The organism is Pseudomonas sp. App30, assembly GCF_047947025.1.
Taxonomy (GTDB): domain Bacteria; phylum Pseudomonadota; class Gammaproteobacteria; order Pseudomonadales; family Pseudomonadaceae; genus Aquipseudomonas.
The window spans coordinates 2,709,777-2,765,062 of the sequence record NZ_CP133165.1 but is presented as its reverse complement, the minus strand read 5'-3'; the positions used below and the strand labels follow the sequence as shown (position 1 = coordinate 2,765,062).

Genomic DNA, 55,286 nt, shown 5'->3' with positions numbered 1-55,286 from the left:
CCAGCGCCTGGGCCAGGGCGAGGTGCCGGAGCTGGCGCCGCCGCCAGACCTGACCCAGGCGCTGCTGAACCTGCTGAACAACGCCGCCGATGCCTGCGCCGAAGGCCTGGAAGTGCACCTGGACTGGAACGCTGAAGATATCTTCATCGTGATTCGCGACCACGGCCCGGGCGTGCCGCTGGCTATCGCCGAGCAAATCGGCAAACCTTTCTTTACTACCAAGGGCAAGGGCTTCGGCCTTGGCCTGTTTTTGAGCAAGGCCAGCGTGACACGCGCAGGCGGCTCGGTAAAACTCTATAGTCATGAGCAGGGCGGTACACTCACAGAGTTGCGCCTGCCCCGTGACGCCCGAGGAGACAGACATGAGTGATGAAAACCAGGTCGAAAGCGAAGAGCTGCCGCATCTGTTGCTGGTCGACGACGATTCGACCTTTACCCGCGTGATGGCCCGCGCCATGGCGCGCCGCGGCTTCCGCGTGACCACCGCCGCCAGCGCCGACGAAGGCCTGAAGCTGGCCCAGGAAGACCTGCCGGACTACGCGGCCCTGGACCTGAAGATGGAAGGCGACTCGGGCCTGGTGCTGCTGCCCAAGCTGCTGGAGCTGGACCCGGAGATGCGCGTGGTGATCCTCACCGGTTACTCCAGCATCGCCACCGCGGTCGAGGCCATCAAGCGCGGCGCCTGCAACTACCTGTGCAAGCCGGCCGACGCCGACGACGTGCTGGCAGCCCTGCTGTCCGAACACGCTGACCTGGACACCCTGGTGCCGGAAAACCCGATGTCGGTGGACCGCCTGCAGTGGGAGCACATCCAGCGCGTGCTCACCGAGCACGAAGGCAACATCTCCGCCACTGCCCGCGCCCTGGGCATGCACCGGCGCACCCTGCAGCGCAAACTTCAGAAGCGCCCGGTTCGTCGCTGAGTCGCCGAACCCATGAGTCTTTTTTCCGCGCGGGTGGATCGGGATCGATCTGCCCTGCGTGGCCTCCTACCGTCGAGCCTGTCCAATGAATCAGAACGCTGAATATTCCGCGGTCAACGATGCCGTGCGTGGTCATTTCTTTCGAAGGGTATGGCAGCTGATCTGGCCCTACTGGCGCAGTGAAGAGAAGGGCAAGGCCTGGCTGCTGCTGGCCTCCGTCATCGGCCTGTCGCTGTTCAGCGTGTGGATCTCGGTGTGGATGAACAGCTGGTACCGCGACTTCTACAACGCCCTGCAGAAGAAAGACTTCGCCGCTTTCACCCACCTGATCCTGTATTTCTGCGGCATTGCCGCGGTGGCCATCCTGGGCGCGGTGTACCGCCTGTACCTGACGCAGATGCTCACCATTCGCTGGCGCCGCTGGCTCACCCAGCGCCACTTCAACCGCTGGCTCGAGAACAAGAGCTACTACCAGATGGAGCAGGGCGGCCACACCGACAACCCTGACCAACGGATCAGCGAAGACCTCAACAACTTCACCTCCGACACCCTGAGCCTGGTGCTGGGCCTGATCCGCACGGTGGTCAGCCTGGTGTCGTTCTCGGTGATCCTGTGGGGCGTGTCGGGTAGCATCGAAGTGTTTGGCGTGACCATCCCCGGCTACATGTTCTGGTGCGCGCTGGTGTATGCCATTGTCGGCAGCTTCCTGACCCGCTGGATCGGTAGCAGCCTGATCCCGCTGAACAACCAGCAACAGCGGTTCGAAGCCGACATGCGTTTCTCCCTGATCCGGGTCCGTGAAAACGCCGAGAGCATCGCCCTGTACAGCGGCGAACCCAACGAGAAAGAGCGCCTGACCACCCGCTTCGGCAAGGTGTGGAGCAACTACTGGGCGCTGATGAAAGTGACCAAGCGCCTGACCTTCTTCACGGCCGGCTACAGCCAGGCGGCGGTGATTTTCCCGTTCGTGGTGGCAGCGCCGCGCTATTTCGCCGGCAAGATCGAACTGGGCGAGCTGATGCAGATCAACTCGGCGTTCGGCAACGTGCAGGGCGACATGAGCTGGTTCATCGACAGTTTCTCCACCATCGCCGGCTGGAAAGCCACCTGTGACCGTCTTATCAGCTTCCGCCAGGCCATGAGCGATAATGAAAGCCGCGCGCCGGCCATCGCCGTGGAAGAGCAGGGCGAGGCAGTGAGCGTCGACAACCTCAACCTCGACCTGGCCGATGGCCGCCACCTGCTGGCGGGCGCCAGCCTGGCCGTGGCCTCGGGCGAACGCCTGCTGGTCAGCGGCCGCTCGGGCAGCGGCAAGAGCACCTTGCTGCGTGCCATGGGCCGCCTGTGGCCCAACGGCCACGGGCATATCCGCATGCCCCAGGGCCGCTCGCTGTTCCTGCCGCAGAAACCGTACCTGCCGATCGGCCCGCTGCGCGAGGCGTTGAGTTATCCACAGCCAGGCGACACCTACAGCCAGGAACGCTACGTGCAGGTGTTGCAAGCCTGCCGCCTGCCGCACCTGGTGGAGCGCCTGGACGAAGGCAACCACTGGCAGCGCCTGCTCTCGCCGGGCGAACAGCAGCGCGTGGCCTTTGCCCGCGCCATGCTCTACGCGCCCAAGTGGCTGTACATGGACGAGGCGACGTCGGCCATGGACGAGGAAGACGAAGCGGCGCTGTACCAGGGCCTGATCGAGCAGCTGCCAGGCTTGAGCATCATCAGCGTTGGCCACCGCAGCACGCTCAAGCGCTTCCATTCGCGCCACGTGCGCATCGAGGGCGGACATCTGGTGAATCAAATCACCGGGGCACCGACCGCGGTGTAATGTGGTCGTACGACTGGAATGCGCTATGATGCGCCTATAAACGTGATCTCGAGATAAGAAGTTCGCCATGGAAACGCCAATCGCCCCGCCTCGCGGCCGTCGCAAACCTCGCAGCCTTGCCCAGGAACTGGTCACCGTGCTGACCGAGCGCATCCTCAAGGGTGAGCTCAAGCGTGGCGACAAGCTGCCCACCGAGTCGGCGATCATGCAAGAGCAGGGCGTCAGCCGCACCGTGGTGCGCGAGGCCATCTCGCGCTTGCAGGCGGCGGGGCAGGTGGAAACCCGCCATGGCATCGGCACCTTCGTGCTCGACACGCCCAGCCCCAGCGGCTTCCGTATCGACCCGGCGACCATCGTCACCCTGCGTGACGTGCTCGCCGTGCTCGAATTGCGCATCAGCCTGGAAGTGGAATCGGCCGGCCTGGCCGCCCAGCGTCGCTCGCCCGAGCAGCTGGCCGCCATGCGCGCGGCCCTGGATGCGCTGGCCGAAAGCGCCGCGCACGCCTCGGACGCCGTGGCCTCGGACTTCCAGTTCCACCTGCAGATTGCCCTGTCCACCGGCAACCGCTACTTCACCGACATCATGACCCACCTGGGCACCAGCATCATCCCGCGCACGCGGTTGAACTCGGCGCGCCTGGCCCATGATGACCAGCAGCACTACATGAACCGCTTGAGCCGCGAGCACGAGGAAATCTACGAGGCCATCGCCCGCCAGGATTCCGATGCCGCCCGCGCGGCCATGCGCCTGCACCTCACCAACAGCCGCGAACGGCTGCGCCAGGCCCACGAAGAGGCCCAGGCAACCGCCTGATTCGCAGTGTGGGAGCTGGCTTGCCAGCGAGTTTTGGGGCCTTCAAAGCTCGCTGGCAAGCCAGCTTCCACAGACGTCTTCGACCCCTTCGCACTTCCCATGACATTTCGTCGCCCAGCCTATTGAGCATTCATAATTTCAGTTGTACGATGACGTACGACATCAGCGAAGGCTGAGCGCACATTCCACGCAAACCAGGGTGTTCGAATAATGAATCCACAAGAACTGAAGTCCATCCTCTCCGCCGGCCTGCTGTCTTTCCCGGTGACCGATTTCAATGCCCAGGGCGACTTTGATCGCGCTGGCTACATCAAGCGCCTGGAGTGGCTGGCCCCGTACGGCGCCAGCGCGCTGTTCGCCGCCGGCGGTACCGGTGAATTCTTCTCCCTGGCTGCCAGCGAGTACTCGCAAGTCATCAAGACTGCCGTCGACACCTGCGCCCGTAGCGTGCCAATCCTCGCCGGCGTCGGTGGTGCCACCCGCCAGGCCATCGAGTACGCACAGGAAGCCGAGCGCCTGGGCGCCAAGGGCCTGCTGTTGCTGCCGCACTACCTGACCGAAGCCAGCCAGGACGGCGTTGCCGCCCACGTGGAAGCGGTGTGCAAGTCGGTGAACATCGGCGTCATCGTCTACAACCGCAACGTCTGCCGCCTGAACGCCGTGCAGCTGGAACGCCTGGCCGAGCGCTGCCCGAACCTGATCGGCTACAAGGACGGCCTGGGTGACATCGAACTGATGGTGTCGATCCGCCGTCGCCTGGGCGACCGCTTCAGCTACCTGGGCGGCCTGCCGACCGCCGAAGTCTACGCCGCGGCCTACAAGGCCCTGGGCGTGCCGGTGTACTCGTCGGCGGTGTTCAACTTCATCCCGAAAACCGCGATGGACTTCTACCACGCCATCGCCAAGGAAGATCACGCCACCGTCGGCAAGATCATCGATGACTTCTTCCTGCCGTACCTGGACATCCGCAACCGCAAGGCCGGCTACGCCGTGAGCATCGTCAAGGCAGGCGCCAAGATCGCCGGCTACGACGCAGGCCCGGTGCGTACCCCGCTGACCGACCTGACCGGCGAAGAGTATGAAATGCTGGCAGCCCTGATGGACAAGATGGGCCCGCAGTAAGCTTTACTGCTCCTACCTGGCCAGTGGGAGCTGGCTTGCCAGCGAGCTTTTGAGGCCCTAAGAGCTCGCTGGCAAGCCAGCTCCCACACTGTTACACCGTGAATGAAAAACCCGCGTTAAAAAAAATAATCAGTGGGAGTACACCTTCATGCAAGCCGCCAAGCAGACGCACGTCCGCTATTTGATCCTGCTCATGCTCTTTGTGGTGACCACGATCAACTACGCCGACCGTGCGACCATCGCTATTGCCGGTTCCAGCCTGCAAAAAAGCCTCGGCATCGACGCCGTCACCCTGGGTTTCATCTTCTCCGCGTTCGGTTGGGCCTACGTGGCCGGGCAAATTCCCGGTGGCTGGCTGCTGGACCGCTTCGGCTCGAAGAAGGTCTACGCCCTGAGCATTTTCACCTGGTCGGCGTTCACCGTGCTGCAAGGCTTCGTCGGTGATTTTGGCGTGTCCACGGCCGTGGTCGCGCTGTTCATGCTGCGTTTCCTGGTGGGCCTGGCCGAAGCGCCGTCGTTCCCCGGCAACGCGCGCATCGTTGCCGCCTGGTTCCCCACGGCCGAACGCGGCACCGCGTCGGCGATCTTCAACTCCGCGCAATATTTCGCCACCGTGCTGTTCGCGCCGCTGATGGGCTGGATTGTCTTCACCTTTGGCTGGCAGCACGTGTTCATGATCATGGGCGGCATCGGCATCGCCTTCTCGCTGGTGTGGCTTAAAGTTATCCACAGCCCGCGCCAGCACCCGATGATCAACAAGGCCGAACTCGAACACATCGCCGGCAACGGCGGCATGGTCGACATGGACGACAAGCCCCACGGCAAGCGCGAAGGCCCCAAGTGGGATTACGTTCGCCAACTGCTCACCAACCGCATGATGCTGGGCGTGTACCTGGGCCAGTACTGCATCAACGGCATCACCTATTTCTTCCTGACCTGGTTCCCGGTGTACCTGGTGCAGGAGCGCGGCATGACCATCCTCAAGGCCGGTTTCATCGCTTCGCTGCCGGCCATCTGCGGCTTTATCGGCGGCGTGCTGGGCGGCATCATCTCTGACTGGCTGCTGCGCCGCGGCCATTCCCTGACCTTTGCCCGCAAGGCGCCGATCATTGGTGGCCTGCTGCTGTCGACCACCATCGTGGCGTGCAACTATGTGGACATCGAGTGGATGGTGGTGGGTTTCATGGCCCTGGCGTTCTTCGGCAAGGGCGTGGGCGCGCTGGGCTGGGCCGTGGTGTCCGACACCTCGCCCAAGCAGATCGCCGGCCTGAGCGGTGGCCTGTTCAACATGTTCGGCAACATTGCTTCGATCACCACGCCGATCGTCATCGGCTACATCATCAGCACCACCGGCTCGTTCAAGTGGGCCCTGGTGTTCGTCGGCGCCAACGCGCTGGTGGCGGTGATCAGCTACCTGGTGATTGTCGGCCAGATCAAACGGGTCGAGCTGACCGAGCCGCCGAGCAAAGGCTCGCGCAAGCCGGTAGAGCAGCTGTCCCCAGCCAAAATTTGAGGAGCGCGTTTCATGCAGTTAATTGAGCACGCTGACTCGCCGCGGGTGATTCGCCTGCACGAGCGCGACAACGTTGTGGTGATCGTCAACGACCAGGGCGTGCCGGAAGGCACCGAACTGCCGGGCGGTCTGATCACTCTGGAACACGTACCGCAAAGCCATAAGGTCAACCTGGTGGACATCGCCGAGGGCGGCGAAGTGATTCGCTACGGCCAGGTGATCGGCTACGCCCTGAAGCCCATCCCGCGCGGCACCTGGGTGCGCGAGGACCTGCTGCGCATGCCAACGGCGCCGGCGCTGGACAGCCTGCCCATGTCCGACAAGGTGCCGCAGGCGCTGCCGCCGCTGGAAGGCTTCACCTTCGAAGGCTACCGCAACGCCGATGGCACCGTGGGCACGCGCAACATCCTCGGCATCACCACCACCGTGCAGTGCGTGACCGGCGTGCTGGACCATGCGGTGAAGCGCATTCGCGACGAACTGCTGCCCAAATACCCCCATGTGGATGACGTGGTCGCCATTACCCACAGCTACGGCTGCGGCGTGGCCATTACTGCCACCGACGCCTACATCCCGATTCGCACCGTGCGCAACCTGGCGCGCAACCCCAACCTGGGTGGCGAAGCCCTGGTGATCAGCCTGGGCTGCGAGAAGCTGCAGGCCGGCCAGGTGATGCACGAAGGCGATGCTTCGGTGGACCTCAGCGAGCCCTGGCTGTACCGGCTGCAAGACGCCAGCCACGGCTTCGGCGAGATGATCGAGCAGATCATGGAGCTGGCCGAGACGCGCCTGAAGAAACTCAACGAGCGCCGCCGCGAGACCGTGCCGGCCAGCGAGCTGATCCTGGGCATGCAGTGCGGCGGCAGCGACGCCTTCTCCGGCATCACCGCCAACCCGGCGCTGGGTTACGCCAGCGACCTGCTGCTGCGCGCCGGCGCCACGGTGATGTTCTCGGAAGTGACCGAGGTGCGCGACGCCATCTACCTGCTGACCTCGCGCGCGGAAACCCCGGCGGTGGCCGATGCGCTGGTGCGCGAGATGGACTGGTACGACCGCTACCTGGCCAAGGGCGAGGCCGACCGCAGCGCCAACACCACGCCGGGCAACAAGAAGGGCGGGTTGTCGAACATTGTCGAGAAGTCGTTGGGTTCGATCGTGAAATCCGGCAACAGCGCGATCAACGCGGTGGTCGGGCCGGGCGAGCGGGTGCAGCGCAAGGGCCTGATCTTCTGCGCCACGCCGGCCAGCGACTTTGTCTGCGGCACCCTGCAACTGGCGGCGGGCATGAACCTGCACGTGTTCACCACTGGCCGCGGTACGCCTTACGGCTTGGCCATGGCGCCAGTGGTCAAGGTGTCGACCCGTACCGAACTGGCCCAGCGCTGGCCGGACCTGATCGACGTCGACGCCGGGCGCATTGCCACTGGCCGGGCCAGCATCGAGGACCTGGGCTGGGAGCTGTTCCACTACTACCTGGACGTGGCCAGCGGCAAGGAACAGACCTGGGCCGAGAAGCACAAGCTGCACAATGACATCGTGCTGTTCAACCCGGCGCCGATTACCTGAAGTCGGGACGCGGCCTGCGGCCGCTGCTACGGGTTCTGTAGCAGCGGCCGCAGGCCGCGTCACGGACGATTGATTTTCACATCAACAGCCCCGCAGGCCTTATCATTGGCCCCCTAACAACGGGCAATCAGGTTCCCTTGGCATGCTGGCCATCTTCATACAGACGCTGAACATCACCGCACCGGTGTTCGCGATGCTGTTTCTCGGTGTGTTCCTCAAGCGCATCGACTGGATCAACGACAACTTCATTCATATCGCCTCGGCCCTGGTGTTCAACGTCTGCATGCCGGCGCTGCTGTTCCTGGGCATCTATCACGCCGACCTGCACGCGGCCATGAAGCCGGGCCTGCTGCTGTATTTCGTACTGGTGACCTTCGCCAGCTTCGCCGCTGCCTGGGGCATGGCCATCTGGCGCAGCCCGGTGCAAGACCGCGGCATCTATACCCAAGGTGCGTTTCGCGGCAACAACGGCGTGGTGGGCCTGGCGCTGGCGGCCAGCATGTACGGCGACTACGGCATCTCCCTGGGGGCTATCCTCGCGGGCCTGGTGATTCTGCTCTACAACAGCCTGTCCACCGTGGTGCTGGCCATCTACAGCCCCAACATCAAGTCCGACCCCTGGAGCATCTTCAAGAGCGTGCTGGCCAACCCGCTGATCATCAGCGTGCTGGCGGCCGCGCCCATGGCCTACCTGCAGATCGGCCTGCCCAACTGGCTGCTGGCCAGCGGCGACTACCTGGCGCAGATGACCCTGCCGCTGGCGCTGATCTGCATCGGCGGCACCCTGTCGCTGGCGGCGCTGCGCGAAAGCGGCAAGCTGGCCCTGAGCGCCAGCCTGGTGAAGATGGTCTGGCTGCCGCTGTTCGGCACCCTGGGCGCCTGGCTGTGCGGCTTCCGGGGCGCGGAACTGGGCATCCTGTTCCTGTACATCGGCAGCCCTACCGCGGCGGCCAGCTATGTCATGGCCCGGGCGGCCAACGGCAACCATCAATTGGCTGCGGCCATCATCGTTATTACGACCGTTGGTGCTGCAATTACCACCAATATCGGCATTTTCCTATTGCAGTGGGGCGGCTGGATCTAGATCCTGTGCGCCTTTGCGCATGCCGTCATGCAGTCATCCGAGCTCAAGGAAGCTTCAATGGACCAACAATCGACGCCCACGGGCTTGCACCGGGGCCTCAAGAACCGCCATATCCAGCTGATCGCGCTGGGTGGTGCCATCGGCACCGGGCTGTTCCTGGGCATTGCCCAGACCATCAACATGGCCGGGCCGTCGGTGATCCTCGGCTACGCCATCGCCGGCCTGATGGCCTTCTTCATCATGCGCCAGCTGGGTGAGATGGTGGTGGACGAACCGGTGGCCGGCAGCTTCAGCCACTTCGCCAGCCGCTACTGGGGCGGCATGGCCGGCTTTGTGTCGGGCTGGAACTACTGGGTGGTGTACGTGCTGGTGGGCATGGCCGAGCTGACGGCCGTGGGCATCTACGTGCAGTACTGGTGGCCGGGTGTGCCGACCTGGGTGTCGGCGGCGATCTTCTTCGTGCTGATCAACCTGATCAACCTTACCCAGGTGAAGGTGTTTGGCGAGATGGAGTTCTGGTTCTCGCTGGTCAAGGTGGCGGCGATCATCGCCATGATCGGCTTCGGTGCCTGGCTGCTGGCCAGCGGCAATGGCGGCCCTGATGCGGCCGTGGCCAACCTGTGGCAGCACGGCGGCTTCTTCCCCAACGGCATCGCCGGCCTGGCCATGGCCATGGCGGTGATCATGTTCTCGTTCGGCGGCCTGGAGTTGGTGGGCATCACCGCGGCCGAGGCCGATGACCCCAAGCGCAGCATCCCGCGCGCCACCAACCAGGTGATCTACCGCATCCTGCTGTTCTACGTGGGCGCGCTGGCGATCCTGCTGTCGCTGTACCCGTGGCAGAAAGTGGTGACTGGCGGCAGCCCGTTCGTGCTTATCTTCCACGCGCTGGACAGCAACATCGTCGCCACGCTGCTCAACGCCGTGGTGCTGACCGCCGCACTGTCTGTCTATAACAGCTGCGTGTACAGCAACAGCCGCATGCTGTTCGGCCTGGCCACCCAGGGCGATGCCCCCAAGGCGCTGCTCAAGGTCAACAAGCGTGGCGTGCCGCTGACGGCGCTGGGCGTGTCGGCCACCGCCACCGGCCTGTGCGTGCTGATCAACTACCTGATGCCCGGCCAGGCGTTCGGCCTGCTGATGGCCCTGGCCGTGGCGGCATTGGTCATCAACTGGGTGATCATCAGCATCACCCACTTGATGTTCCGCAAGGCCAAGCGCCAGGCCGGTGAAGACACCTCGTTCAAAAGCTGGGGCTACCCGTTCACCAACTACCTGTGCCTGCTGTTCGTGGCCGGCATCGTGCTGGTGATGTGGCTGACGCCGGGCATTCGCATCTCGGTGATGCTGATGCCAGCCTGGGTCATCGTGCTGGTGCTGGCCTACCTCTTCAAGCGCCGCGCCAAGGCCTAGGCCGGCTGGTAGCTGTCGATGACTTCCTGCGCCGCACGGAAGGCATCGATGGCTGCCGGCACACCGGCGTACACCGCGCAGTGCAGCAGCGCTTCGCGAATCTCCTCTACCGTACAGCCGTTGTTCAAGGCGCCACGCACGTGGCCCTTGAGCTCTTGCGGGCACTTGAGCGCGGTCAGCGCCGCCAGGGTGATCAGGCTGCGGGTTTTCAGCTCCAGGCCCGGGCGGTTCCACACGCTGCCCCAGGCGTGTTCATTGACGAAGTCCTGCAGCGGCTGGGTGAACTCGGTGGCGTTGCCCAGGGCGCGGTCGACGAAGGCGTCGCCCATGACCTGGCGGCGCATCTCGACGCCCGGTTTGTTGTGGTTGTTGGCGGTCATCAGCTTCTCCTTTCTCAATGTTGCCGGCGCCAGGCAACCAGCGTGCTGACCAGCACGAACAGGCCCAGCACCGGCAGTACGTAGAACAGCATCAGGTGTTCCAGCCGGCCCGCCAGGGGCATGCCGGTGGTGAAAGTGATCACGTGCAGCCCGTAGGCGGCGAACAGCCCCAGCAGCACCAGGCCTTCGGCGCGGGTGATGCGGTAGCCCGAATAGAACAGTGGCAGGCACAGCACGGCCACGCCGAGCATCACCGGCAGGTCGAAGTCCAGGGCGTTGGGCGACACCGACAGCGGCGTGGGCGCGATGACGGCGGTCAGGCCCAGCACCCCCAGCAGGTTGAACAGGTTGCTGCCGATGACGTTGCCCACGGCAATCTCGCGTTCGCCACGAATGGCGGCGATCAGCGAGGTGGCCAGTTCCGGCAGCGAGGTGGACACGGCGACGATGGTCAGGCCGATGATGCGGTCGGAGAAGCCATAGTCGGTGGCCAGTTCAACCGCCGCGCCGAGGATCAGGTGGCCGCCCCACACCAGCAGGCCCAGGCCCGCCAGGGTCATGGCAGCGCTGCTCAGCCACGGTGGTGGGCCCTGGCGTTCCACGGCGTGAGTGTGCACCCGGGGCCGATGGTGGCGCCGGGACTGGCGCAGCAGCAGGGCGAAATAGCCGCCCAGGCCCACCAGCAGCACGGCGCCTTCCAGGCGGCCGAGGGTCTGGTTCAGGGCCATGGCGAACACCAGGGCGCTGGCGCTGATCATCAGCGGGATGTCCAGGCGCACCAGCTGGCGCGACACCCGCAGGGGGATGATCAGCGCACACAGGCCCAGGGTGACCAGGATGTTGAAGATATTGCTGCCGAACACGCTGCCCACGGCAATGTCCGGCGCGTGGCTGAACGCCGCCTGCAGGCTGACGGCCATCTGCGGCGCGCTGCTGCCCAGGGCTACCACGCTGAGGCCGATGATCAGCGGGCGCACCTTGAAGCTGGCGGCCAGGCGCACGGCGGCGCGCACCATCAGTTCGGCGCCGAGGATCAGCAGCACGAGGCCGCCAGCCAGTTGCAGCAGGCTAAAGACGGTAAAGGAGTCCAGGTCGAAAATGGTAAAGCTCCGGTTTGAGGCCTAGTCGCTCAGACTTTGTACCCGCACTTTGGCCGAACCGCTACCGATCATGCCCAATTGTTCTGCGGCGGCATGTGACAGGTCGATCAGGCGCCCGCGGGTGTGGGGGCCGCGGTCGTTGATGCGCACTTCGACCTTGCGGTTGTTGGCAAGGTTGGTCACCAGCACGCGCGTGCCGAAGGGCAGGCGGCGGTGGGCGGCGGTCATGGCGTGTTGGTCGAAACGCTCGCCGCTGGCGGTGCGCTTGCCCTGGTGCCTGGCGCCGTAGAAGCTGGCGGTGCCCGTTTCATCGTAGCCGCGGGGGTCGATGTCGTGGCTGGCGCAGCCGGCGAGGAGGGTGAGTAGCAGGAGGGGGGCAACCAGGCGCAGCATGCAGCAATCTCCAGGAATAGGTTGAGCCCCGTAGCAGCTGCCGCAGGCTGCGTCCGGCGTTTCACCGAGGTGATGCCGGACGCAGCCTGCGGCAGCTGCTACGGGGGCGCCATTCAGGAGCTGTGGTGCCCCCTTGGCGCATCAGCCTTCGAGTTTGCTTTTCAGCAATTCGTTCACCTGTTGCGGGTTGGCCTTGCCCTTGGAGGCTTTCATGGCCTGGCCCACGAAGAAGCCGAACATCTTGCCGCGCTTGGCTTCGTCGGCGGCGCGGTACTGTTCGACCTGCTCGGCGTTGGCGGCCAGCACTTCGTCCAGCACCTTCTCGATGGCGCCGCTGTCGGTGACCTGCTTCAGGCCGCGCGCCTCGATGATCTCATCGGCGCTGCCTTCGCCATTGGCCATGGCTTCGAAGACCATCTTGGCGATCTTGCCGCTGATGGTGTTGTCCTTGATGCGCACCAGCATGCCGCCCAGTTGCTCGGCGCTGACCGGCGACTGCTCGATTTCCACGCCCAGCTTGTTCAGCAGGCTGCCCAGCTCGACCATGGTCCAGTTGGCGGCCAGCTTGGCGTCACCGCTCAGGCCTACCACTTGCTCGAAGTAGTCCGCCTGTTCGCGGCTGGAAGCCAGCACGCTGGCATCGTACGCCGACAGGCCGTACTGGCTCTGGAAGCGCTCGCGCTTGGCCGGTGGCAGCTCGGGCAGGGTGGCGCGCACGGTGTCCAGGAACGCGTCCTCGATCACCACCGGTAGCAGGTCCGGGTCGGGGAAGTAACGGTAGTCGTTGGCTTCTTCCTTGCTGCGCATCGGACGGGTCTCGTCCTTGTTCGGGTCGTACAGGCGGGTCTGCTGGATGACCGTGCCGCCGTCCTCGATCAGCTCGATCTGGCGGGTGATCTCGCTGTTGATGGCCTTCTCGATGAAGCGGAACGAGTTGACGTTCTTGATCTCGCAGCGGGTGCCGAACTCGACCTGGCCCTTGGGGCGTACCGACACGTTGCAGTCGCAACGCAGGCTGCCTTCGGCCATGTTGCCGTCGCAGATGCCCAGGTAGCGCACCAGCGCGTGCATGGCCTTGACGTAGGCCACGGCTTCCTTGGCGCTGCGCATGTCCGGCTCGGAAACGATTTCCAGCAGCGGCGTGCCGGCACGGTTCAGGTCAACGCCGGTCAGGCCGTTGAAGTCTTCGTGCAGGCTCTTGCCGGCGTCTTCTTCCAGGTGCGCACGGGTCACGCCGATGCGCTTGACGGTGCCGTCTTCCAGGGTGATGTCCAGGTGGCCCTTGCCGACGATCGGCAGTTCCATCTGGCTGATCTGGTAACCCTTGGGCAGGTCAGGGTAGAAGTAGTTCTTGCGGGCGAACACGTTGTGCTGGCCGATCTCGGCGTCGATGGCCAGGCCGAACTTGACCGCCATGTGCACCGCTTCCTGGTTCAGCACCGGCAGCACGCCGGGCATGCCCAGGTCTACCAGGCTGGCCTGGGTGTTGGGCTCGGAGCCGAACGTGGTGGAACTGCCGGAGAAAATCTTCGACTGGGTGGTGAGCTGGGTGTGAATCTCCAGCCCGATGACGACTTCCCATTGCATGTGAGTTTCTCCTTAGAAGCCTTCGGGCGAGCGGGTGTGCCAGTCAGTTGCCTGCTGGTACTGGTGCGCGACGTTGAGCAGGCGACCTTCCTGGAAGTACGGTGCCACCAGTTGCACGCCCACTGGCAGGCCATCGACGAAGCCGGCGGGCATGGACAGCCCCGGCAGGCCGGCAAGGTTGGCGGTGATGGTGTACACGTCTTCCAGGTACTCGGCGACCGGGTCGGCGTTCTTGTCGCCGATCTTCCAGGCCGGGTTCGGCGTGGTCGGGCCCAGGATCACGTCGACGTCGTGGAACGCGGCCATGAAGTCGTTCTTGATCAGGCGGCGGATCTTCTGCGCCTGCAGGTAGTAGGCGTCGTAGTAGCCGGCCGACAGGGCGTAGGCGCCGACCATGATGCGGCGCTGCACTTCACTGCCGAAGCCTTCGCCACGCGAACGCTTGTACAGGTCGGTGAGGTCGGCCGGGTTCTCGCAGCGGTAGCCGAAGCGCACGCCGTCGAAGCGCGACAGGTTCGACGAGGCTTCGGCCGGGGCGATCACGTAGTACGCCGGAATGGCGTGCTGCATGTTCGGCAGGCTGATTTCCTTGACCGTGGCGCCCAGCTTTTCCAGTTCCTTGATGCTCTGCTGGATCAGGTCGGCGATGCGCGGGTCCAGGCCGGCGCCGAAGTATTCCTTCGGCACGCCGATGCGCAGGCCCTGCAGCGAGCCGTTCAGGCCGGCGCTGTAGTCGGGCACCGGCTCATCGATGCTGGTGGAGTCCTGCGGGTCGAAACCGGCCATGCCTTGCAGCAGCAGTGCGCAGTCTTCGGCGGTGCGGGCGAAGGTGCCGGCCTGGTCCAGGCTGGACGCGTAGGCGATCATGCCCCAGCGCGACACACGACCGTACGTCGGTTTCAGGCCGGTCAGGTTGGTAAAAGCTGCCGGTTGTCGGATGGAGCCACCGGTGTCGGTACCTGTCGCAACTGGCAGCAGGCGAGCTGCCACTGCAGCGGCCGAGCCACCCGACGAACCGCCCGGTACGTGGGCCAGGTTCCACGGGTTCTTCACCGCGCCGTAGAAGCTGTTCTCGTTGCCCGAACCCATGGCGAATTCGTCCATGTTGGTCTTGCCCAGGCTGACCGCGCCGGCCTTGGCCAGGCGCGACACCACGGTGGCGTCGTAGGGGGCGGTGAAGTTGTCGAGCATCTTCGAGGCGCAGCTGGTGCGCACGCCCTGGGTGCAGAACAGGTCCTTGTGGGCCAGCGGCGCGCCCAGCAGGGCACCGGTTTCACCGGCGGCGCGACGGGCGTCGGCGGCCTGGGCCTGGGCGATGGCCAGCTCCGGGGTGACGGTGATGAAGCTGTTGAGCTGCGGGTCCAGCTGGGCGATGCGCGCCAGCAGGGTGCGGGTCAGCTCTTCGGCGGAAAACTTCTTGTCGGCGAGACCGCGGGCGATCTCGGCCAGAGTCATTTGATGCATGGCAGGCTCTTTTCCCTTTTAGTCGATGACTTTCGGAACCAGGTACAGGCCGTTCTCGACCGCAGGCGCGATGGCCTGGTAAGCCTCGCGATGGTTGCTTTCGGTGACCTGGTCGGCGCGCAGGCGCTGACTGGCTTCCAGGGGGTGGGCCAGGGGCTCGATGCCGCTGGTGTCGACCGCCTGCATCTGGTCGACCAGACCCAGGATACTGTTGAGTGCGTCGGTGGTGCGTGGCAGATCGGCTTCATTCAGGCCCAGGCGGGCCAGATGAGCGATTTTTTCCACGTCGGAGCGATCAAGCGCCATGGGTATCTCCAGTGGAAAACAGCACGGAATCGAATGAAGTGTCAGTCCGTGTGTTAGATTGTCGGAACAGAACGCCAATTCTACGGTCATATGGCCGCGATTGAGTGAGGGCCTGCTCGGAAAAACAGCCAATTTAACATATTGGCGCCTTGCCCAAAATCCCCGCCGTTGTTAGAGTTTGCCGCACTTTTTTACCCACGCGTTGCCTAGGGTCACTTTCCCATGTTCAAGAAACTGCGTGGCATGTTTTCCAGCGATCTTTCCATCGACCTGGGCACTGCCAACACCCTTATTTACGTGCGTGAGCGCGGTATCGTCCTGAATGAGCCCTCGGTAGTGGCCATCCGGACCCACGGAAATCAGAAAAGTGTTGTTGCCGTCGGTACCGAGGCAAAGCGCATGCTGGGCCGTACACCGGGCAACATTGCAGCCATTCGTCCGATGAAAGACGGCGTGATCGCCGACTTCAGCGTCTGTGAAAAGATGCTCCAGTACTTCATCAACAAGGTTCACGAGAACAGCTTCCTGCAGCCAAGCCCGCGCGTGCTGATCTGCGTGCCGTGCAAATCCACCCAGGTGGAGCGTCGTGCCATTCGTGAATCGGCGCTGGGCGCCGGTGCCCGCGAAGTGTTCCTGATCGAAGAGCCAATGGCCGCCGCCATCGGTGCCGGCCTGCCGGTCGAGGAAGCCCGCGGTTCGATGGTGGTCGACATCGGTGGTGGTACCACTGAAATCGCCCTGATCTCCCTGAACGGCGTGGTGTATGCCGAGTCCGTGCGTGTGGGCGGCGACCGTTTCGACGAAGCGATCGTGACCTACGTGCGCCGCAACTACGGCAGCCTGATCGGCGAATCCACCGCCGAGCGCATCAAGCAGGAAATCGGTACTGCCTACCCGGGCGGCGAAGTGCGTGAAGTCGACGTGCGCGGCCGTAACCTGGCCGAAGGCGTGCCACGTGCCTTCACCCTGAACTCCAACGAAGTGCTGGAGGCCCTGCAGGAGTCGCTGGCGACCATCGTCCAGGCCGTGAAAAGCGCCCTGGAGCAGTCGCCGCCGGAACTGGCTTCCGACATCGCCGAGCGTGGCCTGGTGCTGACCGGTGGTGGCGCCCTGCTGCGTGACCTGGACAAGCTGCTGGCCCAGGAAACCGGCCTGCCGGTGATCGTTGCCGAAGACCCGCTGACCTGCGTGGCTCGCGGTGGTGGCCGTGCCCTGGAAATGATGGACAAGCACACCATGGACCTGCTCTCCAGCGAATAACTTCGCTGGCGGCAACCACGGGGCCCGGTCTACAGTTTGCGCTGTCGACCTCGGGCCTGCGCCTGTCGTTGGCGCATTTCTGTCAATCTGCATCCGGGCCGGTTTGAAGCCGTATGAATGAGCCAATGAACATCAGCCTGGGAGGAGCGGCTTATTAAACCGCTTTTCTCCAAGGGCCCCTCGCTGGGCGTGCGCCTGTTGGTGCTGGTCGTGCTGTCCATCACCCTGATGGTGGTGGATGCGCGCTTCACCCTGTTGCAGCCGGTGCGCAGCCAGGCGTCGCTGGTGCTGATGCGGGCCTACTGGATCACCGACCTGCCCCAGCGCCTGTACCAGGGCGTGGCCAGCCAGTTTGGCAGCCGCACCGAGCTTGTGGCCGAGAACGAAAAACTCAAGACCGAAGCCTTGCTGCTGCAAGGTCGCCTGCAGAAGCTGGCGGCCCTGACCGAGCAGAACGTGCGCCTGCGCGAGTTGTTGAACTCCTCGGCGCTGGTCAACGAGAAGGTCGAGGTGGCCGAGCTGATCGGCATGGACCCCAACCCCTTCACCCAGCGCATCCTGATCAACAAGGGTGAGCGCGACGGCGTGTTCCTCGGCCAGCCGGTGCTCGACGCCCGCGGCCTGATGGGCCAGGTGGTGGAGTTGATGCCCTACACGGCGCGCGTGCTGCTGCTGACCGACTCCACCCACAGCATTCCGGTGCAGGTGAACCGCAATGGCCTGCGCGCCATCGCCAGTGGCACCGGCAACCCGGAGCGCCTGGAACTGCGCCATGTGGCGGACACCGCCGACATCAAGGAAGGCGACCTGCTGGTCAGCTCCGGCCTGGGCCAGCGCTTCCCCGCGGGCTACCCGGTGGCCACGGTGAAGGAAGTGATCCATGACTCCGGCCAGCCGTTCGCCATCGTCCGCGCGGTGCCCACAGCGGCGCTGAACCGCAGCCGCTACCTGTTGCTGGTGTTCTCCGACAGCCGTTCGCCCGAGCAGCGCGCCACCGAGGCCGCCCAGGCCCAGGAAGCCGCTGACCATCAGGGCCAGACCGCCACGGCAGGCGTGCCCGGCGCGCCGGCCGCAGCCCCGGCTGCCAGCGCTGCGCCAACGCCTGCGCCGGCCGCTGCCGAGCACCCGGCTGCCGCGGCCAAGCCGGCCACCACGCCTGCCGCCGCGCCGGCGAAACCGGCCGCCAGTGCCCATGGCACCTCCCGGGAGAGACACTGATGGTCAATAGCACCCGGCCGCGCAACGGCTGGTTCGTCTGGTTCACGTTCGTCCTCGGCTTGCTGCTGAGCGTGTCGCCGCTGCCGCAGTTCATGGAAATCCTGCGGCCGCTGTGGCTGGCCCTGCTGCTGACTTTCTGGACCCTGGCGCTGCCGCACAAGGTGGGCATGACCACGGCGTTCCTGCTGGGCCTGGCCGAGGACGTGCTGTACGGCACCTACCTTGGGCAGAACGCCTTGATCCTGACGCTGATCAGCTTCCTGATCCTGTCCCTGGCGCAGCGCATGCGCACCTTCCACGTATGGCAGCAGTGCCTGGTGATCCTGGTGATCTTCGGCCTGGGGCAACTGGCCCAGTTGTGGCTCAGCGCCCTGACCGGCAACCGCCAGCCCACCCTGGCCTTGCTGCTGCCGGCGCTGATGAGTGCGCTGCTGTGGCCATGGGTCAGCTTCGCCCTGCGGGGCCTGCGTCGCCGCCTGGGCATCAACTGAGCGCGGCGCGGGCTGACGCCCGGCATTCGATTTTCGACAGGGAGACGTCCTCATGCATCCGCTGTACCTGGCTTCCGGCTCCCCCCGCAGGCGTGAACTGCTGACCCAGATCGGCGTCGCCTTCACGCCCCTGAGCGCTTCCATCGACGAAACCCCGCTGCCCGGCGAAAGCCCGCTGGCCTATGTGGAGCGCCTGGCGCTGGGCAAGGCCCTGGCCGGCCTGGCGTTGCTTGACCCTGCCGACCCCGCCCCCGTGGTGCTGGGCGCCGACACCGCGGTGGTGCTCGATGACCGTATCCTCGGCAAGCCCGTGGACGAAGCCGATGCCCTGGCCATGCTCGCCGCGCTGTCCGGCCGCGAGCACCAGGTGCTGACCGCCATCGCCCTGGTGTCAGGCCAGCGCCGTGAGGTGCGCAGCGTCAGCAGCCGCGTACGTTTCCGCCCCATCAGCGCGCAGCAGGCGCGCGCCTACTGGGCCAGCGGCGAACCCCGGGACAAGGCCGGCAGCTACGCCATCCAGGGCCTGGCCGCGATATTCGTCGAAAGCCTCGCCGGCAGTTATTCTGCGGTAGTGGGCCTGCCATTGTGCGAAACCGCAGACCTGCTGGGCCATTTCGGCATACCCTGTTGGCAAGGCCAACAGACAGGCTGAGCGGCCGCCGCCAGCCTGTGAGAATGGAAACGTCGACAAGCGCGGCGTAATCCATCATTTTCGGTGACTACCTTTGACGAGACCCTGCCATGAGTGAAGAGATTCTGATCAACATCACGCCAATGGAATCGCGCGTGGCGGTGGTAGAGAACGGTGTTCTGCAGGAAGTCCATGTCGAGCGCACCCAGCGCCGCGGCATCGTCGGCAATATCTACAAGGGCAAGGTGGTGCGCGTGCTGCCGGGCATGCAGGCGGCGTTCGTCGACATCGGCCTGGAACGTGCGGCGTTCATCCACGCCTCGGAAATTTCCCTGCGCGAAGGCTCGGCGGTGGAAACCATCAGCGCCCTGGTGCACGAAGGGCAGAGCCTGGTGGTGCAGGTCACCAAGGACCCCATCGGCTCCAAGGGCGCGCGCCTGACCACGCAGCTGTCGATTCCCTCGCGCTACCTGGTGTACATGCCGCGCACCAGCCATGTCGGCATTTCCCTGAAGATCGAGGACGAAGCCGAGCGCGAGCGCCTGAAGAAGGTGGTCAGCGACTGCGTGGCCCAGGAAGGCATCAAGGAAGCTGGCGGCTTCATCCTGCGCACCGCAGCCGAGGGCGCCGGCGCCGACGAGATCCTCATGGACATCCGCTACCTGCGCCGGCTGTGGGACCAGATCGGCCTGCAGATCAAGACCGTGGGCGCGCCGACCGAAATCTACGAAGACCTGGGCCTGGCCCTGCGTACCCTGCGCGACCTGGTCAGCCCCAAGATCGAGAAGATCCGCATCGACTCCCGGGAAACTTTCCAGAAAACCACGCAGTTCGTCGCCGAGCTGATGCCCGAGATCGCCGACCGCCTGGAGCACTACCCCGGCGAGCGGCCGATCTTCGACCTGTATGGCGTCGAGGACGAGATACAGCGCGCGCTGGACCGCAAGGTGCCGCTCAAGTCCGGTGGCTACCTGGTGGTGGACCCGGCCGAGGCCATGACCACCATCGACGTCAACACCGGCGCGTTCGTGGGCCACCGCAACCTGGAAGAGACCATCTTCAAGACCAACCTGGAAGCGGCCACGGCCATTGCCCGCCAGCTGCGCCTGCGCAACATCGGCGGCATCATCATCATCGACTTCATCGACATGGAGGATGAAGAGCACCAGCGCCAGGTGCTGCGTACCCTGGAAAAACAGCTGGAGCGCGACCACGCCAAGACCAACATCATCGGCATCACCGAGCTGGGCCTGGTGCAGATGACCCGCAAGCGCACCCGCGAAAGCCTGGAACAGGTGCTATGCGAGCCGTGCATCAGCTGCCAGGGGCGCGGCAAGCTGAAGACCCCTGAGACGATCTGTTACGAGATTTTCCGGGAAATCCTGCGCGAAGCACGTGCTTACCAGGCCGAAGGCTATAGAGTACTGGCCAACCAGAAAGTGGTGGACCGCCTGCTGGATGAAGAATCGGGCAATGTGGCCGAGCTCGAGGCTTTTATCGGGCGAACCATTCGCTTTCAGGTAGAGTCCATGTATTCCCAGGAACAATACGACGTGGTGCTGCTCTGATTTCGTTCACCCCCGCATGGCCTTGCGCCACTGACCTGACTGCCTGTTCCGGGACCCTCCGCGCATGGCGCGCCTGACCCGCCTGCTGGGCGCGCTGACCCGCTGGGGCCTGGGGCTGTGTGCCCTGGTGCTGGTACTGGTGGCGGTGTACGTAAGCCTGGGCCGGCAGTTGGTGCCCCTGGTCGAGCAGTACCGCTACGACGCCCAGGACAAGGCCAGCGAGGCTCTTGGCCTGCCGGTAAGCATCGGTGCCCTGCAGGGGCGCTGGAGTGGCATGGCGCCCGTGCTGATGGCCCGCGACGTGATGGTGGGCGAGGGCGACAGCGCCCTGCGCCTGGACCAGGTGCGCGTGGTGCCCGACCTGTGGGCCAGCCTGCGCAGCCGTTCGCTGCGCATCGCCCACCTTGAGCTCAGCGGCCTGCAGTTGACCGCCGAGGAAAGCCAGGACGGCCAGTGGTCGCTCAAGGGCCTGCCGGCCCAGAACAACGGGCCCATGGACCCGGGGCAGGTGCTGCAGCGCATGCAGCAGGTCAGCAAGCTGTCGGTGCTCGACAGCCAACTGACCCTGGAGCCCTACGACCATGCGCCCATGACCCTCACCTACGTAGGGGCCAGCCTGACCAGCGGCTTCAGCCGCCAGCGCCTGGACCTGCGCCTGACCCTGCCCGATGGCCAGCCCCTGGCGCTGAGCCTGCGCACCCGCATCGACGCCGCCCACTGGCAGGATGGTGAAGCCCAGGCCTACCTGAGCCTGCCCCAGAGTGATTGGGCGCGCTGGTTGCCGGCGCGGCTCACCCAGCAATGGAAGCTGGCCCAGCTCAAAGCCGGTGGCGAGCTGTGGGCACAGTGGGGCAAGGGGGCCCTGCAAAGCGCGGCAGTACGCCTCAACGCACCGACGTTCAAGGGTGCCTACGCCGACCGCAAGGCCATCAGTATCGACAACCTGGCCCTCAATGCCTGGTTCCAGCGCAGCAGCGGCGGCTATGACGTGACGGTCGATTCCCTGGCCATGAGCCTGGGCAAGACCCGCTGGGAGTCGCACCTGCAACTGCGCCAGGCCGACGCCACCGACAGCACCCTGCAGAACTACCACCTGCAGGCCGACCGCCTCGACCTGACGCCGATCACCCCGGTGCTCGACGCCCTGGTGCCGGTGCCGGACAAAGTGGCCGCAGTCATCGATGCCTTGAAGGTCACCGGCGGCCTGCGCAACGTGCTCCTCGACTACCGCCCCCAGGCCACCGGTGACGAACGCCTGAGCTTCGCCGCCAACCTCGACAACGTCGGCTTCCAGGCCACCCACGGTGCGCCGGCGGCGGGCGGTGTCAGTGGCGCCATCAGCGGCAACCTGGGCCAGGGCGAGCTGCGCCTGGCCACTGACCAGTTCATGCTGCACCTGTACCCGATCTTCGCCAACCCCTGGTACTACCACCAGTCCAACGCGCGCCTGACCTGGACAATCAACCAGGACGGCTTCACCCTGGTCGCCCCTTACCTGAAGGTGAAGGGCGACGAGGGCAACATCGCCGGCGACTTCCTGATTCGCCTGCCGTTCCACGACGACGTCGAGCCCTACATGGACCTGCGCGTGGGCCTGACCCAGGGCGACGGCCGCTTCACCTCCAAGTATTTGCCCCAGGTGCTCAGCCCGGCGGTGGACCACTGGCTGCGCACGGCCATCCTCGAAGGCGCGGTGGACCAGGGCTACTTCCAGTACCAGGGCTCCCTGAGCCACGCGGCGCCGGACCATTCGCGCAGCATTACCCTGTACTTCAAGGTGCATGACGCCCGCCTGGCGTTCCAGCCGGGCTGGCCGGAAGTGTCGAAGGTGGCGGGCGACGTGTTCATCCAGGACGGCGACGTGCGCATCCTCGCCAGCAAGGGCCAACTGCTCGACACCCAGGTCAGCAACGTCGAGGTCACCGTGCCCCACGTGCCGGCCGACCAGCACGCGCACCTGTACGTGAAGGGCGACTTCGACGGCAGCCTGGGCGACGGCGTGAAGATCCTCCAGGACGCGCCCATCGGCACCGGGCCGATCTTCGCCGGCTGGCAGGGCACGGGGCCGTTGCAGGGCAACCTGAACCTCGACATTCCGCTGGTCAAGGGCGAGGAGCCCAAGGTGGTGGTCGACTTCAACACCCAGGGCGCCGACCTGAAGATCAAGGAGCCGGCCCTCGACCTCAGCCAGCTCAAGGGCAACTTCCGCTTCGACTTCGACAAGGGCTTGAGCGGCCAGAACATCGCCGCCCAGGCCTTCGACCGGCCTGTCACGGCGCAGATCTTCGCCGAGGGCAAGCCGGGCAGCCCGCTGACCCGTATCACCGCCAAGGGCAGCATTGCCCTGCGCAAACTCACCGACTGGCTGCAGGTGAACCCCAACCTGCCGGCTTCCGGCGACCTGCCGTACCAATTGCAGGTCAACCTGGGCGGCAACAGCCAGCTAAGCATCAAGAGCGACCTCAAGGGCCTGGCCATCGACCTGCCGGCGCCCTACGGCAAGGCCGCCAGCGACACCCGTGATGCCCAGTTCCAGATGAACCTGCAGGGCGCCGACCGGCGCATCGACGCCAGCTACGCCGACCTGGCCATGCTCAGCTACCTGGCGCCCGGTGGCAAGCTGGCCGACGGCCGTGGCGAACTGCTGCTGGGCAGCGGCACGCCGCAACTGCCGGCCGACAAGGGCTTGCGGGTGCGCGGTACGCTGGACAGCCTGGACGTGACGCCATGGAAAGCCCAGGTCGACCGCTACGCCGGTGACGACCCCGGTGGCAGCGCTCGCCAGGCCCTGAACAGCGTCGACCTGAAGATCGGCAAGGTCACCGGCTTCGGTTTCGACCTGGACCAGGCCCGGGTCATGCTCAACCGCAGCTCCAGCGCCTGGAACCTGTCGGTGGACGCCAAGCAGCTCACCGGCACCGCCAGCCTGCCGGACGCCAAGGGCGTGCCGATCCTGGTGGACATGCAGGCCGTGCACCTGCCGGCCCCTGACCCGAAAGCAGTGACCGACGAGAACGCCCCCGACCCGCTGGCCTCGGTGGACCCGCGCAAGATTCCCGCCGTGGACGTGAAGATCCTCAAGCTGTGGCAGGGCAACGACCTGATGGGCGCCTGGGCGCTGAAAATTCGTCCTAACGGCAAGGGCATCGCCCTCAAGGACCTGGACCTGGGCCTCAAGGGAATCAGCCTGGTGGGGCAGGGCAGTTGGGAAGGCGCGCCGGGCAATTCCGCCAGCTGGCTGAAGGGCAGCCTCAAGGGCAAGAACCTCGCCGATGTGCTCAAGGCCTGGGGCTACGCGCCCAGCACCACCAGCCAGGACTTCGAGCTGAACGTGGACGGCAGCTGGCCGGGGTCGCCGGCCTGGGCCGCGCTCAAGCGCTTTTCGGGCAGCCTGGACGCCACGCTCAACCGTGGCCAGTTCGTCGAGGTTGATGGTGGCGCCCAGGCGCTGCGGGTATTCGGCCTGCTGAACTTCAACTCCATCGGCCGCCGCCTGCGCCTGGACTTCTCCGACCTGGTGGGCAAGGGCCTGGGCTATGACAAGGTCAAGGGCCTGCTGGTGGCCAGCAACGGCGTCTACGTGACCCGCGAGCCGATAACCATGACCGGCCCCTCCACCAACCTTGAGCTCAACGGCACCCTGGACATGAACCAGGACCGAGTCGACGCCAAGCTGCTGGTGACCCTGCCGGTGACCACCAACCTGCCAATCGCCGCGCTGCTGGTGGGCGCGCCGGCGGTGGGTGGCGCGCTGTTCCTGGTCGACAAGCTGCTGGGCGACCGCGTGGCGCGCTTCGCCAGCGTGCAATACAAGGTCGAAGGGCCGTGGAAAGAGCCTAAGATTACCTTCGACAAGCCCTTCCAGAAAGCGAACTGACAGCAGCAGGAGCTCCCCATGTCTTTGGCAGTGATTCAGATGGTCAGCCAGAGCGACGTGCTGGCCAACCTGGCCAGCGCCCGTCGCCTGTTGGAGCAGGCCGCCGCCGGTGGTGCGAAGCTTGCGGTGCTGCCGGAAAACTTCTCCGCCCTGGGCCGCCGCGACAGCGCTGAAATCGGCCGCGACGAAGCCCTTGGTCGGGGGCCGATCCTGCCATGGTTGAAACAGGCGGCCCGTGACCTCAACTTATGGATAGTGGCCGGCACGCTGCCGTTGCCCCCGCAAGGGCAGCCCGACGCGAAGGTGCGCGCCTGCTCGCTGCTGATCGACGCCCAGGGCCAGGAAGTGGCGCGCTACGACAAGCTGCACCTGTTCGACGTCGACGTGGCGGACAGCCGCGGCCGCTACCGTGAGTCGGACGACTATGCTCATGGGCAGGAGGTAGTGGTAGCCGACACGCCGGTGGGGCGCCTGGGCTTGAGCGTGTGCTACGACCTGCGCTTCCCCGAGCTGTACAGCGAACTGCGCAAGGCCGGCGCCGAACTGATTACCGCACCGTCGGCGTTTACCGCGGTGACCGGCGCTGCGCACTGGGACGTGTTGATCCGGGCGCGCGCCATCGAGACCCAATGCTACGTCCTGGCGGCGGCCCAGGGCGGTACTCATCCAGGGCCGCGCGAGACCTACGGGCACGCGGCCATCGTCGATCCCTGGGGGCGCATCGTCGCCCAGCGTGATCAAGGCGAAGCCGTGCTGCTGGCCGAACGGGACAGCAGCGAACAGGCGTCCATACGGGCGCGGATGCCGGTGGCCAGTCACCGGCGCTTTTTCTCGCAGGGCGCCACGCGGCCTGCGTCTATCGCGGAGTGATTATGAGCGAGATGTTATCCACCGTCAGCGAACACCTGCTGGCCCCCGGCGGCTTGACCCTGGACAGCCTGCAGTCGGTGCTGGGCGAACTCGCGGGGCCGGGCATCGACGCTGCCGACCTGTATTTCCAGGGGCAGATTTCCGAGTCGTGGTCGTTGGAAGACGGCATCGTCAAGGAAGGCAGCTTCAACCTCGACCAGGGCGTGGGCGTGCGTGCCCAGTCCGGCGAGAAGACCGGCTTTGCCTACAGCAACACCATCAACCAGGACGCCCTGCTGCAGGCCGCCCGCGCCGCCCGCTCGATCTCCCGCGCCGGCCAGAACGGCCGCGTGCAGGCGTTCACCAGCCAGGACGTGGCGCAGCTGTACGCCCCGGATAACCCCCTGGACGTGCTGAGCCGCGCCGAGAAGGTCGAGCTGCTCAAGCGCATCGACGTCGCTACCCGTGCCCTAGACCCGCGCATCCAGCAGGTCAGCGTGAGCATGGCCGGCGTGTGGGAGCGCATCCTGGTGGCCGCCGCCGATGGCAGCCTGGCCGCCGACGTGCGGCCGCTGGTGCGCTTCAACGTCAGCGTCATCGTCGAGCAGAACGGCCGCCGCGAGCGGGGCGGCCACGGTGGTGGCGGGCGTACCGACTACCGCTACTTCCTGCAGGACGACCGCGCCATGGGCTACGCCCGCGAGGCCCTGCGCCAGGCGCTGGTGAACCTGGAAGCCATTCCGGCGCCGGCGGGTACCTTGCCCGTGGTGCTGGGTTCGGGCTGGTCCGGCGTGCTGCTGCACGAAGCCGTGGGCCACGGCCTGGAAGGCGACTTCAACCGCAAGGGCAGCTCCAACTACAGCGGCCGCCTGGGCGAGATGGTCGCCTCCAAGTTGTGCACCATCGTCGACGACGGCACCCTGGCCGGCCGCCGCGGCTCGCTGAGCGTGGACGACGAAGGCACGCCTACCCAGTGCACCACGCTGATCGAGAACGGCGTGCTCACCGGCTACATGCAGGACAAGCTCAACGCCCGCCTGATGGGCATGGCCGCCACCGGCAACGGTCGTCGCGAATCCTACGCGCACCTGCCCATGCCGCGCATGACCAACACCTACATGCTGGGCGGCCAAAGCGACCCGGCAGAAATCATCGCTTCGGTGAAACGCGGTATCTACTGCGCCAACCTGGGCGGCGGCCAGGTGGACATCACCAGCGGCAAGTTCGTGTTCTCCACCAGCGAGGCGTACCTGATCGAGGACGGCAAGATCACCGCCCCGGTGAAGGGCGCGACACTGATCGGCAACGGCCCTGAGGCCATGAGCAAGGTATCGATGGTCGGCAACGACCTGTCGCTGGACAGCGGCGTGGGTACGTGCGGGAAGGACGGGCAGTCGGTGCCGGTGGGCGTTGGCCAGCCGACGCTGAAGATTGACGCGATTACCGTGGGTGGCACAGGCGCTTAAGTGAAACATGTTGTGGGAGCTGGCTTGCCAGCGAGCTTTTCGGGTGCTCAGAAGCTCGCTGGCAAGCCAGCTCCCACAACAGCTGGCGGTCGAATGATCAGCGCAAGCCGCGCTGCACTTCGTCCAGCTCGCGGATGTACTTGAAGATTTTACGCGTGGCCGCTGGCGGTTTGTTCTGCGCGGTCTCGTGCTGGGCCTGGCGGATCAGCTGGCGCAGGTGCTGGCGGTCGGCGTCGGGGTATTCGCCAACGAATTTCTCCAGCACCTCGTCGGTGCCCGAGACCAGACGGTCGCGCCAGCGCTCCAGGTTGTGGAAACGCTCGTTGTACTGGCGCGTGGAGGCATCGAGTTGATCGAGCAGTTGCAGGATCGCATCAGTGTCCTGGTCGCGCATCAGCCGGCCAATGAACAGGATGTGCCGCTTGCGCGCGATGTTCGCGGTGTGCTTTGGCGCGTCGGCCAGGGCACGGCGCAAACCGTCGGTCAGGGGCAGCTTGGCCAGTACATCGGCCTTGAGTGTGGTCAGGCGCTCACCGAGGTCAACCAGCGCGTGCAGCTCGCGTTTGACCTGAGATTTGCTTTTTCCCTCGTCGAGGGAGTCGTCGTAAGAATCAACCATGGGGGCAGTCCGCTAATAAACGCCGCCATGATAACCAGTCAGGGGCCGCTTGTCCGGCCCGGTCGTAGCTTGACCCCCTGATGACAGCAGAATTTGAGTGGAGAACACCATGAACGCAATTCAAAGCGTCGGTCCCGCGGCACTGCCGGCCCTGCAGGAACAGGTCGAGCAGATCGTCGCCGAAGCCAAGCGCCAGGGCGCCAGCGCCTGTGAAGTGGCGGTGTCGCTGGAGCAGGGGCTGTCGACCTCGGTGCGCCAGCGCGAAGTGGAAACCGTGGAGTTCAACCGCGACCAGGGCTTTGGCATCACCCTGTACGTGGGCCAGCGCAAGGGCTCGGCCAGCACTTCGGCCAGCGGCCCGGACGCCATTCGCGAAACCGTGGCGGCGGCCCTGGCCATTGCCAAGCACACCTCCGAAGACGAAGCCTCGGGCCTGGCCGACGCCGCCCTGATGGCGCGCGAGCAGCCGGACTTCGACCTGTACCACGCCTGGGACATCAGCCCGGAGCAGGCCATCGAGCGCGCCTTGGCGTGCGAAGCCGCGGCGTTCGACGCTGATCCACGCATTCTCAACGCAGATGGCACCACCCTCAGCAGCCACCAGGGCTGCCGCGTGTACGGCAACAGCCACGGTTTCATCGGTGGCTACGCCTCGACCCGCCACAGCCTCAGCTGCGTGATGATTGCCGAGGCAGATGGCCAGATGCAGCGCGACTACTGGTATGACGTCAACCGCCAGGGCGAGCTGCTGCAGGACCCGGCGCTGATCGGCCAGCGCGCCGCGCAACGTGCCGCCGGTCGCCTGGGTGCACGCCCGGTGCCTACCTGCGAAGTGCCGGTGCTGTTCAGCGCCGAGCTGGCGGGCGGGCTGTTCGGCAGCTTCCTGTCGGCCGTGAGCGGCGGCAACCTGTACCGCAAGTCGTCGTTCCTGGAAGGCGCCATGGGCCAGACCCTGTTCCCCGAGTGGCTGACCCTGGACGAGCGTCCGCACCTGCAGCGTGCCCTGGGCAGCGCCGCGTTCGACGGCGACGGCCTAGCCACCTATGCCAAGCCGTTCGTCGAAAACGGCCGGTTGGTGTCTTACGTGCTCAGCACCTACTCGGGCCGCAAGCTGGGCATGCCGAGCACCGCCAACGCCGGCGGCGTGCACAACCTGTTCGTCACCCATGGCGACCAGGACCAGGCTGCGCTGATCAAGCAGATGGGCCGCGGCCTGCTGGTGACCGAGCTGATGGGCCATGGCCTGAACATGGTGACCGGTGACTATTCCCGTGGCGCGGCGGGTTTCTGGGTCGAGAATGGCGAGATCCAGTTCCCCGTGCAGGAAGTGACCATTGCCGGCAACATGAAGGACATGTTCCGCCAGATCGTCGCCGTTGGCAGCGACCTGGAGCTGCGCAGCAATGTGCGCACCGGTTCCGTGCTGATCGAACGCATGACCGTGGCCGGCAGCTGATCCTTACCCCCGTAGCAGCGGCCGCAGGCCGCGTCTACAGGCGATGCGGTGTTGCCCCCTGACGCAGCCTTCGGCAGCTGCTACGGGGATTCGAGCAAAGGCGTGACGCTTTAGGGCGTCACGCCTTTTTTGTTTGTGCTTGTTTTGATTCTCAATATCAATTAATAATAAATATCATTATCGCCATGAGGCCGCGTCGATGAAGTCCGCCGTTCAAGAGCAGTCCTACCTGGAAAACTGGCGCTGGTTAAGCCGGCAGATCCGCTGCGCATTGACGCCGAACGACCCGCGCATCATCGAGGACTACATGGCCGAAGGCCGTTTCCTCATCAGTTGTGGCGCCGCCTCGGCCTGGACCGTGGCCCGCACCTGCTTCCGCCTGCTGCTGGACACCGCCGCCGACCCGGCCCTGCCGTGGCACTGGCGCTGCCTGTGCCTGGACCAGGCCTACCGCCCGCTACGCGACATGCGCCTGGCCGCGCGCACCCCCGAACACCTGCAACTGTGGCACCAGCATGGCCGGCAACTGGCCGTGTGCACGCTGCTGCCATCGATTTCCTTTTCCGATCTGCTGCAAGGACATCCCGATGAGTAATACCCGAATCGAGCGTGACAGCATGGGCGAACTGCAGGTGCCGGAGGCGGCCCTGTACGGTGCCCAGACCCAGCGCGCGGTGAACAACTTCCCGATCAGCGGGCAACCCATGCCCACCCAGTTCATTCGCGCGCTCGTGCTGGCCAAGGCCGCCGCAGCCAAGGCCAACGTCGAGCTCGAGCAAATCAGCGCCGCCCAGGGCGACGCCATCGTCCAGGCCTGCCAGCAGCTGCTAGCCGAAGACTTCATGCAGCACTTCCCGGTGGACATTTTCCAGACCGGCTCGGGCACCAGCTCGAACATGAACGCCAACGAAGTGATCGCCACCCTGGCCACCCGTCGCCTGGGCGCCACGGTCAACGCCAATGACCACGTCAACTGTGGCCAGAGCAGCAACGACATCATCCCCACCACCATTCACGTCAGCGCCGCCCTGGCGCTGCACGAGCAACTGCTGCCGGCGCTGGAGCACCTGGTGCAGGTGATCGAGCAGAAAGCCGGGCAGGTGCACGCCTACGTCAAGACCGGCCGCACCCACCTGATGGACGCCATGCCGGTGCGCATGAGCCAGGTGCTCAATGGCTGGGCGGCGCAGATCCGCGCCAACATCGGCCACCTGCGCGGCCTGTTGCCCAGCCTGCAATCGCTGGCCCAGGGCGGCACGGCGGTAGGCACCGGGATCAACGCGCACCCACAGTTCGCCAAGCGTTTCAGCCACCAGCTGAGCCTGTTGACCGGCGTGGAGTTCACCCAGGGTCAGAACCTGTTCGCCCTGATCGGCTCCCAGGACACCGCCGTGGCCGTGTCCGGCCAGCTGAAAGGCGCCGCCGTGTCGCTGATGAAGATCGCCAACGACCTGCGCTGGATGAACTCCGGCCCACTGGCAGGCCTGGGCGAGATCGAGCTGGAAGGCCTGCAGCCGGGCTCCTCGATCATGCCGGGCAAGGTCAACCCGGTGATTCCGGAGGCCACTGCCATGGTCGCGGCCCAGGTCATCGGCAATGACACCACCATCGCCATCGCCGGCCAGTCGGGCAACTTCGAGCTCAACGTGATGCTGCCCATCGTCGCGCAAAACCTGCTGTCGAGCATCGAGCTGATGGCCAACGCCAGCCGCCTGCTGGCCGACAAGGCCATTGCCAGCTTCAAGGTCAACGAAGCCAAGCTCAAGGAAGCGCTGTCGCGCAACCCGATCCTGGTCACCGCGCTGAACCCGATCATCGGCTACCAAAAGGCCGCCGAAATCGCCAAGACCGCCTACAAGGAAGGCCGCCCGATCATTGATGTGGCGCTGGAGCACACGGACCTGTCACGCAGCCAGCTGGAAACCCTGCTGGACCCGGAAAAGCTCACCGCCGGCGGCATCTGAGCCGCTGTTCTATCGCTTCGGAGGCACACCATGCAGCACTGGAAACGCACCATCGAAATGGCCAACGCCTGCTTCGCCCGCGGTGACTTGGTCGATGCGCGGGAGTTGTACCTGCAGGCCCTCGCGCTGGCCCAGGTGCTGTTCGAACGCTGGGCGGATGTCGACGAAGCGGTGGCGGCGTGCGTGATTTCCCATCACAACCTGGCCGACCTGCACCTGCGCCTGATGCAGCCGGAGGAGAGCGCCGAGTACCTGTGCGCCATCCACCAGCGCCTGTTGCAGGCCGCCCAAGACCCGCGCCTTACCCCGGCGCTGCGTGAGGCAGCGCTGCGCCACAGCAGCAAGACCTACGCCGAGTTGCTGGCCTTCATCAGCGAATACGGCGAATACCCGCGCACCAGCCGGCTGTTGTTCGGCCAGGAAACCCGGGGCCGCGCGGCCCCCCAACACGGAGTCCATTGAAATGCCCTATACCTTGCCTGCGCTGCCCTACGCCTACGATGCCCTGGAACCGCACATCGACGCGGCCACCATGGAAATCCACTACACCAAGCACCATCAGACCTACATCAACAACCTCAACGCCGCCGTCGAAGGCACCGAGTACGCGGAGTGGCCGATCGACAAGCTGGTCGGCAGCGTCAAGCATTTGCCCGAGAAGTTGCAGCCGGCGGTGGTCAACCAGGGTGGCGGGCACGCTAACCACTCGCTGTTCTGGGACGTGATGGCGCCCAAGGGCGGCGGCCAGCCCCAAGGCAGCGTGGCTGAAGCCATTGACAAGCAGTTGGGCGGTTTCGACGCGTTCAAGGAGGCCTTCACCAAGGCAGCGCTGACCCGCTTTGGCAGCGGCTGGGCATGGCTGAGCGTGACCCCGCAGAAGCAACTGGTGGTGGAAAGCAGCGGCAACCAGGACAGCCCGCTGATGCACGGCAACACGCCGATCCTGGGCCTGGACGTGTGGGAACACGCCTACTACCTGAAGTACCAGAACCGTCGCCCTGAATACATCAATGCCTTCTACAACGTGGTCAACTGGGCCGAGGTAGAGCGGCGCTACAAGGCAGCGCTGGCTTGAATCGGCGCCTGCTGCTGACCCGGCTGCGGCTGATCCTGGGCAGCGCCCTGCTGTTGGCGGGCGCGGCCATCATCATCACCGAAGCCCTGGCGCGCTTCGCGCCACTCCTGTAGCAGCGGCCGCCAGGCCGCGTCCGCGGCGTGCCCCGGGACGCGGCCTGGCGGCCGCTGCTACGGGGGTGTGGTAGGTAACAAAATCTCACGGAAATGTCGTCGCAGATCAGCCAGCTAGGTGGGATGATTTTTCGCTCTTTGCAGCGTGACAGTCGGGAGTGATGCGAAACGTGATTACAAAGAAATTCTCAGAGCTCGAAGCAGCGATGTCGGTGGAGGCGAGGGCGAGGGCAGAGACGCTTTTCCAGCGGCAGTTGGTGGTGATGCTGAGGCGCCAGCGATATCGTGCCAAGCGGGCTATTAAACGTCGAATGGCCGGCCAGCTATTGCCGATGTCTTTGGCTGCCGTGTAGCCGCTGCCGCCAGGCTGCGCTGGTCCTCATGTACGCTAGAGATCTCCAGCGAGGGGCGGGGCCAGCGCAGCCTTCGGCAGCGGCTACGCAGATCAGTGTCTCGGCGATAATGCCCAACAAAAAGCCCGGCACTTGGCCGGGCTTTTTGTTGGGGTGGGGCAGGGCGGTCATTCGCCTTCGTCGAACTTGTTGTTGATCAGCTCGACGATCGCCGCCATGGCTTCGTCCTGTTCCTCGCCTTCGGTGGACAGGTACACCTGGGTACCTTTGCCGGCGGCCAGCATCATGACGGCCATGATGCTCTTGCCGTCGATCATGCTGTCGGCGTTGCGGCCGATGCGGACCTGGCAGTTGCCGAAGCGGCCGGCGACGCCGACGAACTTGGCGGCCGCGCGGGCGTGCAGGCCAAGCTTGTTGATGATTTCGATTTCACGAGCAGGCATCGCGGTGGGGATCCTTTCAACTGAGGTCGCGGTGGCGAACCTGGACATTCTTGAGCGTCTGCTGCAGGGCCTGGCCAAGGCGTTCGGTCAGGTAGACCGAGCGATGGTGCCCGCCGGTGCAGCCGATGGCAATGGTGACGTAGGCGCGGTTGCTGGCGGCGAAGCGCGGCAACCACTTGAGCAGGTAGCTTGAGATGTCCTGGTACATCTCCTCGACGTCGGGCTGCGCGGCCAGGTAGTCGATGACCGGTTGCTCCAGGCCTGAATGGTCGCGAAGTTCCGGCTTCCAATAGGGGTTGGGCAGGCAGCGCACGTCGAACACCAGGTCGGCGTCCACCGGCATGCCACGCTTGAAACCAAATGATTCCACCAGGAACGCCGTGCCCGGCTCCGGCTTGTTCAGCAGGCGCAGCTTGAGCGAGTCGCGCAGCTGGTACAGGTTCAGGTGGGTGGTGTTGATCTTCAGGTCAGCCAGGTCGGCGATCGGGCTGAGCAGGTCGGTTTCCACCCGGATGGCTTCGGCCAGCGAACGGCTGGCGTTGCTCAGCGGGTGGCGGCGGCGGGTCTCGGAGAAGCGCTTGAGCAGGGTTTCTTCGTCGGCGTCCAGGTACAGCACGTCGCACTGGATGTGCTTGTCGCGGGCTTCCTGCAGCAGTTGCGGAAAACGCGACAGGTCGCTGGGCAGGTTGCGCGCATCGATGGACACGGCTACCAGCGGCTGGGCCAGCTCGGTGCGGATCAGGGCGCGCTCGGCCAGTTCCGGCAGCAGGCCGGCCGGCAGGTTGTCGATGCAGTAGAAACCGTTGTCTTCCAGCACGTCCAGCGCGGTGCTTTTGCCCGAGCCGGAACGGCCGCTGACGATGATCAGGCGCATGGTCAATGACCTTTCTGTTCGTCCAGCACAACCTGATAGAGGGCATCGCTGCTTTTCGCCGAGCGCAGGCGCTCGCGCACGTCGGCGCGGTCGAGCATGCCGGCGATCTGGCTCAGCAACGCCAGGTGTTCATTGGTCGCCTCCTGGGGGACCAGGAGCACGAAGACCAGGTCGACCGGGGCGCCGTCGATGGCGTCGTAGTCGATCTTGTTCTCCAGGTGCAGCAGGGCGCTGATCGGCGTGGTGCAGCCAACCAGGCGGCAATGGGGGATGGCAATACCGTTGCCAAAACCGGTCGAGCCCAGTTTTTCGCGGGCGACCAGGCTTTCGAACACTACCTGCATCTCAAGGCCCGGGACTTCCCGGGCGATGAGGGTGGCGATGTGTTCGAGTACTTTCTTCTTGCTGCCGCCCGGCGCGTTCACGAGGGAACGGCCGGGGGTCAGGATGTTTTCAAGTCGGATCATGAGGGGGGAGTGTCAGCGGGCGGTCTGGCCTTGCAGCAGACTCTGCTGTTTTTCCTTATGCTTTTTGAGTTGGCGGTCGAGCTTGTCGGTCAGCAGGTCGATGGCCGCGTACATATCATCATGTTCCGCGTTTGCCACGACTTCGCCACCGGGTACGCGCAGGGTGGCCTCGATTTTCTGTTTCAGCTTCTCGACCTCCATGATGACCTGCACGTTGGTGATCTTGTCGAAATGGCGCTCCAATCGGTCGAGTTTCTCACCGATGTAAGTGCGCATGGCGTCGGTCACAACCAGTTGATGTCCACTGATGTTGACTTGCATACCGCTTTCTCCTTATTGCCAGTGCATAAAGAGACAGGTTGGTTAACCTGCCACTGGAACGCTGTGGCACATCCGGCAAGCCCACTGGCAGCGCGTTGGCGCTGCCAGGATTCACATCAGCCGCTTGCGTTCGCTGGACGGCGCGATCCCTAGGGATTCACGGTACTTGGCGACAGTGCGGCGGGCTACCTGGATGCCTTGTGCCTCCAGTAAACCAGCGATCTTGCTGTCACTCAATGGCTTTTTCTGATTTTCCGCGGCAACCAGTTTCTTGATGATCGCGCGGATCGCCGTGGACGAGCATTCTCCGCCCTCGGAGGTGCTGACGTGGCTGGAGAAAAAGTATTTCAGCTCGTAGATGCCGCGCGGGGTGTGCATGTATTTCTGCGTGGTCACCCGCGAAATGGTCGACTCGTGCATGCCCACCGCCTCGGCGATGTCGTGCAGCACCAGCGGCTTCATGGCCTCGTCGCCGTAGTCGAGGAAACCGCGCTGGTGCTCGACGATCTGGCTGGCGACCTTCATCAGGGTCTCGTTGCGGCTCTGCAGGCTCTTGATGAACCAGCGCGCCTCCTGCAACTGGTTGCGCATGAAGGTGTTGTCGGCGCTGGTGTCGGCGCGGCGCACGAAGCCGGCGTACTGCGGGTTGACGCGCAGGCGCGGTACGGCTTCCTGGTTCAGCTCCACCAGCCAGCGCTCGTTGTCCTTGCGCACGATGACGTCGGGCACCACGTACTCGGCTTCGCTGGACTCGATCTGCGAGCCAGGGCGCGGGTTGAGGCTTTGCACCAGTTCAATGACCTGGCGCAGCTCGTCTTCCTTGAGCTTCATGCGGCGCATCAGCTGGCTGTAGTCGCGGCTGCCCAGCAGGTCGATGTAGTCGGCCACCAGGCGCTGGGCCTCACTGAGCCACGGCGTGCGCGGGGGCATCTGGCGCAGTTGCAGCAGCAGGCATTCGCTGAGGTCGCGGGCGCCGATGCCGGCGGGCTCGAACTGCTGGATGCGGTGCAGCACGGCTTCCACTTCGTCCAGCTCGATGTCCAGCTCCGGGTCGAAGGAGTCGCAGATCTCCTGCAGCGTCTCGTCCAGGTAGCCCTGGTTGTTGATGCAGTCGATCAGGGTGACCGCGATCAGGCGATCGGTGTCGGACATGGGCGCCAGGTTGAGTTGCCACAGCAGATGGCTCTGCAGGCTTTCGCCGGCCGACGTGCGGGTGGTGAAGTCCCATTCGTCGTCATCGTTGCTGGGCAGGCTGCTGGCGCTGGTCTGGTAGATGTCTTCCCAGGCGGTGTCGACGGGAAGCTCGTTGGGAATGCGCTCGCTCCACTCGCCGTCTTCGAGGTTGTCGACGGTGGGGGCGGAGGTTTCCTGGTAGCTGGGCTCCTGGATTTCCGGCGTGACCTGTTGCTCGGCCTTGTCGGCCATGGGGTCGCTGTTGTCGAAGTCGTCGCCTTCTTCCTGGCGTTCGAGCATCGGATTGGATTCCAGGGCCTCCTGGATTTCCTGTTGGAGGTCCAGGGTGGAGAGCTGGAGGAGGCGGATGGCCTGTTGCAACTGCGGTGTCATCGTCAGTTGCTGGCCCATTCTTAGGACGAGCGATGGTTTCATGGCAGGGGCTTAACACCTTATTCGCCGGCGCAAAGCGCCATCCACTACGGGCGCCGAGGCTCTCGGCTTTTGTCGTAAGCAAATTATATGCCTGAAACCGAAGTGTTTGCCTAGAGCGACACCGCAATTAATTCGCGGCGCGCCCCGGGCAACCAGCCAAACACCTCGCCGTTACAGGCGGAACTCGTGGCCGAGGTAAACCTCTTTCACCAGTTGGTTTGCCAGGATGGTCTCGGCATCGCCTTCGGCGATCAGCTGGCCATCGTTGACGATGTAAGCGGTTTCACAGATATCCAGGGTCTCGCGAACGTTGTGGTCGGTGATCAACACGCCGATGCCCTTGTTCTTGAGGTGATGAATGATCTGCTTGATGTCGCCGACCGAGATCGGGTCGACACCGGCAAAGGGTTCGTCCAGCAGGATGAACTTGGGCGCGGTCGCCAGCGCGCGGGCAATTTCCACCCGGCGCCGCTCGCCGCCCGACAGGCTCATGCCCAGGTTGTCGCGGATGTGCGTGATGTGGAACTCCTGCAGCAGGCTTTCCAGCTCCTTCACGCGGCCGGCCTTGTCCAGCTCCGGGCGGGTTTCCAGGATGGCCATGATGTTGTCGGAGACCGACAGCTTGCGGAAGATCGAGGCTTCCTGCGGCAGGTAGCCGATGCCCGAGCGAGCGCGACCGTGCATGGGCTGGTGGCTCACGTCCAGGTCGTCGATCAGCACGCGGCCCTGATCGGCGCGCACCAGGCCGACGATCATGTAGAAGCAGGTGGTCTTGCCGGCGCCGTTAGGCCCCAGGAGGCCGACGATCTGCCCACTTTCGATGGACATGCTGACGTCACGCACCACTTGCCGGCCCTTGTAGGCCTTGGCCAGGTGCTGGGCTTTGAGGATAGCCATTACTTGCCCTGCTGCTGGTCGGTTTTGCTTTTCGGCTGGATGACCATGTCGATGCGTGGTCGTGGCGTGACCTTGGCGCCTGTGGCGCGGCCGGCGTTCACTACCTGCTTGACGGTGTCATAGACGATCTTCTCGCCTTCGGACGTGTTGCCGTCGTTCACCACCTTGGCCTGGTCGATCAGGATGATGCGGTTCTGCGCCGAGAAATACTGGATGGTCTTGCCGTAGCCCTGGACGATGGGCTTGTCGATCGCCGGCTTCTGCTCGTAGTAGGCCAGGTTGCCCACCGAGGTGAAGGTGTCGACGTCGCCCTGGGCGTTGCGGGTGATGGTCACGGTGTTGCCGGTGATCTTCATGGTGCCCTGGGTGATGATGACGTTGCCCTTGTAGACGGCCACGCCCTGCTTGTCATCCAGTTGTGCGTCGTCGGACTGGATGTGGATCGGCTGGTCGCGATCCGTAGGCAGTGCCCAGGCGCCAGCGCTCCCCAGTGCAGAGCCCAGGGAGAGCAATAAAGGGAGGGTTTTAGCGAGCCTCATACAGTCCTCTTACGTTTGACAGCAAGTTGATCTTGCTGTCTTTCAAATATGCCTTCATGCCCGTGCCCGTCGAGACGCCACCGGCGCCGTCGATTCTAACGTCTCGGTCAGTCTGCGCATATTGCTGTTGTGGGAATACCGTCATGCGCGTGGTGGTAATCAGGGTAGGACGGTTTTTCTGGTCGGTGCGGGCCACGCGGACGTTGTCGATCAGCTCGACCTGGGTGCCGTCGGGGTTCACTTCGCCGTGGTCGCTGGTCACGTGCCAGGGGTACACGGTGCCGCGGTACAGGTTCATGTCCGGGTTGGTCACCTTGGTGACCTGGCTGGCCTGCAGGTGCTCGACCTTGTCACCGGTCATGCGGTACTGCACGCCGCCGTCAGGCAGGTACTGCACAGCGTGGGCGTTGATGGCGTAATAGTCGATGGCACTTTCGTCGACAGCAGCCGCAGGCTTGTCGAGGAAGGTGTCCGGGTTGATGTTCCAGTAGCCGACGGAGACGAAGATCGCCACGACGACACAGAACAACAGGAGATTGCGCAGTTTTTTACTCGGCATGGGAAACTCTATAAATAGGCGGCCAGGGCCGCTTCGAGGTTGCCTTGGGCACGCAGGATCAGCTCGCAGAACTCGCGGGCAGCGCCTTCGCCGCCACGGGCCTGGGTCACGCCGTCGGCGTGCTCGCGCACGAACGGCACGGCGTTGGCCACGGCCATGCCCAGGCCGACGCGGCGGATGGGGGCCAGGTCCGGCAGGTCGTCGCCCAGGTAGGCTACCTGTTCATAGCTTAGGCCCAGTTGCGCCAGAAGGTCGTCCAGTGCCACCAATTTGTCTTCGCGGCCCTGGTACAGGTGGGCGATGCCCAGGCTCTTGGCCCGGCGCTCGACGATCGGGTTCTTGCGCCCGGTGATGATCGCCGTGACTACGCCCGAGTTGATCAGCATCTTGATGCCCTGGCCGTCCAGGGTGCTGAACGTCTTGATCTCGCTGCCGTCTTCGCAGAAGTACAGGCGGCCGTCGGTCAGCACGCCGTCCACGTCAAACACCGCCAGTTTCACGGCCTGGCCGCGTTGCAACAGGTGCTGGGTCATCACATTACTCCGGCGCGCAGCAGGTCGTGCATGTTCAGGGCGCCAACCGGGCGGTCCTGCTTGTCGACCACCACCAGCGCGCTGATCTTGTGGTCTTCCATGATCTTCAGGGCCTCGGCGGCGAGCATCTCGGCGCGGGCGGTCTTGCCGTGGGGCGTCATCACTTCCTCGATGCGCGCGCTGTGCACGTCGATGGTGCGGTCCAGGGTGCGGCGCAGGTCGCCGTCGGTGAATATCCCGGCCAGGCGGCCATCCTCTTCAAGGACCACGGTCATGCCCAGCCCCTTGCGGGTCATTTCCATCAGCGCATCCTTGAGCAGCGTGCCGCGAACCACCTGCGGCAGTTCCTCGCCGGCATGCATCACGTTCTCCACCTTGAGCAGCAGGCGGCGGCCCAGGGCGCCACCGGGGTGCGAGAAGGCGAAGTCCTCGGCGGTGAAGCCGCGGGCCTCCAGCAGGGCGATGGCCAGGGCGTCGCCCAGCACCAGCGCCGCGGTGGTGGAGGAGGTGGGCGCCAGGTTCAGCGGGCAGGCCTCGTGGACCACGCGGGCGTCCAGGTTGACCTCGGCGGCCTTGGCCAGCGGCGAGTCGGGGTTGCCGGTCATGCTGATGAGCTGGATGCCCAGGCGCTTGATCAGCGGCAGCAGGGTGACGATTTCATTCGTGGAGCCGGAGTTGGACAGGGCCAGGATGATGTCATCGCGGGTGATCATGCCCATGTCGCCGTGGCTGGCCTCGGCCGGGTGCACGAAAAACGCCGTGGTGCCGGTGCTGGCCAGGGTCGCGGCGATCTTGTTGCCGATATGCCCTGACTTGCCCATGCCGACCACGACGACGCGGCCCTTGCTGGCGAGGATCATTTCGCAGGCGCGGACGAAGTCGGCATCAATATGGGCCAGCAAGCCCTCTACCGCCTCGAGTTCAAGGCGGATGGTGCGCTGTGCCGATTGGATCAGGTCGCTGGATTGGCTCATGTCGGAAACGTATTGCCTGATGAAAAGGCGGCGATTATAGCCGTATTGATCGAAACCCTCACGTTCGATCGTCATCCATTAAATGTCTTGTTGCTTATTCGCTTTTGGAACGGCCTTGGGGCGCGTGTGTCTGGGGTGATATAGTTCGCCGCCAGTTGGCCCGCCAGAAGCGCGCGTGTCTTCGCGACGGGGGAAAGCGTCCGAGGACAGGCTGCATCGCAAGGAGTTTAGATGAGTGCCGATAATGACTACGCGGTCGAGCTGAAGGGTGTGTCCTTCAAGCGCGGTTCGCGGAGTATCTTCAAAAATGTCGATATCCGCATTCCAAGAGGCAAGGTCACCGGTATCATGGGACCTTCCGGCTGCGGCAAGACAACCCTGCTGCGCCTGATGGGCGCGCAGTTGCGCCCCAGTGGTGGCGAGGTCTGGGTCAATGGCCAGAACCTGCCGGCGCTGTCGCGTAGCGACCTGTTCGACGCCCGCAAGCACATGGGCGTGCTGTTCCAGAGCGGCGCGCTGTTCACCGACCTCGACGTGTTCGAGAACGTGGCGTTCCCGCTGCGGGTGCATACCGACCTGCCCGAGGAAATGATCCGCGACATCGTCCTGCTCAAGCTGCAGGCCGTTGGCCTGCGCGGTGCCGTGGAACTGATGCCCGACGAGCTGTCCGGTGGCATGAAGCGTCGCGTGGCCCTGGCCCGCGCCATTGCCATGGACCCGCAGATCCTCATGTACGACGAACCATTCGTCGGCCAGGACCCTATCGCCATGGGCGTGCTGGTGCGCCTGATCCGCCTGCTCAACGATGCCTTGGGCATTACCAGCATCGTGGTCTCCCATGACCTGGCCGAAACCGCCAGCATCGCCGACTACATCTATGTGGTGGGTGACGGGCAGGTGCTGGGGCAGGGTACGCCGCAGGAACTGATGGCGGCGGACAATCCTCGCATTCGCCAATTCATGAAAGGCGACCCCGACGGGCCGGTTCCTTTCCATTTCCCGGCGCCGGACTACCGCGCCGATCTTCTGGGGACGCGCTGATGCGCAAGAAATCACTACTGGAGCGCATCCGCCTGTTCGGCCGCGCGGCCATCGACATGCTGGCGGTGCTGGGGCGTTCCGGGCTGTTCCTGATGCATGCGCTGGTCGGGCGTCGTGGCGTGGGCGGTGGCTTCCAACTGCTGGTCAAGCAACTGTATTCGGTCGGCGTGATGTCGCTGCTGATCATCGTCGTGTCGGGCATGTTCATCGGCATGGTGCTGGCCCTGCAGGGCTTCAGCATCCTCACCAAGTACGGTTCCGAGCAGGCCGTGGGGCAGATGGTCGCCCTGACCCTGCTGCGCGAGCTGGGCCCGGTGGTCACCGCCTTGCTGTTCGCCGGCCGCGCGGGCTCCGCGCTGACGGCCGAGATCGGCAACATGAAGTCCACCGAGCAGCTGTCGAGCCTGGAAATGATCGGCGTCGACCCGCTCAAGTACATCGCTGCGCCGCGCCTGTGGGCAGGCTTCATTTCCTTGCCTATCCTGGCCATGATCTTCAGCGTCGTGGGCATCTGGGGCGGCTCGTGGGTGGCCATCGACTGGCTGGGTGTGTATGACGGCTCGTTCTGGGCCAACATGCAGAACAGCGTCAATTTCACCGACGACGTCCTCAACGGCGTGGTCAAGAGCCTGGTGTTCGCGTTCGTGGTGACCTGGATCGCCGTGTTCCAGGGCTACGACTGCGACCCGACTTCCGAAGGCATCAGCCGCGCCACCACCAAGACCGTGGTGTATGCCTCGCTGGCCATCCTGGGCCTGGACTTTATTCTGACCGCTTTGATGTTTGGAGATTTCTGATGCAAAACCGCACCCTGGAAATCGGTGTCGGCATGTTTCTGCTGGCCGGGATTCTGGCACTGATTCTGCTGGCCCTTCGCGTCAGCGGCCTGTCCACCAGCGCCGCCAACGATACCTACAAGCTGTACGCCAACTTCGACAACATCGCCGGCCTGACCGTGCGCGCCAAGGTCACCATGGCCGGCGTCACCGTGGGCAAGGTCACCGCCATCGACCTGGACCGGGACACCTTCACCGGCCGCGTCACCATGCAGATCGACAAGAAGGTGAATAACCTGCCGACCGACTCCACTGCATCTATCCTGACGGCTGGCCTGCTGGGCGAGAAGTACATCGGCCTGAGCGTGGGCGGTGAAGACACCCTGCTCAAGGACGGCGGAACCATTCACGACACCCAGTCGTCCCTTGTACTGGAAGACCTGATCGGCAAATTCCTGCTCAATACCGTTAACAAAGACGCCAAATGAGGAGTTACTCCATGATGTCCATCCTGCGACGTGGCCTGCTGGTGCTGTTGGCCTGTGTGCCGCTGTTGGCCAATGCTGCCGACCAGTCCGCCCATGACCTGGTGGATCGCACCACCAAGGAGCTGCTGGCAGACCTGGCGGCGAACAAGGCCCAGTACAAGGCGGACCCGACCAAGTTCTATGACGCCTTGAACAACATCATCGGCCCGGCTGTCGATGCGGAAGGCATTTCCAAGAGCATCATGACCGTCAAGTACTCGAAGGGCGCCACCCCTGCACAGATCACCCGTTTTGAAGAGAACTTCAAGAAGGGCCTGATGCAGTTCTATGGCAATGCACTGCTCGAATACAACAACCAGGGCATCACCGTCGGCCCGGCCAAGGGCGACGAGGGCGACCGTACCAGCGTCGACATGACCGTCAAGGGCGACAGCGGCGCGGTCTATCCGGTCCAATACACCCTGGTGAAGCTGAACGGCGAATGGAAAGTGCGTAACGTCATCGTCAACGGCATCAACCTGGGCAAGCTGTTCCGTGACCAGTTCGCCGATGCCATGCAGCGCAACGGCAACAACCTGGACAAGACCATCGACGGCTGGGCTGGCGAAGTGGCCAAGGCCAAGGCCGAGAAGGGCACGGGTGCTGCGCAATGACTGAAGCAGCCATCAGCCAAGGCGCTGGCGGCGAGCTGCTGTTGACCGGCGTGCTGGACTACAGCACCGGCAAGGCCCTGCGCAACCAGGGCCAGAAGCTGGTCAAGGCCAGCCCCGGCAATGCCCTGGTGCTCGACTGTTCGGGCGTGCTCAAGTCCAGCAGCGTGGGGCTTTCCCTGCTGCTGTGCCTGCAGCGCGACGCCATCGCCGCCGGCAAGACCCTGGCTATCCGGGGCTTGCCGCGCGACATGCAGCAGATCGCCGAAGTGTGCCAGGTGAGCGGTATTTTGTCGGCCGCGTGAACATTCAGGCACAATGAACAAGCCCCTCCGTCCGAGTCCTTGCAACCAGGGTTCGCAGGCGAGGGGCTTTTTTTGTATGATGGCCGACCCGCGCGCACAGGGCGCCGATCGAGGTTGAGCATGCAGGCCGTAGAAGTTAAAAGCTTCCTTGAAGCACAGCTGGCAAATGTCCAGGTCGAAGTTGAAGGCGAAGGCTGCAACTTCCAATTGAACGTGATCAGTGACGAGCTGGCCGCCTTGAGTCCGGTCAAGCGTCAGCAGCAGATCTATGCTCATCTCAATCCCTGGATCGTCGATGGCAGCATCCATGCGGTCACAATGAAATTTTTCAGCAGCGCAGCCTGGGCTGAGCGCACCTGAGCCTGAGGGCGTCGAGATTCTTATGGACAAACTGATTATTACTGGCGGCGTTCGTCTTGATGGCGAAATCCGCATTTCCGGGGCGAAGAACTCTGCCCTGCCGATCCTGGCCGCCACGCTGCTGGCCGATGGCCCGGTAACCGTTGCCAACCTGCCACACCTGCACGACATCACCACGATGATCGAGCTGTTCGGTCGCATGGGCATCGAGCCGGTGATCGATGAAAAACTGTCGGTCGAAATCGACCCACGCACCATCAAGACCCTGGTTGCACCGTACGAGCTGGTGAAGACCATGCGCGCCTCGATCCTGGTGTTGGGCCCCATGGTCGCCCGTTTCGGTGAGGCCGAAGTCGCCCTGCCTGGCGGTTGCGCCATCGGCTCGCGTCCGGTCGACCTGCACATCCGTGGCCTGGAAGCCATGGGCGCGGTCATCGACGTGGAAGGCGGCTACATCAAGGCCAAGGCGCCGGAAGGCGGCCTGCGTGGTGCCAACTTCTTCTTCGACACCGTCAGCGTGACCGGTACCGAGAACATCATGATGGCCGCTGCCCTGGCCAACGGCCGCAGCGTGCTGCAGAACGCCGCGCGCGAGCCTGAAGTGGTCGACCTGGCCAACTTCCTGATCGCCATGGGTGCCAAGATCCACGGCGCCGGCACCGACACCATCACCATCGATGGCGTGAAGCGCCTGGACTCGGCCACCTACAAGGTGATGCCGGACCGTATCGAGACCGGCACCTACCTGGTGGCCGCAGCCGCCACCGGCGGCCGCGTGAAGGTCAAGGACACCGACCCTACCATTCTCGAAGCGGTACTTGAGAAGCTGAAGGAATCGGGCGCCGAGATCACCGTGGGCGAGGACTGGATCGAGCTGAACATGCATGGCAAGCGTCCGAAGGCCGTCAACGTGCGCACCGCGCCGTACCCGGCGTTCCCGACCGACATGCAAGCGCAGTTCATCTCCCTGAACGCCATTGCCGAAGGCACCGGCGCGGTCATCGAGACCATCTTCGAGAACCGCTTCATGCACGTGTATGAAATGCACCGCATGGGCGCGCACATCCAGGTCGAGGGCAACACTGCCATCGTTACCGGTACCGAGAAGCTCAAGGGCGCGCCAGTGATGGCGACCGACCTGCGCGCCTCGGCCAGCCTGGTGATCTCGGCCCTGGTGGCCGAAGGTGATACCCTGATCGACCGCATCTACCACATCGACCGTGGTTACGAGTGCATCGAGGAAAAACTGCAGATGCTGGGCGCGAAGATCCGTCGCGTGCCGGGCTAACCTGCTACCGGGCGCAGGGACGCGCCCCATGAATCTGTCCAGCCAGGCCTTGTGGGCCTGGCAGTGGCCCGGCGCCGTTTGCGACCGGGCACAATCCTGATTAAGGAAAGACGTTTTCCATGTTGACCATCGCGCTGTCCAAGGGCCGCATTCTCGATGACACCCTGCCATTGCTGGCAGAGGCGGGCATCGTGCCGACCGAGAATCCGGATAAGAGCCGCAAGCTGATCATCCCCACGACCCAGGACGACGTGCGCCTGCTGATCGTGCGTGCCACCGACGTGCCGACCTATGTCGAGCATGGCGCCGCCGACCTCGGCGTGGCGGGCAAGGATGTGCTGATGGAATACACCGGCCAGGGCCTGTACGAGCCGCTGGACCTGCAGATTGCCAAGTGCAAGCTGATGACCGCCGGCGCCATCGGTGCCGTCGAGCCCAAGGGCCGCCTGCGCGTGGCCACCAAGTTCGTCAACGTTGCCAAGCGCTACTACGCCGAACAGGGCCGCCAGGTCGACATCATCAAGCTGTACGGCTCCATGGAGCTGGCCCCGCTGATCGGCCTGGCCGACAAGATCATCGACGTCGTCGACACCGGCAACACCCTGCGGGCCAACGGCCTGGAACCCCAGGAGCTGATCGCCACCATCAGCTCGCGCCTGGTGGTCAACAAGGCGTCCATGAAGATGCAGCACGCCCGCATCCAGGCGCTGATCGACACCCTGCGCAAGGCTGTGGAGTCGCGACACCGCGGCTGATCCACTCGCGCGGCCTTGAGCCGCGCCCATCTATCCGTGTCATAGCCAGAATTCTCAGGTGCCCACGCGGATGGCTTGGTAGTCTAGCGGCGCCTGAGATTTGCTATTTTCAGCATTCGCCAACTATTGAGGCCCGCTATGACCACGTCCACTGCAATCCGCCGACTCGACGCCACTGATCCGGACTTCGCGCGCCATCTGGATCATCTGCTGAGCTGGGAAAGCGTGTCCGACGATTCGGTCAACCAGCGCGTGCTCGATATCATCAAGGCCGTGCGCGAGCGCGGCGACGCGGCGCTGGTGGAGTTCACCCAGCGCTTCGACGGCCTGGAAGTGGCTTCCATGGCCGAGCTGATCCTGGGCCGCGAGCGCCTGGAACTGGCCCTGACGCGCATTACCCCCGAGCAGCGCCAGGCCCTGGAAATCGCCGCCGCCCGCGTGCGCAGCTACCACGAGAAGCAGAAGCAGGATTCCTGGAGCTACACCGAGGCCGACGGTACCGTGCTGGGCCAGAAGGTCACGCCGCTGGACCGCGCCGGCCTGTACGTGCCGGGCGGTAAGGCGTCGTACCCATCGTCTGTGCTGATGAACGCCATCCCCGCCAAGGTGGCCGGCGTGACCGAAGTGGTCATGGTGGTGCCCACCCCGCGCGGTGAAGTGAACGAGCTGGTGCTGGCCGCCGCCTGCATCGCCGGCGTCGACCGTGTGTTCACCATCGGCGGTGCCCAGGCCGTGGCCGCGCTGGCTTACGGCACCGAAAGCGTGCCGCAGGTGGACAAGGTAGTAGGGCCGGGCAACATCTACGTAGCCACCGCCAAGCGTCACGTGTTCGGCCAGGTAGGCATCGACATGATCGCCGGCCCGTCCGAGATCCTCGTGGTGTGCGACGGCCAGACCGACCCGGACTGGATCGCCATGGACCTGTTCTCCCAGGCCGAGCACGACGAAGACGCCCAGGCCATCCTGGTCAGCCCCGACGCCGAGTTCCTCGACAAAGTGGCCGCCAGTATCGACAAACTGCTGCCGACCATGGACCGCGCCGAGATCATCAACACCTCGATCAACGGCCGTGGCGCGCTGATCAAGGTGGCGGACATGCAGCAGGCCATCGAAGTGGCCAACCGCATTGCCCCGGAACACCTGGAACTGTCGGTAGCCGACCCCCAGGCCTGGCTGCCGCAGATCCGCCACGCCGGCGCGATCTTCATGGGCCGCCACACCAGCGAAGCGCTGGGCGACTACTGCGCCGGCCCCAACCACGTGTTGCCTACCTCGGGCACTGCGCGGTTCTCTTCGCCGCTGGGCGTGTATGACTTCCAGAAGCGCTCGTCGATCATCTTCTGCTCGCAGCAAGGTGCGTCCGAACTGGGCAAGACCGCTTCCATCCTGGCCCGCGGCGAGTCGCTGAGCGCCCACGCCCGCAGCGCCGAATACCGCATTCTCGCCGACGACAAGCAAGGGAACTGAGACATGAGCAAATTCTGGAGCCCCTTCGTCAAGGAACTGGTGCCCTACGTGCCGGGCGAGCAGCCCAAGGTCGCCAACCTGGTGAAGCTCAACACCAACGAAAACCCCTACGGCCCGTCGCCCAAGGCGATCGAAGCCATGCGCGCCGAGCTGGGTGACAACCTGCGCCTGTACCCGGACCCCAACAGCGACCTGCTCAAGCAGGCGGTGTGCGAGTTCTACGGCGTGCAGCCCAACCAGGTGTTCCTGGGCAACGGCTCGGACGAGGTGCTGGCGCACATCTTCCACGGCCTGTTCCAGCACGACGCGCCGCTGCTGTTCCCGGACATCAGCTACAGCTTTTACCCAGTGTACTGCGGCCTCTACGGCATCGACTTCGTGCAGGTGCCGCTGGACGAGCAGTTCCAGATCCGCGTCGAAGACTACGCCCGCCCCAACGGCGGCATCATCTTCCCCAACCCCAACGCCCCTACCGGTTGCCTGCTGGCGCTGGACGCGGTGGAGCAGCTGGTGAAAGGCAGCCCGGACTCGGTGGTGGTGGTCGATGAAGCCTACATCGACTTCGGCGGCGAGACGGCCATCGGCCTGGTCAACCGCTACCCCAACCTGCTGGTCACCCAGACCCTGTCCAAGTCGCGCTCCCTGGCCGGCCTGCGCGTGGGCCTGGCCGTAGGCCACCCGGACCTGATCGAGGCACTGGAGCGGGTCAAGAACAGCTTCAACTCCTACCCGCTGGACCGCCTCGCCATCGTCGGTGGCGCCGCGTCGTTCAAGGACCGCGAGTACTTCGAGCACACCTGCAAGCTGGTGATCGACAGCCGCGAGAAGCTGGTGGCTGAACTGGAACAGCGTGGTTTCGAAGTGCTGCCGTCGGCGGCGAACTTCATCTTTGCCCGCCACCCGCAACAGGACGCCGCAGCCATCGCTGCCAAGGTGCGCGAGAAGGGCGTGATCGTGCGCCACTTTAAGCAACAGCGCATCGCCCAGTTCCTGCGCATCAGCATCGGCACGCCTGCGCAGAACCAGGCGCTGCTGAACGCCCTGTGACGGGGCGACCCTGACGCGGCCTGGCGGCCGCTGCTGCGGAGCTTGCGTAACGGCACTCCATGAAAAAGCCCGCTTTCGCGGGCTTTTTCGTTACTGCACTTCTTCGGTGGCGCTCGGCGCCGGCGGCGGCCGCAGGCCCACTTCGGCGGTGAGCTTCATTTCCTTGCCGTTGCGCATGATCTGGATGCTGATCTTGTCATTGGGCTTGGTGCGTGCCACCTGGTTCATGGACTTGCGCCCGTCACCGGCAGGCTGGCCGTCAATGCTCAGGATCACGTCACCCAACTGCAGGCCGGCCTTCTGCGCCGGGCCGTCGCGGAAGATGCCGGCGACGACGATGCCTGGGCGGTCTTTCAGGCCAAAGGAGTCGGCCAGTTCCTGGGTCAGCGGCTGCACTTCGATGCCCAGCCAGCCACGGATGACCTGGCCGTGCTCGATGATCGACTTCATCACCTCCAGCGCCAGCTTGATCGGGATGGCGAAGCCGATGCCCTGGGAGCCGCCGGACTTGGAGAAGATGGCGGTGTTGATGCCGGTCAGGTTGCCGTTGGCGTCCACCAGCGCGCCGCCGGAGTTGCCGGGGTTGATGGCGGCGTCGGTCTGGATGAAGTCCTCATAGGTGTTCAGGCCCAGTTGGTTGCGGCCGGTGGCGCTGATGATGCCCATGGTCACGGTCTGGCCGACGCCGAACGGGTTGCCGATGGCCAGGGCCACGTCGCCAATGCGGATGTTGTCGGAGCGGCCGATGGTGATCGACGGCAGGTTCTTGAGGTCGATTTTCAGCACCGCCAGGTCGGTCTCCGGGTCGCTGCCGATGACGTGGGCCAGGGTCTCGCGGCCGTCCTTGAGCGCCACCACGATCTGGTCGGCGCCGGTGACCACGTGGTTGTTGGTCAGCAGGTAGCCTTCGGGGCTCATGATCACGCCCGAACCCAGGCTCGATTCCATGCGCTTCTGCTTGGGCAGGTTGTCGCCGAAGAAGCGGCGGAACTGCGGGTCTTCGAACAGCGGGTGGTTGGTCTTGTTGACCACCTTGGTGGTGTACAGGTTGACCACCGCCGGGGCGGCGAGCACCACCGCGTCAGCGTAGGTGACCGGGCCCTGGACCACGCTGGAGGAGGTCTGGGCCACTTGCTGCAGGTTGACGTCCTGGCTTGGCAACCCGACCAGTTGCGGGAAGCGCTGGATGATCAGCAATGCGATGAGTAAACCAGTCAGCAGCGGCCAGCCAAAATAACGCAGTGCCTTGAACATTTAACGGATCCTGGGAGTTTGCACGGAGCGTGAGCCAAACCCGCCTGGGTGGCTCATAATGGGCGCCATTATACGAGTGCTTTAGCCGCTCTGAACTGCTATTTAGGAGTCTTTTATGGCTGTTGCCCTGAGCACCCTGGTCGAAGAAGCCGACCGTTACCTCAACAGCGCGAAAATCCAGGATTACTGTCCCAACGGCCTGCAGGTGGAAGGGCGCCCGCAGGTGATGCGCATCGTCAGCGGCGTCACCGCCAGCCAGGCCTTGCTGGACGCGGCGGTGGAGGCCCAGGCCGACCTGGTGCTGGTGCACCACGGCTATTTCTGGAAGGGCGAGAACCCCTGCGTGGTGGGCATGAAGCAGCGCCGGCTGAAGACGCTGCTCAAGCACGACATCAGCCTGCTGGCCTACCACTTGCCGCTGGACCTGCACCCCGACGTGGGCAACAACGTGCAGTTGGCCCGCCAGTTGGACATTACCGTGGAAGGCCCGCTGGACCCGGACAACGCCCGGGTAGTGGGCCTGGTAGGCTCGCTGGCCGAGCCCATGACCGCCCGTGATTTCGCCCGCCGGGTGCAGGAAGTCATGGGCCGCGAGCCGCTGGTGATCGAAGGCAGCGACATGATCCGCCGCGTCGGCTGGTGCACCGGCGGCGGCCAGGGCTACATCGACCAGGCCATCGCCGCCGGCGTCGACCTGTTCATCAGCGGCGAGGCCAGCGAGCAGACCTTCCACAGCGCGCGGGAAAACGACGTAAGCTTCATTGCCGCCGGCCATCACGCCACCGAGCGCTACGGCGTGCAGGCGCTGGGCGACTACCTGGCGCGGCGCTTCGCGTTGGAGCATATCTTCATCGACATCCCCAACCCCATCTGACGGGGAGGGCCCAAACTCCCAGGCATATTCTTATACTGCTTCGTTCTAACCACCCAATTAGATAGAAGATGCCGCTGTGCTAGAGTGGGCGGCTCGAACACGGCCCGCAGGCCGTCCATAACGAATGTAATCCCCGTGAGTAGCCATGGTCGACAAACTGACGCATTTGAAACAGTTGGAGGCGGAGAGCATCCACATCATCCGTGAGGTGGCCGCCGAGTTCGATAACCCGGTGATGCTCTATTCCATCGGCAAAGACTCCGCCGTGATGCTGCACCTGGCACGCAAGGCGTTCTTCCCCGGCAAGCTGCCGTTCCCCGTGATGCACGTGGACACCCAGTGGAAGTTCCAGGAGATGTACAAGTTCCGCGACCGCATGGTTGAAGAACTGGGCCTGGACCTGCTGGTGCACGTGAACCCCGAAGGCGTGGCGCAGGGCATCAACCCTTTCACCCACGGCAGCTCCAAGCACACCGACATCATGAAGACCCAGGGCCTCAAGCAGGCGCTGGACAAGTACGGCTTCGACGCCGCCTTCGGTGGCGCGCGCCGCGACGAAGAGAAGTCGCGGGCCAAGGAACGTGTCTACTCGTTCCGTGACAGCAAGCACCGCTGGGACCCGAAGAACCAGCGCCCCGAGCTGTGGAACGTGTACAACGGCAAGGTCAACAAGGGCGAATCCATTCGCGTGTTCCCCCTGTCGAACTGGACCGAGCTGGATATCTGGCAGTACATCTACCTGGAAGGTATCCCGATCGTGCCGCTGTACTTCGCCGCCGAGCGCGAAGTGATCGAGAAGAACGGCACCTTGATCATGATCGACGACGATCGCATCCTCGAGCACCTCAGCGAGGAAGAGAAGGCGCAGATCGTCAAAAAGAAAGTGCGTTTCCGTACCCTTGGCTGCTACCCGTTGACGGGCGCGGTGGAGTCGGAGGCCGAGAGCCTGACCGACATCATTCAGGAAATGCTCCTGACGCGAACTTCCGAGCGCCAGGGCCGGGTCATCGACCACGATGGCGCCGGTTCGATGGAAGACAAGAAACGTCAGGGCTACTTCTAGCGACAAGTTGCGAGCTGCAAGCGGCAAGTCAAAACCGGCAAACTGTGTGCTTGAGTTTTTGACTGGAGCTCGAAATGGATTTCGAGAAGTTGATTGTGTGGCAGCGAGCCAAGCGGCTTGCTGTTTCGGTCTACCGGGAATTGGCGTCATGCAATGACTTGGCTTTCAGAAGCCAGGTCACCCGCTCTGCGTTGTCTGTTCCGAGCAATATCGCAGAGGGGATGGAACGTTTTTCGGTGAAGGAGAAATGCCAGTTTCTGTGGATCGCCAAGGCTTCCTGTGGGGAGTTGCGAACCCAGATCATGATTGGTATGGAGATCGGCTACATCAGCGAATCGCTTGCTGCGGACTGGATTTCGGAGTCCCGAGAGCTTTCCAATATGCTCTGCGGGTTGATCAAAAAAATTTCCAACTAGCTGTACGCCGACAAGCTTGCCGCTTGAAGCTTACAGCTTGGAGCTCGAATGCAATGAGTCATCAATCCGATTTGATCAGCGAGGACATCCTCGCCTACCTGGGCCAGCACGAGCGCAAGGAGCTGTTGCGCTTCCTGACCTGTGGCAACGTCGACGACGGCAAGAGCACCCTGATCGGGCGCCTGCTGCACGACTCCAAGATGATCTACGAAGATCACCTGGAAGCCATTACCCGTGACTCGAAGAAAGTCGGCACCACCGGTGACGACATTGACCTGGCGCTGCTGGTGGACGGCCTGCAGGCCGAGCGCGAGCAAGGCATCACCATCGACGTAGCCTACCGCTACTTCTCGACCGCCAAGCGCAAGTTCATCATCGCCGACACCCCGGGCCACGAGCAGTACACCCGCAACATGGCCACCGGTGCCTCCACCTGTGACCTGGCGATCATTCTGGTCGACGCCCGCTACGGCGTGCAGACCCAAACCCGTCGCCACAGCTACATTGCCTCGCTGCTGGGCATCAAGCACATCGTGGTTGCCATCAACAAGATGGACCTGAAGGGCTTCGACGAAGGCGTGTTCGAGGAGATCAAGGCCGATTACCTGAAGTTCGCCGAAGGTATCGCCCTGAAGCCGAGCAGCCTGCACTTCGTGCCGATGTCGGCCCTCAAGGGCGACAACGTGGTGAACCGCAGCGAGCGCTCGCCGTGGTACACCGGCCAGTCGCTGATGGAAATCCTCGAAACCGTGGAAGTCTCGGGCGACCGCAACCTGACCGACCTGCGCTTCCCGGTGCAGTACGTCAACCGTCCGAACCTGAACTTCCGCGGCTTCGCCGGCACCCTGGCCAGCGGCGTCGTGCACAAGGGCGACGAAGTCGTGGTGCTGCCGTCGGGCAAGAGCAGCCGGGTCAAGTCCATCGTCACCTTCGAAGGTGAGCTGGAACAGGCTGGCCCAGGCCAGGCCGTGACCCTGACCATGGAAGACGAGATCGACATCTCCCGTGGCGACCTGCTGGTGCATGCCGACAACGTGCCAACGGTGACTGACAGCTTCGACGCCATGCTGGTGTGGATGGCTGAAGAGCCGATGCTGCCGGGCAAGAAATACGACATCAAGCGTGCCACCAGCTACGTGCCGGGCAGCATTGCCAGCATCGTCCACAAGGTCGACGTCAACACTCTGGCCGAAGGCCCGGGCAGCGCGCTGGCCCTGAACGAGATCGGCCGCGTGAAGGTCGCGCTGGACAGCGCCATCGCACTGGACGGCTATGACAGCAACCGCACCACCGGTGCGTTCATCGTCATCGACCGCCTGACCAACGGCACCGTCGGCGCCGGCATGATCATCGCCCCGCCAGTGGTACCGCACGGCGCGGCGGGCCATCACGGCAAGCTGGCCCACGTGGCCACCGAGGAGCGCGCCCTGCGCTTCGGCCAGAAGCCGGCTACCGTGCTGTTCAGCGGCCTGTCGGGCGCGGGCAAGAGCACCCTGGCCTACGCCGTGGAGCGCAAACTGTTCGACATGGGCCGCGCAGTATTCGTGCTGGACGGCCAGAACCTGCGTCACGACCTGAACAAAGGCCTGCCGCAGGACCGCGCCGGGCGTACCGAGAACTGGCGTCGTGCCGCCCACGTGGCGCGCCAGTTCAACGAAGCCGGCCTGCTGACCCTGGCCGCCTTCGTGGCGCCGGATGCCGAAGGCCGCGAACAGGCCAAGGCCCTGATCGGCGCCGACCGCCTGCTGACCGTCTACGTGCAGGCGTCGCCACAGGCGTGCCGCGAGCGCGACCCGCAAGGCCTGTACGCTGCCGATGGCGACAACATCCCGGGTGAGTCCTTCCCGTACGATGTGCCGTTGAACGCTGACCTGGTGGTGGACACCCAGAGCGTTTCGCTGGAAGAAGGCGTGAAGCAGGTGCTGGAGCTGCTGCGTTCGCGCGGCGCGATCTAAGCCCCACCGCTGTATGAAAAAGCCCGCGCCTCGCAAGAGTCGCGGGCTTTTTCATAAGTGCTGTTCGCATTATCGCCGAATAACCCCGTAGCAGCGGCCGCAGGCCGCGTCCCAGGCACCGCAGTACACCAGGTACACCGCGTTGGGCCCCGACGCAGCCTGGTGGCAGCTGCTACGGGGTTACGCGCCTTTGCCCACCATCAGGTAGAAAATCGCGATAAACGCCAGGAACGCCGGCCACCCCAGGCCGAACCACCATGCCATGTAGCGCCTGGCCACCAGCGGCATGCCAGTGCCTTGCGCCACGGCCTGCTCCGCCAGCCGATGCACGCGAATCTGCAACCACACCACCGGTAGCCAACACACCCCGGCGAACACATACAAACCCAGGCTCCACAGCAGCCACGGGCTCGCCAGCGGCCATCCCGCCAAATGCGCCAGCCCCAGGCCGCTCAGCGGCTGGAACACCGCCGTGGTGGCCGTGAAGGCCCAATCGGCGAACACCAGGTGGCGGAAGGTGGCGCGGATCACCGCCACGTCACCCGTGCGCCACGCACGCATGGCGTAATACGCCGAGCCCAGCCCGGTGCCGAACAGCAGCGTGGACGACAGAATGTGCAGGGTCTTGAGCGTCAGGTACAGGCTCATCGAACGCCCTCCTGGCCATGCAGCCACAAGGTCACGATCATCAGCACCAGGTTCTTCGCCACGCCCCCATAGGGATCGAACCAGTAATGGGGCAGCACCACGCTGATGAACAGGGTGTAGGCGATCATCAGCAGCAACTGCGCCAACAACGCCTTGCGCCGCCAGCGCTTGAACAGCAGGGCCAGCCCGAGCGCGGCATCACAGAGCGCGCCACCAATCACCGCCAGGCTCGCCAGCCAGCCCTGCACGCCGGCTTCGGCCATGATCTTCAGGCCCCAGTCAAAGCCGGGGCCCAGGCAGACGGCAGCAGTCCATAGCCAGAGAAATACCAGGGTGCCCAGCAGGGCAGGGCGCAGCCAGTCGGTACGGGGGATCACGGGGTGGAGTGCTCCTTGCTGTGAGGGGAAACCTTTTGCCATCGCGCCCTTCGGTCGCCAGGCTATTTATCCGCGACAGGCGGTGTGCCCAGGCACATACTTGATCGTCTCATCCCGGCGGCTCGATGCTGCCTCCTGCTGACCGATTCTGGATAATTACAACGCTCATGATGCAAACATTGACGCTGATAACACTGTATGTGGCGGCGATAATCCTTTTTTGTGGCGTGGCGAGCCGGCTGCCCGTCCTGGCTCCCGAGTCCCAGCACCGTGTTTCATCGCTGGACGGGCTGCGGGGGATCCTGGCCACGGCGGTGGTGGTCTACCACCTCACCGTCAGCTACTACTGGCACACCACGTCGCTGTGGCAGATGACCGACAGCCGCGTGATCAACAACTTTGGCGCAGTGCCCGTCTCGCTGTTCTTCATGATCACTGGCTACCTGTTTGGAAGCAAGGTAAGCCGGGGTGTGCCTGCCTGGCGGGCCATTTTCGTTTCGCGGGTACGGCGGATATTTCCGATGTACCTGGTCAGTGTCGCACTGGTCGCGGCCATTGCCTTTCTGCAGCCAGGCGACCAGCCAGCTTCGTTCATGGGCAATGTCCGAGCCCTCGGCCACTGGCTGGTTTTCCTGGCGGCCCCGATCAATGGTGTGCAGGGTAGCTGGGTCATCAACGCTGGGGTGCAGTGGACGCTGCAGTATGAAGCAATGTTCTACGTGGCGTTGCCGCTGCTGTACTGCCTGCTTCAGCGCCGCCTGGCACTGGTTGCGGTAGCGGTTTCAGTGCTGGGGCTCGCGGCGTTATGGGCGATGTATGCCACCCAGTTCGACGCTCGCTATCTCAAGCTGTTCGTGGCTGGTATCGCCGTCGCGCT

The 55,286-nt window shown here is 64.4% G+C and carries 56 protein-coding genes and 1 pseudogene (2 of these 57 cut by a window edge); 37 read left to right on the top strand and 20 right to left on the bottom strand.

Annotation, left to right across the window (positions count from 1 at the left end; all coding sequences use genetic code 11):
• The 9 genes from RAM80_RS12785 to RAM80_RS12745 all read left to right on the top strand — a co-directional run.
• On the top strand, nt 1–370 hold the 3' end of the coding sequence (locus RAM80_RS12785) for an ATP-binding protein (protein ID WP_416426901.1). It extends 893 nt beyond the left edge of the window; 370 of the gene's 1,263 nt are visible here — the last part of the coding sequence; its start codon lies beyond the left edge, outside the window; the stop codon is at nt 368–370.
• Entirely contained in the window at nt 363–923 is a 561-nt protein-coding gene (locus tag RAM80_RS12780; protein ID WP_416426900.1) for a response regulator transcription factor, read from the top strand. Before RAM80_RS12785 ends, RAM80_RS12780 begins: the two co-directional genes overlap by 8 nt.
• Before the next feature lie 85 nt (nt 924–1,008).
• A complete protein-coding gene (locus tag RAM80_RS12775) occupies nt 1,009–2,748 on the top strand; it encodes an ABC transporter ATP-binding protein/permease (RefSeq protein ID WP_416426899.1) in 1,740 nt (579 codons plus the stop codon).
• Between the two features lie 67 nt (nt 2,749–2,815).
• Nucleotides 2,816–3,562, top strand: coding sequence for a FadR/GntR family transcriptional regulator (locus RAM80_RS12770; protein ID WP_027976789.1), 747 nt, complete (start codon nt 2,816–2,818; stop codon nt 3,560–3,562).
• Between the two features lie 210 nt (nt 3,563–3,772).
• Complete coding sequence (gene kdgD / locus RAM80_RS12765) at nt 3,773–4,684, top strand: 5-dehydro-4-deoxyglucarate dehydratase (RefSeq protein WP_027976790.1); 912 nt, start codon at nt 3,773–3,775, stop codon at nt 4,682–4,684.
• A 148-nt stretch (nt 4,685–4,832) separates the two neighbouring features.
• Nucleotides 4,833–6,197 carry an MFS transporter gene (locus tag RAM80_RS12760; RefSeq protein ID WP_416426898.1) on the top strand — a complete coding sequence of 455 codons (1,365 nt, stop codon included), beginning with the start codon at nt 4,833–4,835 and terminating at the stop codon, nt 6,195–6,197.
• Nucleotides 6,198–6,209: 12 nt separating this feature from the next.
• On the top strand, nt 6,210–7,763 hold the full coding sequence (gene garD / locus RAM80_RS12755; protein ID WP_416426897.1) for a galactarate dehydratase: 1,554 nt from the start codon (nt 6,210–6,212) through the stop codon (nt 7,761–7,763).
• A 142-nt stretch (nt 7,764–7,905) separates the two neighbouring features.
• Nucleotides 7,906–8,847 carry an AEC family transporter gene (locus RAM80_RS12750; RefSeq protein WP_416426896.1) on the top strand — a complete coding sequence of 314 codons (942 nt, stop codon included), beginning with the start codon at nt 7,906–7,908 and terminating at the stop codon, nt 8,845–8,847.
• Between the two features lie 57 nt (nt 8,848–8,904).
• On the top strand, nt 8,905–10,260 hold the full coding sequence (locus RAM80_RS12745) for an amino acid permease (protein WP_416426895.1): 1,356 nt from the start codon (nt 8,905–8,907) through the stop codon (nt 10,258–10,260).
• On the opposite strand, the gene RAM80_RS12740 is transcribed toward RAM80_RS12745, so the two are convergent.
• The 6 genes from RAM80_RS12740 to gatC form a co-directional block, all read right to left on the bottom strand.
• Nucleotides 10,257–10,640 carry a carboxymuconolactone decarboxylase family protein gene (locus RAM80_RS12740; protein ID WP_416426894.1) on the bottom strand — a complete coding sequence of 128 codons (384 nt, stop codon included), beginning with the start codon at nt 10,638–10,640 and terminating at the stop codon, nt 10,257–10,259. The genes RAM80_RS12745 and RAM80_RS12740 overlap by 4 nt on opposite strands.
• A gap of 14 nt (nt 10,641–10,654) precedes the next feature.
• Nucleotides 10,655–11,707, bottom strand: coding sequence for a calcium/sodium antiporter (locus RAM80_RS12735; protein ID WP_416427469.1), 1,053 nt, complete (start codon nt 11,705–11,707; stop codon nt 10,655–10,657).
• A 54-nt stretch (nt 11,708–11,761) separates the two neighbouring features.
• Nucleotides 11,762–12,133 (bottom strand): septal ring lytic transglycosylase RlpA family protein, encoded by a 372-nt coding sequence (locus RAM80_RS12730; protein WP_416426893.1) that lies wholly within the window; start codon nt 12,131–12,133, stop codon nt 11,762–11,764.
• Nucleotides 12,134–12,274: 141 nt separating this feature from the next.
• Entirely contained in the window at nt 12,275–13,720 is a 1,446-nt protein-coding gene (gatB, locus tag RAM80_RS12725) for an Asp-tRNA(Asn)/Glu-tRNA(Gln) amidotransferase subunit GatB (RefSeq protein WP_416426892.1), read from the bottom strand.
• A 12-nt stretch (nt 13,721–13,732) separates the two neighbouring features.
• The gene (gene gatA / locus RAM80_RS12720; protein ID WP_027976799.1) at nt 13,733–15,184 is read right to left on the bottom strand and encodes an Asp-tRNA(Asn)/Glu-tRNA(Gln) amidotransferase subunit GatA; all 1,452 of its coding nucleotides are present in this window, start codon (nt 15,182–15,184) and stop codon (nt 13,733–13,735) included.
• Between the two features lie 18 nt (nt 15,185–15,202).
• On the bottom strand, nt 15,203–15,490 hold the full coding sequence (gatC, locus tag RAM80_RS12715) for an Asp-tRNA(Asn)/Glu-tRNA(Gln) amidotransferase subunit GatC (RefSeq protein WP_008371428.1): 288 nt from the start codon (nt 15,488–15,490) through the stop codon (nt 15,203–15,205).
• A gap of 222 nt (nt 15,491–15,712) precedes the next feature.
• On the opposite strand from gatC, the gene mreB reads away from it, so the two are divergent.
• The 8 genes from mreB to tldD all read left to right on the top strand — a co-directional run bounded on the left by mreB (nt 15,713) and on the right by tldD (nt 26,850).
• The gene (gene mreB, locus RAM80_RS12710) at nt 15,713–16,750 is read left to right on the top strand and encodes a rod shape-determining protein MreB (RefSeq protein WP_008371426.1); all 1,038 of its coding nucleotides are present in this window, start codon (nt 15,713–15,715) and stop codon (nt 16,748–16,750) included.
• A gap of 153 nt (nt 16,751–16,903) precedes the next feature.
• Nucleotides 16,904–17,968 (top strand): rod shape-determining protein MreC, encoded by a 1,065-nt coding sequence (gene mreC, locus RAM80_RS12705; protein ID WP_416427468.1) that lies wholly within the window; start codon nt 16,904–16,906, stop codon nt 17,966–17,968.
• Complete coding sequence (mreD, locus tag RAM80_RS12700) at nt 17,968–18,459, top strand: rod shape-determining protein MreD (protein ID WP_416426891.1); 492 nt, start codon at nt 17,968–17,970, stop codon at nt 18,457–18,459. The genes mreC and mreD overlap by 1 nt, the downstream gene beginning before the upstream one ends.
• 52 nt (nt 18,460–18,511) lie before the next feature.
• Nucleotides 18,512–19,111, top strand: a complete 600-nt coding sequence (locus RAM80_RS12695) for a Maf family protein (protein ID WP_416426890.1) — start codon at nt 18,512–18,514, stop codon at nt 19,109–19,111.
• An 89-nt stretch (nt 19,112–19,200) separates the two neighbouring features.
• Nucleotides 19,201–20,658, top strand: coding sequence for a ribonuclease G (gene rng / locus RAM80_RS12690; RefSeq protein ID WP_416426889.1), 1,458 nt, complete (start codon nt 19,201–19,203; stop codon nt 20,656–20,658).
• A gap of 64 nt (nt 20,659–20,722) precedes the next feature.
• A complete protein-coding gene (locus tag RAM80_RS12685) occupies nt 20,723–24,535 on the top strand; it encodes a YhdP family protein (protein WP_416426888.1) in 3,813 nt (1,270 codons plus the stop codon).
• Between the two features lie 18 nt (nt 24,536–24,553).
• Nucleotides 24,554–25,405: a carbon-nitrogen hydrolase family protein gene (locus RAM80_RS12680; RefSeq protein WP_416426887.1), complete on the top strand. Its 852-nt coding sequence runs from the start codon at nt 24,554–24,556 to the stop codon at nt 25,403–25,405.
• A gap of 2 nt (nt 25,406–25,407) precedes the next feature.
• On the top strand, nt 25,408–26,850 hold the full coding sequence (tldD, locus tag RAM80_RS12675; RefSeq protein ID WP_416426886.1) for a metalloprotease TldD: 1,443 nt from the start codon (nt 25,408–25,410) through the stop codon (nt 26,848–26,850).
• A gap of 97 nt (nt 26,851–26,947) precedes the next feature.
• Here the strand turns inward: tldD and yjgA are convergent, their stop codons facing one another.
• Complete coding sequence (yjgA, locus tag RAM80_RS12670; RefSeq protein ID WP_416426885.1) at nt 26,948–27,469, bottom strand: ribosome biogenesis factor YjgA; 522 nt, start codon at nt 27,467–27,469, stop codon at nt 26,948–26,950.
• A gap of 109 nt (nt 27,470–27,578) precedes the next feature.
• Between yjgA and pmbA the strand changes: the two genes are divergently transcribed.
• The 5 genes from pmbA (at nt 27,579) to RAM80_RS12645 (ending at nt 31,964) form a co-directional block, all read left to right on the top strand.
• On the top strand, nt 27,579–28,925 hold the full coding sequence (pmbA, locus tag RAM80_RS12665; protein ID WP_416426884.1) for a metalloprotease PmbA: 1,347 nt from the start codon (nt 27,579–27,581) through the stop codon (nt 28,923–28,925).
• Between the two features lie 199 nt (nt 28,926–29,124).
• Complete coding sequence (locus RAM80_RS12660; RefSeq protein ID WP_416426883.1) at nt 29,125–29,520, top strand: FagA protein; 396 nt, start codon at nt 29,125–29,127, stop codon at nt 29,518–29,520.
• Nucleotides 29,513–30,889: a class II fumarate hydratase gene (locus RAM80_RS12655; protein ID WP_416426882.1), complete on the top strand. Its 1,377-nt coding sequence runs from the start codon at nt 29,513–29,515 to the stop codon at nt 30,887–30,889. The genes RAM80_RS12660 and RAM80_RS12655 overlap by 8 nt, the downstream gene beginning before the upstream one ends.
• Nucleotides 30,890–30,919: 30 nt before the next feature.
• The gene (locus RAM80_RS12650) at nt 30,920–31,351 is read left to right on the top strand and encodes a hypothetical protein (RefSeq protein ID WP_416426881.1); all 432 of its coding nucleotides are present in this window, start codon (nt 30,920–30,922) and stop codon (nt 31,349–31,351) included.
• A 1-nt stretch (nt 31,352) separates the two neighbouring features.
• Entirely contained in the window at nt 31,353–31,964 is a 612-nt protein-coding gene (locus tag RAM80_RS12645; protein ID WP_416426880.1) for a superoxide dismutase, read from the top strand.
• A gap of 633 nt (nt 31,965–32,597) precedes the next feature.
• Here RAM80_RS12645 and RAM80_RS12640 read toward each other — a convergent pair.
• From RAM80_RS12640 to RAM80_RS12595, 10 genes are all read right to left on the bottom strand, one after another.
• A complete protein-coding gene (locus RAM80_RS12640; protein WP_416426879.1) occupies nt 32,598–32,873 on the bottom strand; it encodes an HPr family phosphocarrier protein in 276 nt (91 codons plus the stop codon).
• A 16-nt stretch (nt 32,874–32,889) separates the two neighbouring features.
• Complete coding sequence (gene rapZ / locus RAM80_RS12635; RefSeq protein ID WP_416426878.1) at nt 32,890–33,747, bottom strand: RNase adapter RapZ; 858 nt, start codon at nt 33,745–33,747, stop codon at nt 32,890–32,892.
• A gap of 2 nt (nt 33,748–33,749) precedes the next feature.
• The gene (ptsN, locus tag RAM80_RS12630) at nt 33,750–34,214 is read right to left on the bottom strand and encodes a PTS IIA-like nitrogen regulatory protein PtsN (protein ID WP_416426877.1); all 465 of its coding nucleotides are present in this window, start codon (nt 34,212–34,214) and stop codon (nt 33,750–33,752) included.
• A 12-nt stretch (nt 34,215–34,226) separates the two neighbouring features.
• A complete protein-coding gene (gene hpf / locus RAM80_RS12625) occupies nt 34,227–34,535 on the bottom strand; it encodes a ribosome hibernation-promoting factor, HPF/YfiA family (protein WP_416426876.1) in 309 nt (102 codons plus the stop codon).
• A 111-nt stretch (nt 34,536–34,646) separates the two neighbouring features.
• Nucleotides 34,647–36,143: an RNA polymerase factor sigma-54 gene (locus RAM80_RS12620; RefSeq protein WP_416426875.1), complete on the bottom strand. Its 1,497-nt coding sequence runs from the start codon at nt 36,141–36,143 to the stop codon at nt 34,647–34,649.
• Nucleotides 36,144–36,314: 171 nt separating this feature from the next.
• Nucleotides 36,315–37,040 carry an LPS export ABC transporter ATP-binding protein gene (lptB, locus tag RAM80_RS12615; RefSeq protein ID WP_416426874.1) on the bottom strand — a complete coding sequence of 242 codons (726 nt, stop codon included), beginning with the start codon at nt 37,038–37,040 and terminating at the stop codon, nt 36,315–36,317.
• The gene (lptA, locus tag RAM80_RS12610) at nt 37,040–37,579 is read right to left on the bottom strand and encodes a lipopolysaccharide transport periplasmic protein LptA (protein WP_416426873.1); all 540 of its coding nucleotides are present in this window, start codon (nt 37,577–37,579) and stop codon (nt 37,040–37,042) included. Before lptA ends, lptB begins: the two co-directional genes overlap by 1 nt.
• Nucleotides 37,566–38,138, bottom strand: a complete 573-nt coding sequence (gene lptC, locus RAM80_RS12605; protein ID WP_416426872.1) for an LPS export ABC transporter periplasmic protein LptC — start codon at nt 38,136–38,138, stop codon at nt 37,566–37,568. The genes lptA and lptC overlap by 14 nt, the downstream gene beginning before the upstream one ends.
• An 8-nt stretch (nt 38,139–38,146) precedes the next feature.
• Nucleotides 38,147–38,671, bottom strand: a complete 525-nt coding sequence (locus RAM80_RS12600) for a KdsC family phosphatase (RefSeq protein ID WP_416426871.1) — start codon at nt 38,669–38,671, stop codon at nt 38,147–38,149.
• The gene (locus RAM80_RS12595) at nt 38,671–39,645 is read right to left on the bottom strand and encodes a KpsF/GutQ family sugar-phosphate isomerase (protein WP_416426870.1); all 975 of its coding nucleotides are present in this window, start codon (nt 39,643–39,645) and stop codon (nt 38,671–38,673) included. The genes RAM80_RS12600 and RAM80_RS12595 overlap by 1 nt, the downstream gene beginning before the upstream one ends.
• A 231-nt stretch (nt 39,646–39,876) precedes the next feature.
• Between RAM80_RS12595 and RAM80_RS12590 the strand changes: the two genes are divergently transcribed.
• The 10 genes from RAM80_RS12590 (at nt 39,877) to hisC (ending at nt 47,822) form a co-directional block, all read left to right on the top strand.
• Nucleotides 39,877–40,686 (top strand): ATP-binding cassette domain-containing protein, encoded by an 810-nt coding sequence (locus RAM80_RS12590; RefSeq protein WP_416426869.1) that lies wholly within the window; start codon nt 39,877–39,879, stop codon nt 40,684–40,686.
• Nucleotides 40,686–41,483: a lipid asymmetry maintenance ABC transporter permease subunit MlaE gene (gene mlaE / locus RAM80_RS12585; RefSeq protein ID WP_416426868.1), complete on the top strand. Its 798-nt coding sequence runs from the start codon at nt 40,686–40,688 to the stop codon at nt 41,481–41,483. Before RAM80_RS12590 ends, mlaE begins: the two co-directional genes overlap by 1 nt.
• Nucleotides 41,483–41,950, top strand: a complete 468-nt coding sequence (mlaD, locus tag RAM80_RS12580; RefSeq protein ID WP_416426867.1) for an outer membrane lipid asymmetry maintenance protein MlaD — start codon at nt 41,483–41,485, stop codon at nt 41,948–41,950. Before mlaE ends, mlaD begins: the two co-directional genes overlap by 1 nt.
• A gap of 11 nt (nt 41,951–41,961) precedes the next feature.
• Nucleotides 41,962–42,603, top strand: coding sequence for an MlaC/ttg2D family ABC transporter substrate-binding protein (locus RAM80_RS12575; RefSeq protein WP_416426866.1), 642 nt, complete (start codon nt 41,962–41,964; stop codon nt 42,601–42,603).
• Nucleotides 42,600–42,905, top strand: coding sequence for an STAS domain-containing protein (locus RAM80_RS12570; RefSeq protein ID WP_416426865.1), 306 nt, complete (start codon nt 42,600–42,602; stop codon nt 42,903–42,905). The genes RAM80_RS12575 and RAM80_RS12570 overlap by 4 nt, the downstream gene beginning before the upstream one ends.
• 120 nt (nt 42,906–43,025) lie before the next feature.
• Complete coding sequence (locus RAM80_RS12565) at nt 43,026–43,265, top strand: BolA family protein (protein ID WP_027976826.1); 240 nt, start codon at nt 43,026–43,028, stop codon at nt 43,263–43,265.
• Between the two features lie 22 nt (nt 43,266–43,287).
• Entirely contained in the window at nt 43,288–44,553 is a 1,266-nt protein-coding gene (gene murA / locus RAM80_RS12560; RefSeq protein ID WP_027976827.1) for a UDP-N-acetylglucosamine 1-carboxyvinyltransferase, read from the top strand.
• A gap of 119 nt (nt 44,554–44,672) precedes the next feature.
• Nucleotides 44,673–45,308, top strand: a complete 636-nt coding sequence (gene hisG / locus RAM80_RS12555) for an ATP phosphoribosyltransferase (protein WP_249671737.1) — start codon at nt 44,673–44,675, stop codon at nt 45,306–45,308.
• Between the two features lie 138 nt (nt 45,309–45,446).
• Nucleotides 45,447–46,775, top strand: coding sequence for a histidinol dehydrogenase (gene hisD, locus RAM80_RS12550; protein WP_416426864.1), 1,329 nt, complete (start codon nt 45,447–45,449; stop codon nt 46,773–46,775).
• A gap of 3 nt (nt 46,776–46,778) precedes the next feature.
• Nucleotides 46,779–47,822: a histidinol-phosphate transaminase gene (gene hisC, locus RAM80_RS12545; protein ID WP_416426863.1), complete on the top strand. Its 1,044-nt coding sequence runs from the start codon at nt 46,779–46,781 to the stop codon at nt 47,820–47,822.
• Between the two features lie 90 nt (nt 47,823–47,912).
• On the opposite strand, the gene algW is transcribed toward hisC, so the two are convergent.
• Nucleotides 47,913–49,076 (bottom strand): Do family serine endopeptidase AlgW, encoded by a 1,164-nt coding sequence (algW, locus tag RAM80_RS12540; RefSeq protein ID WP_416426862.1) that lies wholly within the window; start codon nt 49,074–49,076, stop codon nt 47,913–47,915.
• A 115-nt stretch (nt 49,077–49,191) separates the two neighbouring features.
• On the opposite strand from algW, the gene RAM80_RS12535 reads away from it, so the two are divergent.
• The 4 genes from RAM80_RS12535 (at nt 49,192) to cysN (ending at nt 53,384) form a co-directional block, all read left to right on the top strand.
• Complete coding sequence (locus RAM80_RS12535) at nt 49,192–49,950, top strand: Nif3-like dinuclear metal center hexameric protein (protein ID WP_416426861.1); 759 nt, start codon at nt 49,192–49,194, stop codon at nt 49,948–49,950.
• Nucleotides 49,951–50,095: 145 nt separating this feature from the next.
• Entirely contained in the window at nt 50,096–51,013 is a 918-nt protein-coding gene (gene cysD, locus RAM80_RS12530; protein ID WP_008365348.1) for a sulfate adenylyltransferase subunit CysD, read from the top strand.
• Between the two features lie 74 nt (nt 51,014–51,087).
• A complete protein-coding gene (locus RAM80_RS12525; RefSeq protein WP_416426860.1) occupies nt 51,088–51,429 on the top strand; it encodes a four helix bundle protein in 342 nt (113 codons plus the stop codon).
• A gap of 53 nt (nt 51,430–51,482) precedes the next feature.
• Nucleotides 51,483–53,384 carry a sulfate adenylyltransferase subunit CysN gene (gene cysN, locus RAM80_RS12520; RefSeq protein WP_416426859.1) on the top strand — a complete coding sequence of 634 codons (1,902 nt, stop codon included), beginning with the start codon at nt 51,483–51,485 and terminating at the stop codon, nt 53,382–53,384.
• A gap of 180 nt (nt 53,385–53,564) precedes the next feature.
• Here the strand turns inward: cysN and RAM80_RS12515 are convergent, their stop codons facing one another.
• Nucleotides 53,565–54,032, bottom strand: coding sequence for a DUF2269 family protein (locus RAM80_RS12515; RefSeq protein ID WP_416426858.1), 468 nt, complete (start codon nt 54,030–54,032; stop codon nt 53,565–53,567).
• Nucleotides 54,029–54,388, bottom strand: a pseudogene (locus RAM80_RS12510) (DoxX-like family protein); the annotation flags it as partial. The gene RAM80_RS12515 and the pseudogene RAM80_RS12510, both read right to left, overlap by 4 nt.
• A 188-nt stretch (nt 54,389–54,576) precedes the next feature.
• Between RAM80_RS12510 and RAM80_RS12505 the strand changes: the two are divergent.
• Nucleotides 54,577–55,286: the 5' portion of an acyltransferase family protein gene (locus tag RAM80_RS12505; protein WP_416426857.1), read on the top strand. Its footprint extends 430 nt past the window's final position; the window shows 710 of its 1,140 coding nt (coding positions 1–710); its start codon is at nt 54,577–54,579; its stop codon lies off the right edge, out of view.

Bases quoted from the DNA above. Each gene is read 5' to 3' on its own strand.
- gatA (WP_027976799.1), bottom strand. From the start codon at position 15,184: ATGCATCAAATGACTCTGGCCGAGATCGCCCGCGGTCTCGCCGACAAG.
- RAM80_RS12600 (WP_416426871.1), bottom strand. From the start codon at position 38,671: ATGACCCAGCACCTGTTGCAACGCGGCCAGGCCGTGAAACTGGCGGTG.
- RAM80_RS12655 (WP_416426882.1), top strand. From the start codon at position 29,513: ATGAGTAATACCCGAATCGAGCGTGACAGCATGGGCGAACTGCAGGTG.
- murA (WP_027976827.1), top strand. From the start codon at position 43,288: ATGGACAAACTGATTATTACTGGCGGCGTTCGTCTTGATGGCGAAATC.
- yjgA (WP_416426885.1), bottom strand. From the start codon at position 27,469: ATGGTTGATTCTTACGACGACTCCCTCGACGAGGGAAAAAGCAAATCT.
- RAM80_RS12650 (WP_416426881.1), top strand. From the start codon at position 30,920: ATGCAGCACTGGAAACGCACCATCGAAATGGCCAACGCCTGCTTCGCC.
- RAM80_RS12775 (WP_416426899.1), top strand. From the start codon at position 1,009: ATGAATCAGAACGCTGAATATTCCGCGGTCAACGATGCCGTGCGTGGT.
- RAM80_RS12760 (WP_416426898.1), top strand. From the start codon at position 4,833: ATGCAAGCCGCCAAGCAGACGCACGTCCGCTATTTGATCCTGCTCATG.
- RAM80_RS12695 (WP_416426890.1), top strand. From the start codon at position 18,512: ATGCATCCGCTGTACCTGGCTTCCGGCTCCCCCCGCAGGCGTGAACTG.
- hisD (WP_416426864.1), top strand. From the start codon at position 45,447: ATGACCACGTCCACTGCAATCCGCCGACTCGACGCCACTGATCCGGAC.
- rapZ (WP_416426878.1), bottom strand. From the start codon at position 33,747: ATGCGCCTGATCATCGTCAGCGGCCGTTCCGGCTCGGGCAAAAGCACC.
- tldD (WP_416426886.1), top strand. From the start codon at position 25,408: ATGAGCGAGATGTTATCCACCGTCAGCGAACACCTGCTGGCCCCCGGC.
- RAM80_RS12595 (WP_416426870.1), bottom strand. From the start codon at position 39,645: ATGAGCCAATCCAGCGACCTGATCCAATCGGCACAGCGCACCATCCGC.
- RAM80_RS12645 (WP_416426880.1), top strand. From the start codon at position 31,353: ATGCCCTATACCTTGCCTGCGCTGCCCTACGCCTACGATGCCCTGGAA.
- cysN (WP_416426859.1), top strand. From the start codon at position 51,483: ATGAGTCATCAATCCGATTTGATCAGCGAGGACATCCTCGCCTACCTG.
- pmbA (WP_416426884.1), top strand. From the start codon at position 27,579: ATGAACGCAATTCAAAGCGTCGGTCCCGCGGCACTGCCGGCCCTGCAG.
- garD (WP_416426897.1), top strand. From the start codon at position 6,210: ATGCAGTTAATTGAGCACGCTGACTCGCCGCGGGTGATTCGCCTGCAC.
- RAM80_RS12515 (WP_416426858.1), bottom strand. From the start codon at position 54,032: ATGAGCCTGTACCTGACGCTCAAGACCCTGCACATTCTGTCGTCCACG.
- RAM80_RS12730 (WP_416426893.1), bottom strand. From the start codon at position 12,133: ATGCTGCGCCTGGTTGCCCCCCTCCTGCTACTCACCCTCCTCGCCGGC.
- RAM80_RS12565 (WP_027976826.1), top strand. From the start codon at position 43,026: ATGCAGGCCGTAGAAGTTAAAAGCTTCCTTGAAGCACAGCTGGCAAAT.
- RAM80_RS12680 (WP_416426887.1), top strand. From the start codon at position 24,554: ATGTCTTTGGCAGTGATTCAGATGGTCAGCCAGAGCGACGTGCTGGCC.
- lptA (WP_416426873.1), bottom strand. From the start codon at position 37,579: ATGAGGCTCGCTAAAACCCTCCCTTTATTGCTCTCCCTGGGCTCTGCA.
- RAM80_RS12770 (WP_027976789.1), top strand. From the start codon at position 2,816: ATGGAAACGCCAATCGCCCCGCCTCGCGGCCGTCGCAAACCTCGCAGC.
- RAM80_RS12660 (WP_416426883.1), top strand. From the start codon at position 29,125: ATGAAGTCCGCCGTTCAAGAGCAGTCCTACCTGGAAAACTGGCGCTGG.
- RAM80_RS12535 (WP_416426861.1), top strand. From the start codon at position 49,192: ATGGCTGTTGCCCTGAGCACCCTGGTCGAAGAAGCCGACCGTTACCTC.
- RAM80_RS12750 (WP_416426896.1), top strand. From the start codon at position 7,906: ATGCTGGCCATCTTCATACAGACGCTGAACATCACCGCACCGGTGTTC.
- RAM80_RS12525 (WP_416426860.1), top strand. From the start codon at position 51,088: ATGGATTTCGAGAAGTTGATTGTGTGGCAGCGAGCCAAGCGGCTTGCT.
- hisC (WP_416426863.1), top strand. From the start codon at position 46,779: ATGAGCAAATTCTGGAGCCCCTTCGTCAAGGAACTGGTGCCCTACGTG.
- RAM80_RS12745 (WP_416426895.1), top strand. From the start codon at position 8,905: ATGGACCAACAATCGACGCCCACGGGCTTGCACCGGGGCCTCAAGAAC.
- algW (WP_416426862.1), bottom strand. From the start codon at position 49,076: ATGTTCAAGGCACTGCGTTATTTTGGCTGGCCGCTGCTGACTGGTTTA.
- cysD (WP_008365348.1), top strand. From the start codon at position 50,096: ATGGTCGACAAACTGACGCATTTGAAACAGTTGGAGGCGGAGAGCATC.
- RAM80_RS12685 (WP_416426888.1), top strand. From the start codon at position 20,723: ATGGCGCGCCTGACCCGCCTGCTGGGCGCGCTGACCCGCTGGGGCCTG.
- hpf (WP_416426876.1), bottom strand. From the start codon at position 34,535: ATGCAAGTCAACATCAGTGGACATCAACTGGTTGTGACCGACGCCATG.
- RAM80_RS12640 (WP_416426879.1), bottom strand. From the start codon at position 32,873: ATGCCTGCTCGTGAAATCGAAATCATCAACAAGCTTGGCCTGCACGCC.
- gatC (WP_008371428.1), bottom strand. From the start codon at position 15,490: ATGGCGCTTGATCGCTCCGACGTGGAAAAAATCGCTCATCTGGCCCGC.
- mlaE (WP_416426868.1), top strand. From the start codon at position 40,686: ATGCGCAAGAAATCACTACTGGAGCGCATCCGCCTGTTCGGCCGCGCG.
- mreD (WP_416426891.1), top strand. From the start codon at position 17,968: ATGGTCAATAGCACCCGGCCGCGCAACGGCTGGTTCGTCTGGTTCACG.
- gatB (WP_416426892.1), bottom strand. From the start codon at position 13,720: ATGCAATGGGAAGTCGTCATCGGGCTGGAGATTCACACCCAGCTCACC.
- rng (WP_416426889.1), top strand. From the start codon at position 19,201: ATGAGTGAAGAGATTCTGATCAACATCACGCCAATGGAATCGCGCGTG.
- kdgD (WP_027976790.1), top strand. From the start codon at position 3,773: ATGAATCCACAAGAACTGAAGTCCATCCTCTCCGCCGGCCTGCTGTCT.
- RAM80_RS12575 (WP_416426866.1), top strand. From the start codon at position 41,962: ATGATGTCCATCCTGCGACGTGGCCTGCTGGTGCTGTTGGCCTGTGTG.
- RAM80_RS12620 (WP_416426875.1), bottom strand. From the start codon at position 36,143: ATGAAACCATCGCTCGTCCTAAGAATGGGCCAGCAACTGACGATGACA.
- RAM80_RS12780 (WP_416426900.1), top strand. From the start codon at position 363: ATGAGTGATGAAAACCAGGTCGAAAGCGAAGAGCTGCCGCATCTGTTG.
- ptsN (WP_416426877.1), bottom strand. From the start codon at position 34,214: ATGATCCGACTTGAAAACATCCTGACCCCCGGCCGTTCCCTCGTGAAC.
- RAM80_RS12570 (WP_416426865.1), top strand. From the start codon at position 42,600: ATGACTGAAGCAGCCATCAGCCAAGGCGCTGGCGGCGAGCTGCTGTTG.
- RAM80_RS12590 (WP_416426869.1), top strand. From the start codon at position 39,877: ATGAGTGCCGATAATGACTACGCGGTCGAGCTGAAGGGTGTGTCCTTC.
- mreB (WP_008371426.1), top strand. From the start codon at position 15,713: ATGTTCAAGAAACTGCGTGGCATGTTTTCCAGCGATCTTTCCATCGAC.
- lptC (WP_416426872.1), bottom strand. From the start codon at position 38,138: ATGCCGAGTAAAAAACTGCGCAATCTCCTGTTGTTCTGTGTCGTCGTG.
- lptB (WP_416426874.1), bottom strand. From the start codon at position 37,040: ATGGCTATCCTCAAAGCCCAGCACCTGGCCAAGGCCTACAAGGGCCGG.
- mlaD (WP_416426867.1), top strand. From the start codon at position 41,483: ATGCAAAACCGCACCCTGGAAATCGGTGTCGGCATGTTTCTGCTGGCC.
- RAM80_RS12740 (WP_416426894.1), bottom strand. From the start codon at position 10,640: ATGACCGCCAACAACCACAACAAACCGGGCGTCGAGATGCGCCGCCAG.
- hisG (WP_249671737.1), top strand. From the start codon at position 44,673: ATGTTGACCATCGCGCTGTCCAAGGGCCGCATTCTCGATGACACCCTG.